The sequence below is a fragment of the Pseudomonas sp. Arb-4-2C genome, assembly GCF_055755015.1.
In genome coordinates this window covers 5,980,830-6,038,500 of the sequence record NZ_CM146899.1, presented here as the reverse complement: position 1 = coordinate 6,038,500, position 57,671 = coordinate 5,980,830, and the positions used below count along the sequence as shown (strand labels likewise).

The window sequence follows — 57,671 nt, the reverse complement described above, 5'->3', positions numbered from 1 at the left end:
GACGCCGGAAAAACCACCGGCACCGTGACTGTTCCGGCTCCGGCTGACGACGTCTATAAAGATGCCGGCACTGTCCAGGCCACGATCAAGTCCGCCACCGGCGGCAGTTTCGAAAGCCTGGTGCCAAGCACCACGCCGGCCGTGACCAACGTCACCGACACCATCGATACCACCTCGGTGAAGTTGACGGCCACTGGCACCGCAGCGGAAGGCGGTAACGTCGTCTACACCGCGACTGTCGGCGCGCCAGTCACCGGTTCGCCTGTCACCGTGACCCTGTCCAACGGCCAGACCATCACCATCGAAGTCGGCAAAACCACCGGCACCGTGACCACCACTGCGCCGAACGACGCGCTGACCGGTCATGCGCCACTGACCAACTCGATCAGCAACGTGACCGGCGGCAACTACGAAAACCTCGTCGCCGACAAGACCCCGGTCAGCACCACCGTGACCGACACTATCGACACCACCAACCTGTCGCTGTCCGCGACCGGCACCGTGGCCGAAGGTGGCTCTATCGTTTACACCGCGACGCTGACCAACGCCGCTGGTTCGCCAGTGACCGTTACTCTGTCGAACGGCGCCGTGATCACCATCGACGCCGGAAAAACCACCGGCACCGTGACTGTTCCGGCTCCGGCTGACGACGTCTATAAAGATGCCGGCACTGTCCAGGCCACGATCAAGTCCGCCACCGGCGGCAGTTTCGAAAGCCTGGTGCCAAGCACCACGCCGGCCGTGACCAACGTCACCGACACCATCGATACCACCTCGGTGAAGTTGACGGCCACTGGCACCGCAGCGGAAGGCGGTAACGTCGTCTACACCGCGACTGTCGGCGCGCCAGTCACCGGTTCGCCTGTCACCGTGACCCTGTCCAACGGCCAGACCATCACCATCGAAGTCGGCAAAACCACCGGCACCGTGACCACCACTGCGCCGAACGACGCGCTGACCGGTCATGCGCCACTGACCAACTCGATCAGCAACGTGACCGGCGGCAACTACGAAAACCTCGTCGCCGACAAGACCCCGGTCAGCACCACCGTGACCGACACTATCGACACCACCAACCTGTCGCTGTCCGCGACCGGCACCGTGGCCGAAGGTGGCTCGATCGTTTACACCGCGACGCTGACCAACGCAGCGGGTTCGCCAGTGACCGTGACTCTGTCGAACGGCGCTGTGATCACCATCGACGCCGGCAAAACCACCGGCACCGTGACCGTTCCAGCTCCGGCTGACGACGTCTACAAGGACGCCGGCACTGTCCAGGCCACGATCAAGTCCGCCACCGGCGGCAGTTTCGAAAGCCTGGTGCCAAGCACCACGCCGGCCGTGACCAACGTCACCGACACCATCGACACCACCACGGTCAAACTGACCGCGACCGAGTCTGCTGCCGAAGGTGGCACTGTCACCTACACCGCGACCGTCGGCGCGCCAGTGACCGGTTCGCCTGTGGTCGTGACCCTGGCGAATGGTCAGAACATCACCATCGAAGTCGGCAAAACCACCGGCACCGTGACCACCACTGCGCCGAACGACGCGCTGACCGGTCATGCGCCACTGACCAACTCGATCAGCAACGTGACCGGCGGCAACTACGAAAACCTCGTCGCTGACAAGACCCCGGTCAGCACCACCGTGACCGACACTATCGACACCACCAACCTGTCGCTGTCCGCGACCGGCACCGTCGCCGAAGGCGGTCAGATCACCTACACCGCGACCCTGACCAATGCGGCCGGCTCGCCGGTGACCGTGACCCTGAGCAACGGCTCGGTAATCACCATCGACGCCGGCAAAACCACCGGCACCGTGACCGTTCCTGCGCCAGCCGACGACGTCTACAAGGACGCCGGCAGCGTGCAGGCCACCATCACCAACGCCAGCGGTGGCAGCTTCGAAAACCTGGTGACCAACACCGCGCCAGCCGTGACCAGCGTCACCGACACCATCGACACCACCACTGTCAGCATCACCGGCAGCACCTCGGTAACCGAAGGCCAGACCGCCAGCTACACCGTCAGCCTGACGCACCCTGCGCAAACCGACGTGACCCTGAAAATCGTCTACAGCGGCACCGCTGCCGACGGTTCGGACTTCACCGGCGTGTACACCGTGAAGATCCCGGCGGGCGCCAGCAGTGCGCAGTTCAACGTCGCGACCATCGATGACAAGATCACCGAAGGCACCGAGAACTTCGTGGTCAAGATCGACTCGGCCACCGGCGGCAACTTCGAAAACCTGGCCGTCAGCAGCACCAATGGCAGCGTCAGCACCTCGATCATCGACAACGATGCGCCACCGGTCATCGACCTGGACGCCAACAACTCCAGCGGCGCCACCGGTGCCGACTACAAGGTGACGTTCACCGAAAACACCCCGGGCGCCGGCGTGTCAATTGCCGACACTGACCTGACGATCACCGACCCGGACAGCACCATGCTGACCGGCGCGACCATCGTGCTGACCAACCGTCAGGACGGCGATGCGCTGAACCTGGGCAACAGCGTCAATGGCATCACCATCAATGCCAACAGCACCAACGGCACCGTGACCCTGACGCTGTCGGGTAACGCGACGCTGGCCGACTACATGCAGGCGATCAAGAACATCACCTTCACCAACGGCAGTGAAAACCCGAGCACCGTGCCGCGGATCATCACCGTGACCGTGACCGATGGCGGCAACTACTCCAACACCGCGACCACCACGGTCAACGTGGTGGCGGTCAACGATGCGCCGGTCGCCGCGCCGGTCAACGTCACGGGTACTGAAGACACCCCGCTGATCCTCGGCTGGTTCGACCTTCGGGGTGACCGATGTCGACAGCCCGGCCAGCAGCCTCGGCGTGAAAATCACCCAGCTGCCGGGCGAAGGCAAACTGCAGTACCTGGACGGTTCGACCTGGAAAGACGTCGCCACCAACCAGACCTTCAGCAAGGCTGATATCGACGCCGGCAAATTGCGCTTCATGCCGGATGCCAACGAGTCGGGCGTCAACGGTTACGGCGGCACCGGCGTGGGCAACAATCAGGCTGATTACGCGCAGATCAAATTCCAGCCAACCGACGGCCAACTGCTCGGCAACACCGGTACCGTGAAGATCGACATCACGCCAGTGGCGGATGCACCGACCGTGAGCGTGGCTGACAACAGCGTGAAATCCACTGGGCTGGTCAAGGAAGTCTGGACCGGCCTGCCGGGCCTTGGCACCAGCGGTAACGGCGCAGACTCGACCACGCTGAAAAACGTGATCGACGGCGCAGGCACCCCTAACTCCAGCGGCACCGTGACCAACGTCCAGTCCGACGGCAGCGTCGCAGCGGGTACGGCATCGAAAACCTCGGGCCTGATCTATCTGGAAGCCGGCAAGACTTACAGCTTCAGCGGCGTGGCCGACGACAGTCTGCTGATCACCATCGGCGGCAAGAGCGTGGCTTCGGGTACCTGGGGCGCGGGCGGCGCGATCAGCGGTTCGTTCACCCCGACCACCAGCGGCTACTACACGCTGGACATCTACCACCACAACCAGAGCGGCCCGGGCAGCTATGACGTGAACCTGTCGGTCAACGGCAGCACACCAATCGACCTGAGCAGCGGCGGCGTGCCGATCTACACCGGCGTGCAGGATCTGCTGAACTCTGGCGTGACCGTCTCCGACCTGCACGGCACTAACGGCGAAGGGTATTACGACGGCTACAAACTCAACACCGGCGCCGAAGGCACCACAGTGAAACTGTCGGCGATCAATACCGCCCTGACCGACACCGATGGCTCGGAAACCCTGAGCGTGAAGATCAGCGGTGCGCCGGTCGGCTCGGTACTCTCCGACGGTAACGGTCATACCTTCACCGTGACCGCGAGCAACGGTGAAGCCAACGTCACCGGCTGGAACCTCGGCAGCCTGACCGTGACCCCGCCAACCTACTACAACGGCCAGTTCAACCTGACCGTGACCTCGACCTCCACCGAACAGGTCGGCGGCTCGGCCAGCAGCACCGCGACCATTCCGGTCACCGTGGTGCCGGCGGTGTACAACGCCGTGGTCGGTACTTCTGGCGATGACACCTTCAGCGGCACCGATGGCAACGACATCATGGTTGCCGACATCGGCGGTCTGACCGTGGTGCCGGGCACCAACTACAACATCGCGTTCATGGTCGACAGCTCGGGCAGCATGAGCACCGCCTCGATCAACGCGGCCAAGGACTCGCTGACGTCGGTGTTCAACACCCTCAAGCAGAGCCTGGGCGGCAGCAACTCGGGCACGGTGAACATCTTCCTGGTGGACTTCGATACCCAGGTCAACAAATCGGTGTCGGTGAACCTCAACGACGCGAACGCGCTGACCAAGCTCAAAGCCGTACTCGATTCGATGACCTCCGGCGGCGGTACCAACTACGAGGACGTGTTCAAGACCACGGCCAACTTCTTCCAGAGCACCGAAGCAGTGGCCAACACCGGGGCGAAGAACCTCACGTACTTCATCACCGACGGCCAGCCGACCTACTACCAGAGCGGCGAGCAGACCAACCCGACGCTGTATGGCAGTGTGAAGCTCGACAGCGTCGTGACCACCTCCAACTACAAGCCGGGCGACACGTTCAGCACCTATATCGACAGCACCCACTACCTGACCATCAGCAGCGCCGGGGCCGTCGTCCTGCAAACGTTGAAGAACGGCAGCTGGAGCTGGAGCAACGTTGGCACCATCCACGCTCAGGGCGATGGCACTTACGAGCTGTCGAGCCTGGCGGGCAGCGGCAGCAGCACCACATCGGCCACCACCGATAACGCCAACAGCAGCTTCGCGTTGCTCAGCGGCCTGTCGAACGTCGAAGCCATCGGTATCAACAGCGGTGTCAGCCTCAACGACCTGAAACCGTATGACTCGGATCACTCGCCACAGACCAACATCGATCCGAAGGACCTGGCGAACTCGATCATCGGCCACACCGAAGCGACGATGCCGGGCAATGACACCGTCAGCGGTGGCGACGGCAACGACATCCTGTTCGGCGACCTGGTGAGCTTCAATGGCATTGCCGGCGAGGGTTATCAGGCGATGCAGGCGTTCGTCGCGCAGCAGACCGGCGTCGATGTCAGCAAAGTCACCACCAGCAACGTGCACCAGTACATCACCGAGCACTATCAGGCGTTCGATGTGTCCGGTTCGCACGATGGCAACGACACCCTGTTGGGCGGCGGGGGCAATGACATCCTGTTCGGCTCTGGCGGCAATGACCTGCTTGATGGCGGCAAAGGCAATGACATCCTGCTCGGCGGCACCGGCAACGACACGCTGATCGGCGGCCAGGGCAACGATATCCTGATTGGTGGTTCCGGTGCCGACACCTTCGTCTGGAAGGCGGGCGACACCGGCAACGATGTGATCAAGGACTTCAACGCCAGCGAAGGCGACCGCATCGATCTGCGCGACCTGTTGCAGGGCGAGACCGGCAGCACCATCGACAACTTCCTGAAGATCACCACGGTCGACGGCGTGTCGTCGCTGCAAGTCAGCTCCGGCGGCAAGTTCAACTCCGGCGACGCGGCAGCCGCCACCCCGGACGTGACGATCAAACTGGAAGGCAACAACTGGTCAAGCGCCAATATTCACAACCTGATTGCCGGCAGCGACCCGACCATCAAGGTCGACCACAACAACAGCTGATGCGTGAACAAAACGGCCGCCCCCCTGGGGCGGCCGTCACGTTTGCGCCTATCGCACCGGTGACGATTTCGTCGCCGCACCGCATACTCGCGTGCAGTTGGCCTATGCTGCTGACAGCATGACGCTGGTTCTTTCTGAGGGATGCTCAATGTTTTACGTGCAACGCGATGCGCAGGGTCAGTTGATTCGCGTGGAAGCTGCGGCCTACGCCGAGGCCACGGAAACGCTGCCGGCCGACCACCATGAAATCCAGGCCTGGTTCGCCAACGCGGCCGTGGAAAACAGCCTCAAACAGCTCAAGCAGAGCGACTTTGAAATGATTCGGGTACTCGACGACCTGATTCAGGTGCTGACCCAGAAAGGCGTGATCCGGGTCACCGACCTGCCGCCAGCGGCGCAGGCCAAGTTGATGGATCGGACCCAGGCGCGGGAAGCGCTGGGCGGGCTGAGCCAGTTGATCGATGAAGATGAGAGCGGGCTGATCTGATCCGCGATCTTCGGCGACTGGACTGACCCCTTCGCGAGCAAGCCCGCTCCCACATTGGAATGCATTTCAAATGTGGGAGCGAGCCTGCTCGCGAAGACGGCATCACTGAGACCAACGCTCCAGGGTTTACTTCCAGGGCTTCGGCTCACCAAACAACTGCCCTTGCACCCCGTACAAACCCATCTCGCGAATCACCGACAACTCCCCTTCGGTCTCCACCCGCTCGGCAATCAGCGGCAAGTCAATGCTGTGCGCCGCCCGCTGGATCGCTTCGATGAACAGACGCTTGTCACTCTCCTGATCGATCGCGCGAATGTAGCTGCCATCGATCTTCAAGTACGCCAGCCCCAGCCGCGCCAGGTTGCCGATCATGCTGAAGCGCCCGCCAAAGCGCTGCAGACTCAGTGAGAAGCCCAGCTCGCGCAGGCGCCGGGTCAGTTGCTCGAGCACTGCTTGCTCCGGCAATTGCTCCTCACCGATTTCCAGGGTCAGGCGCTCACCAAGGTTGGAGTGCGTACGCAAAATCTCGAACACTTTGTTCAGCGCCTGCGGATCGGCCAGGGTGGCCGAGGACAGATTCAGCGCCAGCAAATCCTCATGCTCTTTCATCTGCTCCAGCACGCGCTCGAGCATCAAGCGGTCCAGCCGCGCCGTCCAGCCGAAACGCTCAAGCCACGGCAGGAAACGCCCGGCCGGAATGGTCTGGCCCTGATCATCCAGCAGCCGCGACAGCACCTTGTAATGCAGCACCAGTTGCGTGTCCTGGGCGGCCACCACCGGTTGGAAGTACAGCTCGAAACGCTGCTGATTCAGCGCCTGATCGAGCAAGCGATGCCAGGCATGATGATCGTCGCCGACATCCGCCACCAGGCTCTGATCAATACACGCCCAGTTCTGCTCGCCCTGCCCCTCGGCCTGCGCCAGCGCCTGATCGCCGAGGGTCAACACCGCTTGCGGCGAGTCACCGTGAGCGAAGGGCGCCAGGCCGATGGAGGCCACGGCCGGCACATCCGTGGCACCGGTGGCGTGCAGGCTGCTCAGCGCACTGTCGAGGTTCTGTGCCAGTTGCAGCGCTTCTTCGCGCACCAGCCCCGGTGCCAGTACGGCGAACTCACCGCCGCGAATCCGCGTGACGAGGTTCTGGGTTTCCGGGTATTTGGCGCATTCGCGGGACAGTTGTTCGCCAACTGCTTTCAACAGTTCATCGGTGCGCTGCCCGCCCAGGCGCTGGTTGAGCCCGGCCAGATCCTTGACCCGCAACAACAGCAGGTAACCGGAGCTGGCCTGCTCGGGGTTGCTCACCCGGTTGTGCAGCTGCATCTCGAAATAGCGTCGGTTGGCAAGCCCGGTGAGGTTGTCCTGATACGACTCGGCGCGCAGTTTTTCACTGCGCTCGGCCTGCTCCTGGAACAGCGCCTTGAGCTTCTCGACCATCTGGTTCATCGCCTGCACCACGCGCCGCAGTTCAGGGGTGCGCGGCAGCTCCGGCAGGCTGAGGAATTCGCGCCGGGCGATGGCGTGGGACTGCTTGACCATGTAATCGAGCGGGCGCAATTGCCGGCGCAGCAGCAGCGCACCCAGCACCGCACTGACCGCGCCACACAGCAACAGCCAGCCGAGACTGCCCAAGGCGCTCTGCCACAGCTTGGCCACGGCGAACATCGGGTGGCTGACCACCTCGACCCTCGCTGCCTGCTCCCAGCCACGGCTGACCAGGGCATCGCCACCGGCCGGTTCCAGGCCGATCAGTTTGACGAACCAGTCCGGCACATTGCTCACCGCGGGAATGCCACTGCGCTCGACGATGGTCTTGTCGGTTTTCAGGTCGACCACGCGGATGCTCGCGTAATAACCACTGTCGAAAATCGAACTGACCAGCAGCTCGACCATCGCCGGGTCGTCGATATTCGGCGTCAGCGACAACGCCAGCGCCGTGGCGGCGTCCTGGGCGTGGGAACGCAACTGGTTGACGTACTGGGTGCGCGAGCTCTCCAGACTGACCATGAAGCTGCCGGTGAAGGCGACCACCAGGAACAGACAGATAGCGATCAACAGCTGTTTGAACAAAGACATCTGAGCGCGTGCTCCTAGTTAGTCGTTTCGACCGGGAAACCTTCGGCCTGCATTTTCTTCAGCACATCCTGCCAGCGCGACAGGCGTTTGGTGTCACTGACCTTTTTGTTGCCCTTGGCCCCCGGCAGGTACAGACCTTCGGCATTGAAAGAGTAGACCGGCAGCAGGTCGGTCCGCTGGGAAGCCGGCTGGATCGGATCGATCAGGCTGTCGAGCACCAGCGGCATGGCATCGGGGGTGGCGTAGTAAGTCAGCACCATGTGCGCGCGATTCTGGCGCAGTGCCTTGACGTAGGTGATGCGCAGCTTGTCACTGGAGACCCCGAGATGACGCAGGCTGAAATACTTGGCGATCGCGTAGTCTTCGCAATCGCCGGCGCCTTTCCACAACGCTTCGATGGGCGTCTCCCAATAATCGACCTGCCCCCACAGATCGATATCCTCTACATAGCGCATCTGTTTGTTGAAAAACAGGTTCACCACCTTGAGCTTTTCCATCTCGCTGACCTGTTTCTGCGTGGCCAGCAGGTTTTGCCAGGCATCGATCCGCTGCTGCCCGGCGCCCAGCGGCCCGTACAGCACTGTGGCCTTGCGGCTGATCGCGGAAAAATCCCAATCGGCATGCAGGCCGCCCAGCATGACGCCGGCCAGCAGCAGTGCGCAGCCTAGCCAGCGCAGAGTCCGGGGGATCGCGAAACGTACCGCCACAGCAGGTTTCCAGAGGGCAGGAGGGAAAGCGTTTGATGGTGAAGCTTAGCCCGGCAAAAAACAATGGCACCCTGAGATCATCGCCATCGCGCTAAACTTCACACAGGACAGCAATCCTTTACATGGTTTGACAACTTGTAAAGCAATCACTAGTGTCTTTGGATCCAAATTCCGTGGTCATTCAGGGTGAGTAGTTGTGACACAGAAGCCCAAACCGCTGCACAGCATCAAAGTCGATGCGCCGATTCCCGCACACCTCGCCCGCTCGATCATTGAAGAAACCCTGCGCTCGGCGATCCTTGACGGTCGCTTGCCGTGCGGCACTGCCCTGCGTCAGCAGGACCTGGCCGACCTGTTCGGGGTCAGTCGCATGCCGGTGCGCGAGGCCCTGCGCCAACTCGAAGCGCAGGAACTGCTGAGCGTCACCACCCACAAGGGCGCCGTGGTTGCGCCGCTGATTCAGGGCGACGCCACCGAAACCTACGAGTTGCGGATCCTCCTCGAATCCGAAGCCATGCGCCAGTCGATCCCGCTACTGACCAGCGCCGATCACGCGCGCGCCGCCAGTTATATCGAAGAACTCGAAACCCAGCACGACTACACCGAAATCGGTCGGCTCAATCGCCTGTTCCACATGGCCTTGTACAGCAAGGCGCCGAACCAGCGTCTGCTGCGCCTGGTCGAAGACGGGCTCAACGAGGAGGAGCGCTTTCTGCGTTTCAACCTTGAGGCCATGGGCCTGGGCAAACTGTCCCAGGAAGATCACCGCGCCATGCTCCAGGCCGTGATCGAGCGCAATGTCGAGCTGTCGGTGAAACTGCTGACGCAGCACCTCAACCGTGGCGTCGACGTGATCACCCGTTTCCTCGCCAGCCCTGCCGGACAAAACCGCAAGGCCATACGCTGACACCCTCCACGCCGGTCTCGGGCCCTTGCGCCTGACCGGCGAATAACCCGCTTACAAATCCTCTCGACGCTGCGCCGCAAACCGGCTGGCGGATCGCCCTGTTCGCTCTAACCTCCCTGCGCCGGTTCACCCGGCAGTGCACCTCGCCGCGGACGAATCGGTCATAGCCGTCCCGCCAATTTACCCGCACTCTTTAACGGCCAACCCATGAAGAACGGGCGACGCACCGCACCGCCGGCGCAGTCCCCGCACCAGGAACCTACGGAAGGAGCCTTGCCACGGGAAAAAAGGAAGTTACGGCGCCGTTCCCGGCCAACTTTCATTCCTATACATCACTTCAATCTCTGCATCTGAAAGTTGCTTTGAGTGAGGCATTCACTCTTGTATTCAATTTTGGCCTTTATTTGCCGAAAGGAGCAACTACGCCCAAGTAAAACTTAAATTAAAAGTCTTACCAGGCCGACTCATATCTAAAAAACAGCAAACTAAAAATAATTAAAAATAAACTTGTTAAGTTATTTAATGATGTATTAGCTTTTCCTCGCCGAGCAGGGATAGCCCCGCAAACACGGCACAGCTCAGCAGTCAGGCTACGACACCGGCAAATAATTGCCAGGCTTTGGCCCAGAGCCTTTCAAGCACTTTTCAAACTTTCATCCATCCGATTGAGGCCCGCGCTCGCCAATAGAAAATGTTTCAGACTTATTGAATCCGCGTTGATGCACTGAACGAGCAACTCCCTCTATTCCAATAACACCGAGGTTCGCCATGATGCCAACTAAAGAACAACTCGCCCTGAAAAAAGCTCAATTGAGCGTTCACCCGATCTTCACTGAGATCGATTCGCTATCGGTACTGCGCCGGTTCATGGAATCCCACGTCTTCGCCGTATGGGACTTCATGTCGCTGACCAAGCGCCTGCAACAGGAACTGACTTGCACGCGGCTGCCATGGCTACCACCGCGCGATCCGCATGCCGCACGCCTGATCAATGAAATCGTGCTGGGCGAGGAGTCCGACGACCGTCCCGCCCACGGCCATTACAGCCATTTCGAACTGTACCTGGACGCCATGCGTGAAGTCGGTGCGAGCACCACGGCGGTCGAACGGTTTGTCGCGCTGCAACAGGAAGGCGTGAGCTATGACGTCGCTCTGCAAAGCGTCGAGGTCGACCCGGCCGCGGCGAAATTTGTCCGCGAGACCCTGCTCACCGCACTGCACGCACCGGGCCACAGCGTTGCCGCCGCCTTTCTGCATGGCCGCGAGAGCGTGATCCCGCCGATGTTCCAGCGCATTCTCGATGACTGGGGGATCGGCATCGAACAGGCACCGACCTTTCGCTATTACCTGGAACGCCACATCGAAGTCGACTCCGAGGATCATGGTCCGGCGGCGGAGCAACTGCTGGAGCGCCTGGTCGATGGTGATCCGCAGCGTGAAGCCGAGGTCTACGCCAGCGCCATCGCTGCAGTGGAAAGCCGAATCGCCCTGTGGGACGGCCTGCGCGTGAGCATGCGCGAACCCTTGGCGGAGGTGGCCCAATGAATGCCGCCGATTACCAATCCTTCGCCGACGCCTGGGAAAGCCGCGCCACCATCCGCACCCGGCCACGACGCGTGCTGGAAGACGATGAACGCCTGATCTACCCGCTAAGCCGACAGCCCCTGGTGCTGAGCGAAACCTTCCTGCGCGAATGCCCGCAACAACGGGATTTCGCGCTGGTGCAGACGCTGTACAAATTCATCAACGATGTGGTGATTTTCGAAACCGAGATCGTCGACAAGACCGCGCGCAGCATCGCCAAGAATCGCTTCGCCGTGGCGTTCCCGTTCGCCTGTCGCTACGACGCCATGACCGTGGTGGTGGACGAGGATTACCACGCGCTGGTGGCGATGGATTTCATGCAACAGACCGTGGCCATGACCGGCATCGAGCCGATCGAACTGCCCAATGAAATCGAACTGAGCCGGGCGATTCCTGCCGCAGTGGCACTGGCGCCAGAGCACCTGCGCAGCGCGGTGGAACTGATCTGCGTGGCCATCGCCGAGAACACCGTGACCGGCGACGTCGCGGCGTTCGCCCGGGACGACACGGTCAAGCCGTCAATCAAGGGCCTGATGGCCGATCACCTGCTGGATGAGGGCCGGCACTCCAGCTTCTGGGCGCGGATGGTGCGTATCTATTGGCACACCGCCAGTGACGCCGACCGAGAAACCATCGCGCAGATCCTGCCGGTGTTCATCGGCCATTACCTGACCAACGACATTCAGAAGTCGTTCGATCTGCGCTTGATCGACGCCTTGCCGGTCAGCGATGCGGTGCGTCGTTCGCTCAAAGACGAGATGACCGGGCTGGCATTTCCGATCAATCGCCACCATCCGCTGGTAGGCAACATCGTGCGGTTTTTCCACAACAGCTCGCTGCTCGACACGCCCTGCGTGCAGCACGCCTTGCGTGACTATCTGGTTTGATGAGGAGGCCGACATGAGACGTCTCGACATTTTGCTGATTGGTGCCAGCCAGGCCATGACCGACCTGGCGCAGGAACTCGAACAACACGGTCACTCTTTGCTGCGTAGCGGCGCGGCGCAATCGACGGTGGATCTGATCATCGACGACGGCTTCATCGGCGCCGGCGATTTCTGCGCTATCCCGCATCTGCATTTGCGCCTGGGTATCGGTGCGCCGAGCATTGGCGGCTTGCCGACGCTCGACCTGCTGTGTTTCCTCGGCTCGTCACTGATCAGCCGCGTGCCGATTGGCGATGAGCCGTCCGGCAACGGTCAGGCACTGCGTCAGCGGGTGCTGACGCATGTGGTTGACGAAGTCGCGTTGCTGGTCAGCCGCTTCTCCCGCGATGCCGAGTATTTCCAGCAGGCGACGCCCGCCACGGCGCCGGACTTCGAACAGGTGGAAGACCTGCTGTTTCTCGACAGCCTGGCCTACGTCCATCGCCTCAACGCCACGGCGCATCCGGCGCTGTTGCAACAGGCGCAGACGCCGCTGATCGAACGCCTGCAACGCAGCCTGATCGAACATGCCGAGCGACCGGCGCTGCACCTGGCCGAGCAGTCGCTCAGCTATCGCCAGTTGCACGCGCACAGCCGTGCGATCCAGCAACGTCTGCAGCCGTTGCTCGAGCAACATCCGCAGCCGTGGGTCGTCGGCATTTGCCAGCCGAAAAGCCCGGCGCTGTTCGCCTCGATTCTGGCCGTGCTCGGCAGTGGCGCGGTGTATCTGCCGCTGGAGCCGAGCCATCCGTTGCAGCGCCAGCAATACATCCTGCACAACGCCGGCGCGGTGTTGTTGCTGCATGACGGTGAGCATCCGCTCGGTGAGTCGATGCCGGGGCTGGATGTCAGTCGTATCGACAGCGCGGACGCGGATCTCAGCCAACCGCTGATGCGCCAGCGCCCGCCACTCGACGCACCCTGCATGGCGCTTTACACCTCTGGCACCACCGGCCATCCGAAGGGCGTGCTGCTGAGCCAGGCGAACCTCGCGCATTTCACGGCGTGGTACGCCGATTACGTGCAGTTGCGCGCTGAAAGTCGGGTCTTGCAGTTCTCGTCGCTGAGTTTCGATTCTTCGCTGATCGATATCTTTCCGACGCTGCTCAAAGGCGCCGAACTGGTGGTGCCCGACGACACTCAACGCCGCGATCCACTGCAGCTGGTGGCGTTGATCCGCCGTCGGCAACTGACCCACGCGTTTCTGCCGCCGGCGCTGCTGAGCATCCTGCCCCTGGAGCAACTGCAAGGGGTGGAAGTGATGACCGGCGGCGACGTCTGCGAGCCCTTTGTCATCGAGCAACTGACCCGTCAGGGCAAGCTGCACAATCTCTACGGCCCCACCGAGGCCACGGTGCTGATCACCGCCCGGCCACTCAAGCCGGGTGACAGCAACCGCACCCTCGGCGCGCCGATTGCCAACAGTCAGGTGCTGATTCTCGACGACGATCTGCAACCGGTGCCGGAACACACCGTCGGCGAATTGTTCATCGTCGGCCCCGGCGTCTGCCTCGGCTATCTGAACAATCCGCAGCAGACCGCCGAGCGCTACCTGACCCTGCAACTGCCGCACGGCCAGACATTGCGGGTCTACCGCAGCGGCGACATGGCCAAGTGGGGCGCGCACGGTATCGAGCTGTGCGGGCGGCGCGACAATCAGGTGAAGATCCGTGGTTTCCGGGTTGAGCCGGAAGAGATCGAGCGCTGCCTGCGCGAGAGCCAGTTGTACCGTCAGGTGGCGGTGGTGATCGACAGTCAGCGGCGGATTCTGGCGTTCCTCGCCCAGCCGCAATCAGACGCTGCCCGCGAGGCACTGAAGGCCCATGCCCAGCAGTTTCTGCCGGACTATATGCAACCAGTGGCGTGGACCGAGCTGCCGCACATGCCGTTCGCCAGCAACGGCAAGGTCGATCGCAAGGCCTTGCTGGAGCTGCCGGTGAGCGTGCAGGACAGCGGCCCGAAGTGCCTGCCGGCGAATGCCGACGAAGCACTGTTGCTGGAGATCTGGGCGGAGCTGCTGGAGCTGCCCGGCAGCGATATTTCCACCGACGAAAGCTTCTTCAACCTCGGTGGTCACTCGATTCTGCTGTCGCGCATGTTGCTGCGTTTGCGTGAGGAGTTCGGGCGCAGCATCTCGATCAACCGTTTCATCGAACAACCGACCATCATCAAGCTCGCGACGCTGGTGCGCGGTACCGATGACAGCGCGGTGCTCAGCGCCCAGGCCATGGCCGACGCCGAGCGCCCACTGGACATCGAACCGCTGCCAATCAGCCGCCTGGGCGATGTGCACAAGGTGATCGTCACCGGCGCCAACAGCTTTGTCGGCGTGCACATCGTCGAAGCGCTGCTCGGCTGGGGCGCCAGCGAAGTGGCGTGTCTGGTGCGTGACGGTGGCGGGCAAACGGCGGCGCAGCGGTTTGCCCAGGCGTTGCGCGAGAACCGTCTCGAGCATCTGGACTTGAGTCGGGTGCGAATCTATTCGGCAGACATCACTCGCCCGCAACTGGGCTTGGCCGACGACGATTATCAGCGCCTGGATCGAGAGTTCGGCGCACTGGTGCACAACGCTGCCAACGTCAATCACGTACTCGATTACGAGTCGCTGGCAGCGGATAACGTCGAGCCGATCTTCGAGCTGCTGCGCCTGTGCGAAGGGCGCAGCAAAAAGGTCTTCAACTTCGTCTCGACGCTGTCGGCGTCAAGCACGGTCGATGGTGAAGGCCGCGTACTCGAATTGCCCGCTGCAGCGACCCCGCCGATCTACATCCGCAACGGCTACAACCTGTCGAAATGGGTCGGCGAGCGCATCCTTGAACGGGCCCGCGAGCGCGGGGTGTGGGTCAACCTGTATCGCCCCGGCAACATCAGTTTCAACAGCCTGAGCGGCGTCTGCCAACCGCACAAGAACCGTTTGATGCTGATGCTCAAAGGCTCGATCCAGCTCGGTCAGGTCCCCGCCTTTGCGCTGAATTTCGACCTGATGCCGGTGGACTTTCTCGCCCGCTTCATCGCCTTCCACGCCAGCCGTTACTCGACCGGGCGTGCGGTGTTCAACCTGCACAACCCCGAGCCGCTGAGTTGGGATGCCTACGTCGCCTCGTTCCGCGAAACCGGCAGCGAATTCGCACTGGTCAGCGTGGCCGACTGGCAGCAGCAACTGGGCCGGGTCGATGCTGACAACGCGCTGTTCGGCGTGCTCGGTTTCTACCTCAACGGCTTCGAGGAGGACATCGGCGACATCTCCCTGATCGGTCATGCCAACGCCGAGGCCGTCGTGCAGCAAATGGGTGCGCAATACCCGGAAAAATCCGCGGCACTGCTGCGTCGCGGCTGCGATTACCTGAAACAGATCAACTTCATCTAGTTCAACCAAAAGGAGCAACACCATGAGCAATCTGCAACCTGACACCCTGATCAAAAACCCGCACGGCTGCCACGTTATGTCTTCGGTGGAGGTGCCGGCGGACGCGGCGCAGGTCTGGGCGGTGGTCGGCAATTTTGGCGGTTTCGAGCGCTTTATTCCGGCGCTGTCACACATCGAGATGACCGGCGAAGGCGTGTCTTCGCTGCGCAAGAAATTCTTCAAGGACGGCAACGTGGTGGTTGAACAGCTCAACTCCCGCGATGAACAGGCGCGGGCCATGACCTGGACCACGATCTACAACACGTTAGGGGTGGCCAATCTGTGGGCGGCGATGAATGTGGAATCGCTGGGGACGGGTAAGTCGCGGGCGACCTGGACGATCATTGCCGAGCCGGCTTCAGGTGGAGAAGAAGCACTGCCGGGGTTCAAGGATTTCGTGCAGGGGTTTGCCGATGATGCGATGGGGAATGTGCTGAAGCTGTTTGTGTAAGGCTTCAGTTCTTTAGTGAATGAACCACCGCCTTCGCGAGCAAGCCTGCTCCCACATTTTGATCGCATTCCTTCAAGGGAAACACGGTCAACCTGTGGGAGCGGGCTTGCTCGCGAAGAACGCTAACGCGGTCTTCAATCCGACGATCAGATCTTGAAGCTGTCCACCAACTGCTTCAACCGGTTGGCCTGCTGCGACAACGCATCACAATCCTTCAACGTCTCGTTGAGGTTGGCGACGCTCTGCTGGTTCAACAGGTTGATCTGGTTGACGTCGACGTTGAGGGTTTCCACCACGGCGGTCTGCTCTTCGGTCGCGGCAGCCACCGACTGGTTCATGCCGTCGATCTCACCGATGCGCTGAGTCACGCTGACCAGTCGCAGGCCGGCCTGGTTCGCCACTTCAACGCTCTCTTCGCTGGACGCCTGACTGGCGTTCATGGTGGTCACGGCTTCGCGTGAACCGACCTGCAAGGAGGTGATCATCTTGTGGATCTCTTCTGCCGACTCCTGGGTGCGATGGGCGAGGTTGCGCACTTCGTCCGCCACCACCGCAAAACCACGTCCGGCTTCCCCGGCACGCGCCGCTTCAATGGCCGCGTTGAGGGCCAGCAGATTGGTCTGCTGCGAAATGCCTTTGATCACGTCGAGGATGTGGCCGATGTTGTCAGTGCTGGCATTCAGGGTTTCGATCTGGGTGCACGACAGGCTGATCTTCTGCGACAGCTCGGTCATCGCCTGGATGGTTTGCTCAACTACCTGACGGCCGTCATCGGCCTGCTCGCTCGCGCCGCTGGCGTGTTGCGAAGCATCGGCGGCGTTGCGGGCGATTTCCTGGGTGGCGGCGCCCAACTGATTGATCGCTGCAGCCACGCTGTTGGTGCGTGCACTTTGCTCGTCGGAACCAACGATCGAGGCGTTGGACGATGCCATCACCCGTTGCGACAAATCATGTACGTGACGGGTGGCCGACGACACTTCGGAAATCGACGCGTGAATCCGCTCGACGAACTGGTTGAACGAGCTGCCCAGTTCGGCGAACTCATCCTTGCCTTCCACGACCAGACGACGGGTCAGGTCGCCTTCGCCCTGGGCGATGTCCTGCATCGCACGGCCCATGGTGGTCAGCGGACGCATCAGGACGTTGATCAGCAGGCTCAGCAGCAGCGCGATGGCGGCGACCGCCACGAACATGGCGATCAGCGCCGAGGTACGGAATTGGCTGAGCGCCGCGTAGGCCTTGTCGCGATCGATCGACAGACCGATGTACCACTCGGCATTCGGCAAATCGCTGACCGGGGTGAACGACAGGATGCGTTCCTGACCGTTGAGCACCACGTTCTGGTTGCCCTTCTCGATGCGCACGCTGGAGTTCGGGTAGATGTCCTTCAGGTTCTTCATCACCTGATCCTTGTCCGGGCTGACGATCACCTGACCGTCGCCGCTGACCAGGAACGCATGACCCAAGCCACCGAAGTCCACCGAGTTGATGATCTTCACCAGGGTTTCCAGGCTCAGGTCACCACCGACCACACCGAGCAGCTCACCATTCTTTTTCACCGGCATGGCGATGGTCACCACCAGACCACCGACTGCGGCCATGTACGGCGGAGTCAGCATGGTTTTATCGGCGGCAACGGCTTGCTTGTACCAAGGGCGCTGACGTGGGTCGTAACCGTCCGGCATCTTCGCGTCCGGGCGCTGGGTGAACACACCGTTGGCCTGGCCGACGTAGGTGAACTGGAAGTTCGAGGTGAAGGCCGGTTGATCGACCAGCCCCGGGAAGTCGGCGTCCTTGCCCTGGTGAGCAACGTTCTGCGCGAGGTTTTCCAGTACCAGGATCCGCCCGCTCATCCAGTTCTGCACGCTGCTGGCGGTCAGATCACCGGCCTGCTGCACGGAGGACTGGAGGTTCTGGCGAATGGTGTTTCGCTGCAGATAGTCGTTGTAGAGGGTGAACAAAGCGAAAGCCAGGACCACGACGCCCGAGGCGGCCAACAGGATTTTATGGCTGAACTTGAGATTCATTTCATGGGACTTCTTATGCAAAAGTGGGGATGCGTTCCGGGATGCAACATTCCATGTAGCTCCAAATGTCCAATAGCTGGTAGGCAGCGTTCTGATGGCCGCTCTACTTTGGTGCACGCATGTCTCACCAGTCTGTCGGCACCATTTGCAGAAATCTTAGGGCTGTGTGGGAAATGCACGGCATTTCTGGCAGATTCCCGCCGAACGGCGTCCCAGAGCGCTCGCTGTCAGGTTTTTGAAGAACGTTATGCGAGAGGAGGTTGCAAAATTCACAGCCCTTGATAAAAATGCGACTAATTATCATTTGTGACGTTCGGGCTGTCGCGTTCATGTCCTCACCTGAGTTTGCAGTGCAGGCGCTTTACAGTAGTCATCACGGCTGGCTCAACGCGTGGCTGCGGACGCGGCTGGGCAATGCCGCGGATGCGGCGGATCTGGCGCAGGATACTTTCGTGCGCCTGTTGCAACGCACCGAACGCCTGGAGCTCAAGGCCCCGCGCGCTTTTTTGCGCACCATCGCCCGTGGTCTGGTGATCGACCATTGGCGCCGTGAAGAAATCGAACGCGCCTATCTCGAATCCATCGCCCATTTGCCCGAAGCCAAAATCCCGAGCGCCGAGGCCCGCGCCCTGGTGATCGAATTGCTCGAAAGCATCGCGCGCATGCTTGAAGGCTTGCGTCCGAAGGTGCGACAGGCGTTTCTGCTGGCGCAGTGCGAAGGCTTGACCCACAAGCAGATCGCCGAACAGATGGGCTTGTCGCTGCGCTCGGTGGAACGTTACGTCGCCGATGCGCTGTATAACTGCTACGTGTTGCGGTACGCAAGCTGATGCCTGTGGATAACCTCTCGGCAGGGCGCCGTGCCGAACCGCCGCAACAGGTGGTCAAACAAGCCATTCACTGGCTGCTGCGGCTGCGCAACAACCATGGAAATGCTCGCCTGAGCAGCCAGTGCGAGGCGTGGCGCGCCGAACATCATGAACATGAACTGGCCTGGCAGCGCGTGCAGTCGCTGCAGGCCGAGTTGAGCCATAACCTGCGCGCAGTGCCTGGCACTCAGGTGGCATTCAATACACTGGAAAACAGTGCACAGGGGCTCGGACGGCGACAGGCTTTGAAACTGTTGTCCGGCGCCTTGCTGACAGGTTCCGCCGCCTGGGTAGCCAAGGACACCTCGGCCTGGCAGCAATGGAGCGCCGACTACGCCACGGCGACCGGCGAACGCCGCGGCTTCCAGTTGCCCGACGGCACGCGGATCGAGCTCAATACCGCGAGCGCGGTGGATCTGGATTACACCGCGCAGCAACGGCTGATCAAACTCACTCGCGGCGAAATCATCGTCACTTGCGGCGGCAACGATCAAGGCGCGGCCTTCAACCGAGCGCTTCGCGTGCAAAGTCGTCACGGTACCTATGAACCGACTGATGCCCGCTTCATCCTCCGCCAGGAAAGCGATTGCACGCGGCTGAGCGTCACCACCGGGCGCGTGGCCATCCACAGCGGTGGCACCTCGGTTGAGGCGCTCGCCGGCCAGACTTACCTGATCGAGCACCACCGGGTACGCCTGGCACCGCCACCGGATATGGACGCGGGTGCGTGGGTCGACGGTTTGATCGTGACTCGCAATATGCGCCTGGGCGATTTTCTCAACGAGGTCGCACGTTATCGGCCGGGCTTCGTGACGTGTGCGTCGGCCGTGGCGGATTTGCGCCTGTCCGGCGTGTTTCGCCTGGAGGACACCGACAAGCTGCTGGCCATCCTGCCGCAGACCCTGCCGGTGCAATTGCGTTATCGCACCCGATGGTGGGTCACGCTGGAAGCAGTGGCCTGAAATTATTTTGGCGGGTTTTCGCGACAAGTCCGGCTTGGTCAGTAAGCACTTCAACTCAGCCTTTGCGACTTCCCACGGAAACCTACAATGACTGTCCGCATCACCTGTAAGAACCCTCTGAATTTCACTGCCGAATCGGGCCTGCTGCGCCACGCCATTCGCGCCGCCCTGCTCTCCACAGTTTTGGGCGCTGGTGTGCTGCCTGGCCTGAGCCTCGCCGCCAATACCAGTGAAGCGAGCAGTCATCGCTACAACATCGCCGCCGGCCCGCTGGGTGAGGCGCTGAACCAGTTTGCGCGCCAGGCTGGCATCACCCTGTCGATGACCCCGCAGCAAACGCAGGAGCGGCGGTCTCCGGGCGTGCAGGGCGAGTATTCAACCGACCAGGCGTTGCGCCATTTGCTCGGGGGCTCGGGCCTTGAAGCAGTGAGCGAGGATGGTAGCAGCTACATTCTGCATTCTGTCAGCGACAGCAACGCACTGGCGCTGCCAACCACCGATATCAAAGGCTTTGCCCTCGGCAACGCACTGGGCAGCATGGAAGGCTACAACGCCACCCACAGCCAGATTGCCACCAAGACCAGTACTGCGTTGCTGGAAACCTCGCAAAGCGTATCCGTGGTCACTCGCCAGCAAATGGACGACCAAGGCTCACAGACCGTCTCCCAGGCGATGCGCTATACCCCCGGGGTGCTGACCAACCCTTACGGCGCAACCCACCGCTACGACTACGTGGCAATGCGCGGCTTCAACGACGGTTCGGTGGACAACATCTACCTCGACGGCCTCAAGTCGATGGGCGACAGCGGCACCTACAGCACCATGCAGGTCGATCCGTATTTCCTCGAGCGCGTGGACATTCTCAAAGGTCCATCGTCGGTGTTGTACGGCCGTAGCTCGCCCGGTGGCCTGGTGGCGCTGACCAGCAAGAAGCCATTGTACGAGGCCTATCATCAGGTCCAGGCCACGGTCGGCACCCAAGGTCAGCGCGGGGTTGGTTTTGACTTCAGCGGCCCGGTCGATGACGACAAGCGCATTGCCTATCGTCTGACCGGTTTGACGGACCAGTCCGACACACAGTTCGACCACAACAAGGAAAAACGCTTCGCCCTCGCACCCACCTTGAGCATCGATTTCTCTGAAGACACTTCGCTGACGCTGCAGGCTTATCTGCAGCACGATCCGGATGGCGGCTACCACGGTGGCGTGCCGGCGGATGGCACGATTCATCAGCGCAATGGCAACCGTATCTCACCGCACTTCTTCGAGGGCGAGCCGGGGATTGACGGCTATTCGCGGGATCAGCAGTCGTTCGGCTATCAGTTCGAACATCGCTTCAATGATGTCTTCACCGCAAGACAGAACTTCCGTTACCTGGACTCCAAAGTGAACATGGATCAGGTCTACGCCTACGGCTGGACGACGCCGACCAGCAACGAACTGAACCGCTACTACACAGGCGGTGATGAACGCCTGCATGCGTTCATCATCGATAACATGCTGCAGGCCGAATTTTTCACCGGTGCCACCAAGCACACCGTGTTGATGGGCGCGGACTATCAGCGGCGCAAGACGGTGGTCGACTGGACCAGTGGCGGCCTGGCGCCGATCAATGCGTTCAATCCGATCTATGGCAACTCGGCGATCAACATGTACGGCGAGACCAGCTACCTGCGGCGTCTGGAACAAACCGGGGTGTACCTGCAAGACCTGATCGAGATGGACCAATGGCGCTTCTCGCTGGGCCTGCGTCAGGACTGGGTCGAGACCTCCGATGAAAACCGCATCGCCGAAGCAGGCCGCCCGCTGGGCACGCAAATCAATGACCGACGCACCAAGCTGACCGGCCGCGCGGGCGCGCTGTACCTGTTCGATAACGGCCTGGCACCGTACATCAGCTACTCCGAGTCGTTTAACCCGAACTCGTATGCCGATAGCGCCGGCAATCCGCTGCCGCCGACCGATGGGGCGCAGTGGGAAGTCGGCCTGAAGTATCAGCCACCGGGCACCGACAACCTGTTCACCGCTTCGCTGTTTCACATCGATCAGGAGAACCTGGCGACCAAACTGCCGCAGGAAAACTTCTACCGAGCTGTAGGCGCTGTCCGTTCGCAGGGTCTGGAGCTGGAAGCGCACATGCAGTTGACCGACAACCTGAAAGTACTCGGCAGCTATACCTTCACCGATATCGAGTACTCGAAGTCGATGGTCAGCACCCTGAGCACACCGACCGACGTGATCCAGAACAAAGGCAATTCGCCCACTCAGGCGCCGCGTCACATGGCGTCGTTGTGGGCGGACTACAAGTTCGACAGCGCGGCACTCGATGGCCTGCGTCTGGGCGGTGGTGTGCGCTATGTCGGCTACAGCTGGGCGGATGCGGAAAACACGCTGAAGGTGCCGTCCTACACTTTGTTCGACGCATCGATCGGCTATGACCTGGGCAAGGTCGGCTTGAAAGGCGTCGACGTGCGCCTGAATGCGAACAACTTGACCAACGAGTCTTACGTGGCCTCCTGCGCCAGTCTGAACTTCTGCTACATGGGTGAAGAGCGCAACGTCGCCGCCACGGTCAGCTACCAGTTCTAAGCCTTTGCCTTGTGCATAAAAAAGCCAGCCCCTGATTGTTCAGGGGGCTGGCTTTGTCGTCTCTGTGGGGAAGTTTTCATGCGCGCACTTTTGATCTTATTGCACCGCTATATCGGCCTCGCGACAGCGGTGTTTTTGCTGCTGGCCGCAATCACCGGAAGCATTCTGGCGTTCAATCATGAGCTGGATGAGTGGCTGAATCCGCAATTTTATGCAGCCTCTGCCGAGGGTCAGCGACTGCCTCCCGGGGCGTTGGTAGATGCTGTGCAAACGGCGCATCCGAGGCTGCAGGTCTGGTACATGGAATATCCGGACGAATCGGGGCATACCGCGTTATTGGCGGCTGTCCCGCGCAATAATCCGGCGACAGGCAAACCGTTTGATGCACGCAATCAGGTGTTCTATCTGGATCCGGTAAGTGCCGAGCAGAAAGGGCAACGTTACTGGGGCGAGTGCTGCTTTTCGCGGGAGAACTTCATCCCGTTCATTCTCGAGTTTCACTACAACCTGACGTTGCCTGGGAACTGGGGATTGTGGCTGATGGGCCTGGTGGCCATCGCTTGGGTGATCGATTGCTTCATCGCACTGTGGCTGACGCTTCCACGGGGCAAGCCGTTCTGGCAGAAGTGGTCGACAGCCTGGAAGATCAAGGGTGGCCACGCTTATCGGCTCAATTTCGACCTGCATCGGGCAGGAGGACTGTGGCTGTGGTTGTTGCTCCTGCCGATTGCAATCAGCAGTGTCGCGATGAACCTGCCGAGTCAGGTATTCAAACCGGCAGTGTCGTTGTTTTCGCCCATTGAACCGAGCGTGTATGAGGCTCGCGGACGAATGCCTCCTTCCGAGTTTGGGGGGACGCAGTTAAGTTATCAACAGGCGTACGAGAGAGCATCGCAGGAGGGGAAAAGACTAGGGCTGACAGTCGCCATCGGCGAGTTGTATTACAGCTTTGAGTACAACTTCTACGGTGCAGGATTTGGGCAACACGACACTCAAGCCCATGGCAAATCCTGGTTGTTCCTTCACGGTACCGACGGGCGATTAATAGGGCAGGAAATCGCTGGAAAAGGGACGTTGGGAGAGCGCTTTTATCGATTGCAGCTGCCGATACATGGCGGCCGGATCATTGGCTTTAGCGGGCAGGTGATGATCGCGGTGTTGGGTGTTCTGATTGCGGGACTGTCAGGGACTGGCGTCTATATCTGGTGGCGCAAGTGGCGGGCTCGGCGCATCAGCAAGGCTCGCAAAGCAGTCTGAAATCTGGATTTCCGGGACGCCCGAAACGACAAAACCCCTGTCTGCGTTAGCAAACAGGGGTTTTGGAATTTAATCTTGACGATGACCTACTCTCACATGGGGAAACCCCACACTACCATCGGCGATGCATCGTTTCACTTCTGAGTTCGGGATGGGATCAGGTGGTTCCAACGCTCTATGGTCGTCAAGAAATTCTGTATCTGGCCCGTCAACACGGTAACGTGCCAGCAAAAATGGGAACTTCTACTAAAACAAAACCCCAACTGCTTTCGCAATTGGGGTTTCGGAATTTAATCTTGACGATGACCTACTCTCACATGGGGAAACCCCACACTACCATCGGCGATGCATCGTTTCACTTCTGAGTTCGGGATGGGATCAGGTGGTTCCAACGCTCTATGGTCGTCAAGAAATTCGGTGTGCCGACTCGTCTTTCGACGCTTCAGCAAATTGGGTATGCGATAGTTTGTGTGTTTCTCTCGAACTTTCGGTTCGTTTCGTCTTCACACACCGCAATCTGGTGACCTTTCGCTTTTCAGCTCAAAGCCTGCAAATTGCTTGGGTGTTATATGGTCAAGCCTCACGGGCAATTAGTATTGGTTAGCTCAACGCCTCACAGCGCTTACACACCCAACCTATCAACGTCGTAGTCTTCGACGGCCCTTCAGGGAACTCAAGGTTCCAGTGAGATCTCATCTTGAGGCAAGTTTCCCGCTTAGATGCTTTCAGCGGTTATCTTTCCCGAACATAGCTACCCGGCAATGCCACTGGCGTGACAACCGGAACACCAGAGGTTCGTCCACTCCGGTCCTCTCGTACTAGGAGCAGCCCCTCTCAAATCTCAAACGTCCACGGCAGATAGGGACCGAACTGTCTCACGACGTTCTAAACCCAGCTCGCGTACCACTTTAAATGGCGAACAGCCATACCCTTGGGACCGGCTTCAGCCCCAGGATGTGATGAGCCGACATCGAGGTGCCAAACACCGCCGTCGATATGAACTCTTGGGCGGTATCAGCCTGTTATCCCCGGAGTACCTTTTATCCGTTGAGCGATGGCCCTTCCATACAGAACCACCGGATCACTAAGACCTACTTTCGTACCTGCTCGACGTGTCTGTCTCGCAGTCAAGCGCGCTTTTGCCTTTATACTCTACGACCGATTTCCGACCGGTCTGAGCGCACCTTCGTACTCCTCCGTTACTCTTTAGGAGGAGACCGCCCCAGTCAAACTACCCACCATACACTGTCCTCGATCCGGATAACGGACCTGAGTTAGAACCTCAAAGTTGCCAGGGTGGTATTTCAAGGATGGCTCCACGCGAACTGGCGTCCACGCTTCAAAGCCTCCCACCTATCCTACACAAGCAAATTCAAAGTCCAGTGCAAAGCTATAGTAAAGGTTCACGGGGTCTTTCCGTCTAGCCGCGGATACACTGCATCTTCACAGCGATTTCAATTTCACTGAGTCTCGGGTGGAGACAGCGCCGCCATCGTTACGCCATTCGTGCAGGTCGGAACTTACCCGACAAGGAATTTCGCTACCTTAGGACCGTTATAGTTACGGCCGCCGTTTACCGGGGCTTCGATCAAGAGCTTCGCGTTAGCTAACCCCATCAATTAACCTTCCGGCACCGGGCAGGCGTCACACCCTATACGTCCACTTTCGTGTTTGCAGAGTGCTGTGTTTTTAATAAACAGTCGCAGCGGCCTGGTATCTTCGACCGGCATGAGCTTACGGAGCAAGTCCTTCACCCTCACCGGCGCACCTTCTCCCGAAGTTACGGTGCCATTTTGCCTAGTTCCTTCACCCGAGTTCTCTCAAGCGCCTTGGTATTCTCTACCCAACCACCTGTGTCGGTTTGGGGTACGGTTCCTGGTTACCTGAAGCTTAGAAGCTTTTCTTGGAAGCATGGCATCAACCACTTCGTCACCCAAAGGGTAACTCGTCATCAGCTCTCGGCCTTAAGATCCCGGATTTACCTAAGATCTCAGCCTACCACCTTAAACTTGGACAACCAACGCCAAGCTGGCCTAGCCTTCTCCGTCCCTCCATCGCAATAACCAGAAGTACAGGAATATTAACCTGTTTTCCATCGACTACGCTTTTCAGCCTCGCCTTAGGGACCGACTAACCCTGCGTCGATTAACGTTGCGCAGGAAACCTTGGTCTTTCGGCGTGGGTGTTTTTCACACCCATTGTCGTTACTCATGTCAGCATTCGCACTTCTGATACCTCCAGCAAGCTTCTCAACTCACCTTCACAGGCTTACAGAACGCTCCTCTACCGCATCACTTGCGTGATACCCGTAGCTTCGGTGTATGGTTTGAGCCCCGTTACATCTTCCGCGCAGGCCGACTCGACTAGTGAGCTATTACGCTTTCTTTAAAGGGTGGCTGCTTCTAAGCCAACCTCCTAGCTGTCTAAGCCTTCCCACATCGTTTCCCACTTAACCATAACTTTGGGACCTTAGCTGACGGTCTGGGTTGTTTCCCTTTTCACGACGGACGTTAGCACCCGCCGTGTGTCTCCCATGCTCGGCACTTGTAGGTATTCGGAGTTTGCATCGGTTTGGTAAGTCGGGATGACCCCCTAGCCGAAACAGTGCTCTACCCCCTACAGTGATACATGAGGCGCTACCTAAATAGCTTTCGAGGAGAACCAGCTATCTCCGAGCTTGATTAGCCTTTCACTCCGATCCACAGGTCATCCGCTAACTTTTCAACGGTAGTCGGTTCGGTCCTCCAGTCAGTGTTACCTAACCTTCAACCTGCCCATGGATAGATCGCCCGGTTTCGGGTCTATTCCCAGCGACTAGACGCCCTATTAAGACTCGCTTTCGCTACGCCTCCCCTATTCGGTTAAGCTCGCCACTGAAAATAAGTCGCTGACCCATTATACAAAAGGTACGCAGTCACAGAACAAAGTCTGCTCCCACTGCTTGTACGCATACGGTTTCAGGATCTATTTCACTCCCCTCTCCGGGGTTCTTTTCGCCTTTCCCTCACGGTACTAGTTCACTATCGGTCAGTCAGTAGTATTTAGCCTTGGAGGATGGTCCCCCCATATTCAGACAAAGTTTCTCGTGCTCCGTCCTACTCGATTTCATGACCAAGAGATTTTCGCGTACAGGGCTATCACCCACTATGGCCGCACTTTCCAGAGCGTTCCGCTAATCTCAAAGCCACTTAAGGGCTAGTCCCCGTTCGCTCGCCACTACTAAGGGAATCTCGGTTGATTTCTTTTCCTCAGGGTACTTAGATGTTTCAGTTCCCCTGGTTCGCCTCTTGCACCTATGTATTCAGTACAAGATAACCATCTTATGATGGCTGGGTTCCCCCATTCAGACATCTCCGGATCAAAGTCTGTTTGCCGACTCCCCGAAGCTTTTCGCAGGCTACCACGTCTTTCATCGCCTCTGACTGCCAAGGCATCCACCGTATGCGCTTCTTCACTTGACCATATAACCCCAAGCAATCTGGTTATACTGTGAAGACGACATTCGCCGAAAATTCGCGATTAAACTCACAAATTTTACCTTAGCCTGAATAAACACCAGTGAAAGTGCTATCCAGTCTATCTTTCTATCACATACCCAAATTTTTAAAGAACGATCTAATCAAAGACTAGAAATCAATATTCACACTGGAATATTCATTTCTAAACTCTAACAAGCAGAAGCAGTTAATGGTGGAGCCAAGCGGGATCGAACCGCTGACCTCCTGCGTGCAAGGCAGGCGCTCTCCCAGCTGAGCTATGGCCCCATACAAAATTGGTGGGTCTGGGCAGATTCGAACTGCCGACCTCACCCTTATCAGGGGTGCGCTCTAACCAACTGAGCTACAGACCCAATTTCGAGCGCGTAACTGATTAGCTAAGAGCTATCAGCTTGGAGCTTAAAGCTGCTTCTATCGTCTTCTTCAATGAATCAAGCAATTCGTGTGGGAACTTATGGAGCAGCTGATGTCGTCGATTAAGGAGGTGATCCAGCCGCAGGTTCCCCTACGGCTACCTTGTTACGACTTCACCCCAGTCATGAATCACACCGTGGTAACCGTCCTCCCGAAGGTTAGACTAGCTACTTCTGGTGCAACCCACTCCCATGGTGTGACGGGCGGTGTGTACAAGGCCCGGGAACGTATTCACCGCGACATTCTGATTCGCGATTACTAGCGATTCCGACTTCACGCAGTCGAGTTGCAGACTGCGATCCGGACTACGATCGGTTTTATGGGATTAGCTCCACCTCGCGGCTTGGCAACCCTCTGTACCGACCATTGTAGCACGTGTGTAGCCCAGGCCGTAAGGGCCATGATGACTTGACGTCATCCCCACCTTCCTCCGGTTTGTCACCGGCAGTCTCCTTAGAGTGCCCACCATAACGTGCTGGTAACTAAGGACAAGGGTTGCGCTCGTTACGGGACTTAACCCAACATCTCACGACACGAGCTGACGACAGCCATGCAGCACCTGTCTCAATGTTCCCGAAGGCACCAATCCATCTCTGGAAAGTTCATTGGATGTCAAGGCCTGGTAAGGTTCTTCGCGTTGCTTCGAATTAAACCACATGCTCCACCGCTTGTGCGGGCCCCCGTCAATTCATTTGAGTTTTAACCTTGCGGCCGTACTCCCCAGGCGGTCAACTTAATGCGTTAGCTGCGCCACTAAGAGCTCAAGGCTCCCAACGGCTAGTTGACATCGTTTACGGCGTGGACTACCAGGGTATCTAATCCTGTTTGCTCCCCACGCTTTCGCACCTCAGTGTCAGTATCAGTCCAGGTGGTCGCCTTCGCCACTGGTGTTCCTTCCTATATCTACGCATTTCACCGCTACACAGGAAATTCCACCACCCTCTACCATACTCTAGCTCGCCAGTTTTGGATGCAGTTCCCAGGTTGAGCCCGGGGATTTCACATTCAACTTAACGAACCACCTACGCGCGCTTTACGCCCAGTAATTCCGATTAACGCTTGCACCCTCTGTATTACCGCGGCTGCTGGCACAGAGTTAGCCGGTGCTTATTCTGTCGGTAACGTCAAAACACTAACGTATTAGGTTAATGCCCTTCCTCCCAACTTAAAGTGCTTTACAATCCGAAGACCTTCTTCACACACGCGGCATGGCTGGATCAGGCTTTCGCCCATTGTCCAATATTCCCCACTGCTGCCTCCCGTAGGAGTCTGGACCGTGTCTCAGTTCCAGTGTGACTGATCATCCTCTCAGACCAGTTACGGATCGTCGCCTTGGTGAGCCATTACCTCACCAACTAGCTAATCCGACCTAGGCTCATCTGATAGCGCAAGGCCCGAAGGTCCCCTGCTTTCTCCCGTAGGACGTATGCGGTATTAGCGTTCCTTTCGAAACGTTGTCCCCCACTACCAGGCAGATTCCTAGGCATTACTCACCCGTCCGCCGCTGAATTCAGGAGCAAGCTCCTGTCATCCGCTCGACTTGCATGTGTTAGGCCTGCCGCCAGCGTTCAATCTGAGCCATGATCAAACTCTTCAGTTCAAACATCTTTGGGTTTTTAAGAAACCCTAAACTTGGCTCAGCAATCGTTGGTTACATCTTTGACTTCTCGCGGAGTAACTTGTGATGCTGATAATCTTGTTGACTATCAGTCTGACTCCACAAGCACCCACACGAATTGCTTGATTCAGTTGTTAAAGAGCGGTTGGTTAAGATCTTTCGTCTCAACCGAGGCGCGCATTCTACAGCAGCCTCATTTGCTGTCAAGTGATTATTTTCAGAAGTTTTCGAAGATTTCTTCAACAACTTCAACCACTTGCGCTTCCGATCTCTCGTTAGCGGGAGGCGAATTCTACAGCGTTACTCGCTGTTGTCAACACCCTTTTTTCACCGCTTTCGACCGAGAAGATCGAACCGTTAAAAGCGCCAGACATGCCGACATTTTCAACTCCTTCCAGGCTTCGATGAACTGAAGCAAGCCGCTGTCGAAAACTGCGTAACTCTTTGAATCTCAAGGAGTTTTCCGTTTCGACTGCGCCGGAAGTGGGGCGAATTATAGACCTCCAGAATCTGCCGTCAACTGTTAATTTCAGTTTTCTTTCAATAACTTGCGGACAGGCTAATTAACACTCGACTCCCTCTATATAGAAGAGGGAATCAGCGCGCTTCTATATAGAAGGAACGATCAGAGCACTCCATCGTCTTTCAGCGCAGCCACCGCCCCAGCACCCAAACCCAGTACTCGCTGCAAAACCTCCAGCGTATGCTCACCCAGCAACGGCGGTGCACGACGATACTCAACTGGGGTTTGCGAGAGGCGTATCGGACTGGCCACTTGCGGCACCATGCCCGCCAACGCATGGGGCAGCTCAATCGCCAGCCCGCGTGCTTTCACTTGCGGATCCTCAAATACCTGCGCCAGATCATTGATCGGCCCACACGGCACGCCCGCCTGCTCCAACTGAGCGACCCATTGTGCGGTAGTCTTGAACACCGTTGCCTGGCGAATCAGCGGAATCAGCTCGGCACGGTTCGCCACCCGCAGCTTGTTCGTGGCAAAGCGCGGATCATCTGCCCACTGCGGCTGACCCGCCACCTCGGCGAACTTGCGGAACTGCCCGTCATTACCCACGGTGAGGATGAAGTCGCCGTCGGCCGTAGGAAAGTCCTGATAAGGCACAATGTTCGGGTGGGCATTGCCCAGCCGTTTGGGAGCATTGCCAGTGGTCAGGTAGTTCATCGCCTGGTTCGCCAGGCATGCAACCTGTACATCCAGCAGCGCCATATCGATGTGCTGGCCGCCGCCATCGTGATCCCGATGCGCCAGAGCCGCCAGGATCGCCACCGTCGAATACAGACCGGTCAGGATATCCGTCAGCGCCACCCCCACTTTTACCGGGCCAGCGCCTTCATCACCCTCGGGACGCCCAGTCAGGCTCATCAGCCCACCCAGCCCCTGGATCATGAAGTCATAACCCGCACGCTTGGCGTACGGCCCGGTCTGGCCGAATCCGGTAATCGAGCAGTAGATCAGGTCCGGATTGATCGCCTTCAGCGACCCGTAGTCCAGCCCGTACGCCGCCAGGCCACCGACCTTGAAGTTCTCGATGAGGATGTCCGACTTCGCCGCCAATTCCCGCACAAGTTTCTGCCCTTCGGGACGCGTGAAGTCGATGGTCACCGATTGCTTGTTGCGGTTGGCCGACAAGTAGTAAGCCGCCTCGCTGGTGTTCTCCCCATAAGCGTCCTTAAGGAACGGCGGCCCCCAGGCGCGAGTGTCGTCACCGTTGCCCGGGCGCTCGACCTTGATCACCTCGGCGCCAAGGTCGGCGAGTATCTGCCCGGCCCACGGCCCGGCCAATACTCGCGATAAATCCAGTACCCGCAGATGCGACAGCGCGCCCATGGTCGCTCTCCTGTTAATAGAACGCCTGCAGACCGGTTTGTGCGCGACCCAGGATCAGCGCGTGGACGTCATGGGTACCTTCATAGGTATTCACCACCTCCAGGTTAACCAGATGACGGGCCACGCCGAACTCATCGGAGATACCGTTGCCGCCCAGCATGTCACGGGCCATACGGGCGATATCCAGCGACTTGCCGCAGGAATTGCGCTTCATGATCGAGGTGATCTCGACTGCAGCGGTACCTTCATCCTTCATACGCCCCAGGCGCAGGCAGCCTTGCAGGGCCAGAGTGATCTCGGTCTGCATGTCGGCCAGCTTCTTCTGGATCAGTTGCGTGGCAGCCAATGGGCGGCCGAACTGTTGACGATCCAGCGTGTACTGGCGCGCGGTGTGCCAGCAGAACTCGGCAGCGCCCAATGCGCCCCAAGAGATGCCATAACGTGCGGAGTTAAGGCAGGTGAACGGACCTTTCAGGCCACGCACGTCGGGGAAGATGTTTTCTTCCGGCACGAATACGTTGTCCATGACGATTTCGCCGGTGATCGACGCCCGCAGGCCAACCTTGCCGTGAATCGCCGGAGCGCTCAGCCCCTTCCAGCCCTTCTCCAGAACGAAACCACGGATGTCGCCGGCATCGTCCTTGGCCCAGACCACGAACACGTCGGCGATCGGGCTGTTGGTGATCCACATCTTGGCGCCGGTCAGGCTGTAGCCGCCGTCGACCTTGCGCGCACGGGTGATCATCGCACCCGGATCAGAGCCATGGTTCGGCTCGGTCAGACCGAAGCAACCGATCCATTCGCCGGATGCGAGTTTCGGCAGGTATTTCTGTTTCTGCGCTTCAGTGCCAAATTCATTGATCGGCACCATCACCAGGGAGGACTGCACGCTCATCATCGAACGGTAGCCGGAGTCGACACGCTCCACCTCGCGGGCGATCAGACCGTAGCTGACGTAGTTCAGGCCGCTGCCACCGTATTGCTCAGGGATGGTCGCGCCCAGCAGGCCGACTTCGCCCATTTCGCGGAAGATCGCCGGGTCGGTTTTCTCATGGCGGAAAGCTTCGAGGACACGTGGCGCCAGGCTCTGTTGGGCGAACTGGGCGGCGGTGTCGCGGATCATGCGCTCCTCTTCGGTGAGCTGCTGATCCAGCAGGAGGGGATCGATCCAGTTGAAGCTAGCTTTACCGCCCATGAGTGTGTCCTCGCAAATCGGTGAATTAACGTGGCATTGATCCTAGGCCGCGTTCGCCATCGCGGCAAACGAGGATTTCGCATCCTGTTGTGCTAATTTCTCACTCCGAAACGTCGCCGAATGCCTTTTATGCGGCGCATTAGTGAGGTTGACGTACATGCGCAGGAAAATCCCCAGCACCACCGCCCTGATCAGCTTCGAGGCCGCCGCTCGCCACGAGAGCTTTACCAGAGCCGCCGAAGAACTTTCCCTCACCCAAGGCGCGATTTGCCGACAGATCGCCAGCCTTGAGGACTTCCTCAGTGTGGAACTGTTCCGACGCTCGCGACGCGGGGTGAAGCTGACCGAGGCCGGTCTTTCCTACAGCCGTCGGGTCGCCACGCAACTGGATGCTGTCGAGCGCGACACGCTCTCGGTCATGGGCCAGCAGGGCACCAACGTAATCGAACTGGCGGTGGTGCCGACCTTCGGCACGCAATGGCTGCTGCCAAGGCTCAAGGATTTCCAGCTCAAGCACCCCGAGGTCACGGTCAACCTGACCAACCGCACGCGACCATTCCTGTTTGCCGACACCGATTTCGACGCGGCGATCTACTTCGGCGACGCCGATTGGTCGGGTACCGAATCCCACAGGTTGATGGGCGAGAATCCGATGCCGGTGTGCAGCCCCGCCATACTCGGCAGCAGGACGCATCTGACACCCAACGAGATCGCCGAGCTGCCGCTGCTGCAACAGACCACCCGCCCCTATGCCTGGCGCCAATGGTTCAACTCGCAGCATCTGAACATCCCCCGCGACATGACAGGCCCGCGCTACGAGCTATTCTCCATGTTGGCCCAAGCGGCCATGCACGACATGGGCATTGCGCTGATTCCACCGTTCCTGATCCAGCGCGAACTGGCCGAGAAACGCCTGGTGATCGCCAACCCGAATGCGCTCTCCAGCATCAAGGCGTATTACCTGATGATTCCGGAGCGCAAGGTCGAATCGGCATCACTCAAGGCATTTCGCGATTGGCTGGTCAATCAGGCAAACAGCTACAGCCTAGAAGGGTAAAGGCTTTCAGAGATTACTAACCCGGTAGTCAGGAAAACGAAAGCCCTACAGATATAAGTATTTGTCGCAAAATCGCAGACTGTATCCGAAAGTCGTACAGACGTCCCACAAGCGCCTGCGGACGTGGCTTTGAGCCTCTATCAACGACTCATTACTGCCTATTCACGTCACCGATGAGAATTTTTTTCAAATTCGGCCAGAATCCTTACAAGGCACGGCCTGCAAGGGATTCAGCCGGCCATCTGCGACATTCGGTCACGGGATGACTTGTAGTTAATTTTCCGTCACCCGTCATAATCCCTTGAAGGGCATAAAGTTCGCCTGCAAAATGCCGCGCCCCGCCCTGATTTGGCGGGATCGTGCTGATCGGCCGCCCCAGTCGCACCATCCGCAGTGCCTGGGTTTACTCAATAAGATCACGCAGGAGATTTGACGTGCACATTGGTGTTCCTCTCGAAACCCAGACCGGTGAAACACGGGTTGCTGCAACCCCGGAAACCATAAAGAAGCTGATCAGCCAAGGCCATAAGGTCACTGTGCAAACCGGCGCCGGCGTAAAAGCCAGTGTTGTCGACAGTGCCTATGAAGCGGCGGGCGCAACCATTGGCAGTGCCAACGATGCGTTCGGCGCCGAGCTGATTCTCAAAGTGGTCGCCCCCAGCGACGCCGAACTGGCGCTGATCAAGCGCGGCACGGTGCTGGTGGGCATGCTCAATCCGTTCAACAACGAAACCATCGCGAAGATGGCCGAGTGCGGCATTACCGCGTTCGCCCTTGAAGCGGCGCCGCGCACCTCGCGCGCGCAGAGTCTCGATGTGTTGTCGTCACAGGCGAACATTGCCGGATATAAGGCTGTGTTGCTGGCCGCTCACTACTATCCGCGCTTCATGCCAATGTTGATGACCGCTGCGGGCACCGTGAAAGCGGCGCGCGTGCTGATTCTCGGCGCAGGTGTGGCCGGGTTGCAGGCGATTGCCACGGCGAAACGTCTGGGTGCGGTGATCGAAGCGTCTGACGTACGCCCGGCGGTGAAGGAGCAGATCGAGTCCCTCGGCGCCAAGTTCGTCGACGTCCCTTACGAGACCGACGAAGAACGCGAATGCGCAGTCGGTGTCGGCGGTTACGCGCGGCCAATGCCGGCAAGCTGGATGCAGCGTCAGGCCCAGGCCGTGCACGAACGCGCCAAGCAGGCCGACATCGTTATCACCACCGCGCTGATACCGGGCCGCAAGGCACCGACGCTGCTGAGCGCGGACACCGTGGCGCAGATGAAGCCAGGCTCGGTGGTCATTGACCTCGCGGCGGCCCAGGGCGGCAACTGCCCGCTGACCGTGGCCGATCAAGTCGTGGTCGAGAACGGCGTGACCATCGTCGGTCCGACTAACCTGGCCGGTGAAGTCGCTGCAGACGCCTCGGCGCTGTACGCACGCAACCTGCTGGACTTCCTCAAGCTGGTGTTCACCAAAGAAGGCCAGTTCGACGTCAACCTCGAAGACGACATCGTCGCCGCGTGCCTGATGTGCCGTGACGGCCAAGTCATCCGTAAAAACGCCTAAGCAGGGATTCAGACGATGGAAGAGCTTATCTCCCCCGGTATCTACAACCTGATCATCTTCGTGCTGGCGATTTATGTCGGTTATCACGTGGTCTGGAACGTTACACCTGCGCTGCACACGCCATTGATGGCCGTGACCAACGCCATCTCGGCGATCGTGATCGTCGGCGCCATGCTCGCGGCCGCACTGACCGTCACGCCGCTGGGCAAAACCATGGGCACCCTCGCGGTGGCGCTGGCGGCGGTCAACGTGTTCGGTGGCTTCCTGGTCACCCGCCGCATGCTTGAGATGTTCAAGAAGAAAGCCCCGAAAGTAAAAGAAGAGGCGCCGAAGTAATGAGCATGAATCTCGTCACGACGCTCTACCTGATCGCGTCGATCTGCTTCATCCAGGCTCTCAAAGGCCTGTCGCACCCGACCACATCGCGGCGCGGCAACCTGTTCGGCATGCTCGGTATGGCCTTGGCCATCCTGACCACTGTCGGTCTCATCTATAAGTTGGGTGCTGAGCTTGCCACTGCCGGTATCGGTTACGTAATCGTCGGCCTGCTGGTCGGCGGCACCGCCGGTTCGATCATGGCCAAGCGCGTTGAAATGACCAAGATGCCGGAACTGGTCGCCTTCATGCACAGCATGATCGGCCTCGCGGCAGTGTTCATTGCCATCGCTGCCGTGGTTGAACCGCAGTCGCTGGGTATCGTCAAGCAACTGGGCGACTCGATCCCGACGGGCAACCGTCTGGAGCTGTTCCTCGGTGCAGCCATCGGTGCAATCACCTTCTCCGGTTCGGTGATCGCCTTCGGCAAGTTGTCGGGCAAGTACAAGTTCCGTCTGTTCCAGGGCGCACCGGTACAGTTCGCCGGTCAGCACAAGCTGAACGCCGTACTGGGCCTGGCAACGCTGGCTCTCGGCCTGACCTTCATGTTCACCGGCAACCTCAGCGCTTTCGCGCTGATGCTGGCGCTGGCGTTCGTGATGGGCGTGCTGATCATCATCCCGATCGGCGGTGCGGACATGCCGGTAGTGGTGTCGATGCTCAACAGCTATTCGGGTTGGGCAGCAGCAGGTATCGGTTTCTCGCTGAACAACTCGATGCTCATCATTGCCGGTTCGCTGGTGGGTTCGAGCGGTGCAATCCTCTCGTACATCATGTGCAAGGCGATGAACCGTTCCTTCTTTAATGTACTGCTCGGCGGTTTCGGCAACACAGCCGACGCTGGCCCGGCCGGTGCGAAAGAAGCCCGTCCGGTGAAATCCGGTTCGGCCGACGACGCGACCTTCCTGCTGACCAACGCCGACACCGTGATCATCGTCCCGGGTTACGGCCTGGCAGTGGCCCGCGCGCAGCATGCATTGAAAGAGTTGACCGAGAAGCTGACTCACCGCGGCGTGACCGTTAAGTACGCGATTCACCCGGTAGCCGGTCGTATGCCCGGGCACATGAACGTCCTGCTCGCCGAGGCCGAAGTGCCTTACGACCAGGTGTTCGAGATGGAAGACATCAACTCCGAGTTCGGCCAGGCCGACGTGGTGCTGGTGCTCGGCGCGAACGACGTGGTCAACCCGGCCGCGAAGAACGATCCGAAATCGCCGATTGCCGGCATGCCGATTCTCGAAGCGTTCAAGGCCAAGACCATCATCGTCAACAAGCGCTCGATGGCCAGCGGCTATGCCGGTCTGGACAACGAACTGTTCTACCTGGACAAGACCATGATGGTGTTCGGCGACGCGAAGAAAGTCATCGAAGACATGGTCAAAGCTGTCGAGTAATCCATCGCAGCCGGACCAGACGCCCCGACTTGTCGGGGCGTTTTTGTTTGTGCAAAGCGTCGGACAATTTGCCGCGTTGTTGCAGAACCGGTAACGGTGTTTTACTTCAAACCCGCTAAATAGACGCCTCGTTTGCGACCTTGGTAGCGGGACAGGCGCCCGCGAAATTCACTAGACTGCGCATCCTGCTACTCGCTTCCCGAGAAAATAATCCATGTACCGTGACCGTATTCGCCTGCCTTCGTTGTTGGATAAAGTGATGAGCGCCGCCGACGCTGCTGCGCTGATTGAAGACGGCATGACCGTCGGCATGAGCGGCTTCACCCGCGCCGGCGAAGCCAAGGCCGTCCCTCACGCACTGGCCGAGCGAGCGAAGGTCACGCCGCTGAAAATCAGCCTGATGACCGGCGCCAGCCTGGGCAACGACCTCGACAAGCAACTGACCGAGGCCGGCGTGCTGTCGCGCCGCATGCCGTTCCAGGTCGACAGCACCTTGCGCAAGGCGATCAACGCCGGCGAAGTGATGTTTATCGACCAGCACCTGTCGGAAACCGTCGAACAATTGCGCAACCAGCAATTGAAACTGCCGGACATCGCGGTAATCGAAGCCGTGGCCATCACCGAACAGGGCCATATCGTGCCGACCACTTCGGTGGGCAACTCGGCAAGCTTCGCGATTTTCGCCAAGCAAGTGATCGTCGAGATCAATCTGGCGCACAACGCCAACCTCGAAGGCCTGCATGACATCTATATCCCGACCTACCGCCCGACCCGCACGCCGATCCCGTTGGTAAAGGTCGACGACCGCATCGGCAGCACCGCGATTCCGATTCCACCGGAAAAGATCGTGGCCATCGTCATCACGCAACAGGCAGATTCGCCGTCCACGGTGTCGACTCCGGATGTCGACACCAACGCCATTGCCGAGCACCTGATCACGTTCTTCAAGCAGGAGGTCGATGCCGGACGCATGACCAACAAGCTCGGCCCGTTGCAGGCCGGGATCGGCAACATCGCCAACGCGGTGATGTGCGGTCTGATCGATTCGCCGTTCGAAGACCTGACCATGTACTCCGAAGTGCTGCAGGACTCGACCTTCGACCTGATCGATGCGGGCAAGCTGAGCTTTGCCTCGGGCAGTTCGATCACCCTGTCGGAGCGGCGCAACAGCGACGTGTTCGGCAACCTGGAAAAGTACAAGGACAAATTGGTGCTGCGTCCGCAGGAGATCTCCAACCATCCGGAAGTGGTGCGCCGTCTCGGCATCATCGGCATCAATACCGCGCTGGAGTTCGATATCTACGGCAACGTCAACTCCACCCACGTCTGTGGCACGCGGATGATGAATGGCATTGGTGGTTCCGGCGACTTCGCGCGCAACGCGCACCTGGCGGTGTTCGTGACCAAGTCGATCGCCAAGGGCGGGGCGATTTCCAGCGTGGTGCCGATGGTCAGCCACGTCGACCACACCGAACATGATGTCGACATTCTGGTGACCGAAGTCGGTCTGGCTGACCTGCGCGGGCTGGCACCGCGCGAGCGCGCCCGGGTGATCATCGACAACTGCGTGCATCCCGACTACCGCCAGGCGCTGAATGACTACTTCGCTGCCGCCTGCGCCATCGGTGGTCATACCCCGCACATCCTGCGGGAAGCCCTGAGCTGGCACATGAACCTGGAAGAAACCGGGCGCATGCTCGCGGTGTAATTCGCACAGTCGAACCGCTGATGCAAACACAGTTTGTGTCAGCGGTTTTTTTCACACACCTCATCTGGCAGAAACTGTACTGCTGTACTGGTCATTTCCTACAGCATTTACCTACTCTTGTCCTCGGATTGAGTAAAAACGCACCAGTTAAGTGCAGACAGGTACAGTTTGCTCAATTTTGACCCGTACACCCCCTATAAACAGTTAACTGGTCACTCACAATACAGTTGAACTGTATCTAGAGAGACTAGGCAAACGAGAGGATCATGGGCACCAGTTAAACCACTACCTGATCCCGCCACAAGCGGAAGGATGTCAACCATGGAACGTACACTCAGTTCCGAACTGTTCTTCGAAGACAAAGCTGCAAAAAACCAGGCTTCCCTGCCTCTGCGCGTTATCGCCAACCTGATGTTGTGGCAGCGCCGCATCTCCAGCCGCCACCAACTGGCTCGTCTGGATTCGCGTCTGCTGGCTGACGCTGGTATCAGCGAAGCACAACGCTACGAAGAGCTGAGCAAGCCGTTCTGGCGCTAAGTAGCGTCGCTGGCTCTGGTCGTCAGACCCACCGCCAGCAACCCGAATTGAACACACAAGACCCGTCGCGGGAAACCGCGACGGGTCTTGTCGTTTCAGGGTTTTAAAAGGCCCGTACAGCCACTCGCCAGAACAACAGGTACAGTTTTAGAATAACCAAATCTGAACCAGTACAATTTCCCCTCGGTGTATCTGCTTCCAAAATTGCATTCGGCGCAGCATGTCCTTGACCCCTCTCGGCTCAAGGAGTACGCCATGAAAGACTTACAGGATGTTTCAGCAATTTCGATTCGGCCACTCGTTCGCCAGCACCCGCTGCGGCGTCTGCTGCGTGGCGTGTGGCACGCACTGGAGCGCGCCAGGACACGACGCCTGCTGGCTCAGCTTGATCAGCGCGACCTCGCGGATCTGGGCCTCAGCCATGCCGATCGGCTCAACGAACTGGAGAAACCCTTCTGGCGCTAGCACTCTGCCCACTGTCCGAACAGCGCGCGGCGGCCTAATATCCACGGCAGAACGTGGCGAATCTTCTGTAACCCGCGTCTGACTCATCAGACACAAGCCACCTCTCAATACGGTTTACCTTCAGGAGATACACCATGTCCCGTCTTCGCCTGCTCAGCGCTGCCGCCTTGCTGGCCGTGGCAGCCAACGCCAGTGCCTCCAGTTTCATCGTGACCACCGACGCCGTAGTTGGCGCGCTGAAGTCCTCTTCGGACGCCACTTCCGACGTCAGCTCTTCGCTGCGTGACAACAAAGTCGTGCTCGCTGCCCGTGACGATGCTGCCAGCTTCGTTGCCAGCGAAGGCCAGATCCGTGGCGTGAAACTGGAAAGTGCCCTAGACCTCATCCGCCATCAGGCACCGCAGCTGAAAGCAACCGACACACAGTTTGCGCAAGCCATCCTGGCGATCTGATCCAACGCTGCTGGAAGGGGCACGCCAGTCGTGTCCCGATGTTTCGCCACTGGCTCTGGCCCGGGCATTACGCTAGCCTTGGGACTCGTTAACCGTTATCGAGTCCCATGCGTTTTCTGACCAATCTGCTTATTCCTTCCGCCTTGATCAGCGCCTGCTGGGCGACGTCGGTCGATGCCTTTGATGTCACCACACAAAACACCGTCGTCAGCCTTTGGGCCACCGGCATGGTGTCTTCCGCACCATTCGACCGTAAACTGATCCTCGCCGCTCACGATGATGCGGCGGCGTTTGTTGCCAGTGACGGTCAATTGCGCGGCGCGCAGCTCGAATCCGCACTGCATTACCTGCGCAAATCCCGACCAAAACTTCATGTCAGCGACCTTGAACTGGCACAGGCAATTCTCGTCCAATAGTTATCCCAGTCCTTCGTTATCATTGCCCCTCCGGAGTCGTTCCATGCGTAGCCCGCTGATTGCTGCCGCCCTTGGCCTGTTTTTGTTGGCCGACGTGGCCCAGGCGCACACCCTGGTAGCCACCAGTAACATCATCGTTCGTGCCTCCCAGCGCACGATCGATTTCACCTCCGATACCACCACGTCGATTCGCGATTCGAAAATCATCCGCGAAGCTCACGACGATGCGGCCAGCTTCGTTGCCACCAACGGCGATATCCGTGGTGCGCACCTGGAAGCCGCCCTCAATACCTTGCGCACGCGTGTACCCGAAGCCCGCGATGCGAGTGATCAGGTGCTCGCCGAAGCCATCCTCGCACTGTGAAGTCAATCGGCGCCTGGCTGCTGGCCGGGGCATTGTTGCTGCTTGGCAACAGCGCCCACGCCAGCTTGCAATTGCAGCTCAAGACCGACGGCCTGAGCCCCGCTCAACAGCAAGCCAGCCAGGCGTTGCTCGATGAAGCGATGCAGAAGCTGCCTCCCAGCTTTGTCGAACAGCTGGACCGGCGCATCGATGTCGGCTGGACCGACGACATGCCCGGCAATGCTTACGGCCAGGCGACCCTGGTCGCCGAACTCGACCTGAACCGCAAACTGCTCGCCAGCCTCACCGACGGCAGCGCGGCCAAAGAGCAAACCAATCGCCCCCACGGCACGGTTCGCCAGGAACTGCTGGCAACGGTGCTGCACGAACTCACCCACATTTATGACCGCGCACGTCTGTGGCCCGCCGCCGAACGCACGATGATCCAGCGCTGCACCCGTCGCAGCAACAGCGCCGGCCTGGTCGGCATTCCCGATGAATGTCGCGGACAGACCGAACGGCGCTTCACCCTCAGCGATGACCCGCGCCTGCTCGACCTCGCCGGTTGGCAACAATACGTCGGGCGCCGGGGCGAACGTGAACAGCACAACCGCCAAGTGGCCCGCAGCCCCGACCTGTACGAAATCTCCAGCCCGAAAGAGTTCGTCGCGGTCAACATGGAGTATTTCCTCCTCGACCCGAGCTACGCCTGCCGCCGTCCGGCGCTCTATCGCTACTACAAGGAACGCTTCGGCTGGGCTCCTCCGGTCAAGGACACCTGCAGCAACACCTTCGCCTTTCTCAATGCCGGCAACGACTTCGCCAAACAACCACTGGGGCAGGTCGATCCGGAGCGGGTGTATGCCGTCGACTACTTGCTGGCCGAGGCCAACCAGAACTGGGTCAGCCGCTGGGGCCACAGCATGTTGCGCCTGGTGATCTGTGCTCCGGGTCGACCACGCGGCCCGGATTGCCGGCTCGACCTGGATCAGCACCTGGTGCTGTCCTATCGCGCCTTTGTCGGTGACGTGCAGCTGTCGAGCTGGGACGGGCTGGTGGGCAAATACCCGTCGCGGCTGTTCGTGCTGCCGCTGGCCCAGGTGATCGACGAGTACACCAAGACTGAACTGCGCAGCCTCGCGTCAGTGCCGCTGAACCTGTCGCGCACCGAGATTGAAGAGGTGGTCGAACACGCCGCCGAGATGCACTGGAGCTACGACGGCAACTACTTCTTCCTGTCCAACAACTGTGCCGTGGAAAGCCTCAAGCTGTTGCGCAGCGGCAGCAACAACAAGCAGCTTATCGGCCTGGACAGCATCATGCCCAACGGCCTGCTGGAAGTGATGAAAGGCCGCGGACTGGCCGACACCAGCGTACTGGACAACCCCAAGGAAGCCCTGCGCCTGGGCTATCGCTTCGACTCGTTCCGCGATCGCTATCAGGCGATGTTCGATGTGTTGAAGAAGCAGTTGCCGATCAAACAAACCACCGTCGAGGACTGGCTGTCATTGTCTGCCGAAGAACGCCGCCAATGGTTCGAGCGTGCGGACCTGCGCACCAGTGCCGCGTTGCTGCTGCTGGAACAGGCGAGCTATCGCCGCCAGTTGCTGCTGGCCCAGGATGAGGTCAAGCAGCGCTACCTCGGCGCCCGGGAGCTGGAAAACGGTGGCATGGACAAGGCCAACGCGACCCTGCAGGAAATTCTCGCCAACAGCGGCTTCCTCAGCCGTCCGGCAGAACTGCTCGACAGCCGTGGCTACGGCCTGCCGCAGCCGAGCGAGTTCAAGCGCCTGCAAGACGAAAGCAGCCAACGCCAGAAACAACTGCTGGCGCTGAGCGGCGATCTGGACAAGGAGGTGCGCAAGTTGCTGGAACCCAAGCGTGCGGCCGAGATTGCCGCCAGCGAAGCCAATGTGAAGCAGATTGGTGAACATCTGCGCAAACTGCACAAGGCATCCGGCGGGCTTGAGCTGCCCTGAAAAAAAGATCGCAGCCCTGGGGCTGCGATCTTTTTTATTGCCTGCTGATCAGTTCAGAACGCCATCCAGAATTTCGTAAACAATTCCGGTGCCCACCGCGATCAGCACGATATCGCCCCCGGTGCGGCGCCATTCATAACCGGGATACACCGGCAAACGGCTCAACGCTCGACCGTCCAGCCGCTCGCCGTAATAACCGTGCGGCAACGGCCGGCCGCGCTCCAGATGGATACCCGGTGGCGGTGGTGCACCGCGCACGAAGTAGCCGTGGTTATCGCGAATGGTCTGGCGCACCGGGCCGAAGTCGTGCGGTGGCGGGCCGCCACGATGATCGTTTGGCGGGCCACGATGATCGTCGCGATGGTCATTGCCATGGTTGTCGTACTGGCCCTGCTGCGGGCCACCGTGGTCATGATCATCGCGCTGATCGGCGCTGGCCAGCAGCGGTGTCGCACTGATCATCAGTACGCCCAATCCGGCAATCAGACGTTTCGGCATTTTCATCGGGTCTTTCCTCACTGCACCAACAGCAAAAAGGGATTCAGAACGTGGTTCTGAATCCCTCGGTCTTGCTCAATTAGGCTGTGTTGTGAGGCGCTAATTCCTCTGTATCAGGAACTTTACCTTTAGCTGACGCGGGCCTGACGCACGCCTTCGGACAGTGCCGAGCACAGGCTCAGCACGCCGTCGATGGCCTGCTCCGGCGTGGTCGCATTGGCGATGTGGTCGATCAGTGCCGAGCCCACCACCACACCGTCCGCCAGACGCGCAATTGAAGCCGCCTGCTCCGGGGTGCGGATGCCGAAACCGATGCTGATCGGCAGGTCGGTATGCCGACGCAGACGCGTTACCGCCTCTTCGACGTGCTCCAGTGTTGCCGCGCCAGCACCGGTCACACCGGCCACCGACACGTAGTACACAAAACCCGAGCTGCCATTGAGCACTTTCGGCAGACGCGCATCGTCAGTGGTCGGGGTGGTCAGGCGGATGAAGTCCAGGCCGGCAGCCTGCGCCGGATCGCAGAGCTCGGCGTTGTGCTCCGGGGGCATGTCGACCACGATCAGCCCATCGACACCGGCTTGCTTGGCATCGGCAATGAAGCGCGGCACGCCATACATGTGGATCGGGTTGAAGTAGCCCATCAGCACCAGTGGCGTGTCGCTGTTGCCTTCGCGGAACTCGCGGACCATCTGCAGGGTTTTCACCAGGTTCTGCTTGGCACCCAACGCACGGATGTTCGCCAGTTGAATCGCCGGGCCGTCGGCCATCGGGTCGGTGAACGGCATGCCCAATTCGATCACATCGGCGCCAGCGCCCGGCAGACCTTTGAGGATCGCCAGCGAAGTGGCGTAATCCGGATCACCGGCGGTGACGAAGGTCACCAGCGCGGCGCGGTTCTGTTCTTTGAGGTCGGCAAAGCGGGTTTGCAGGCGGCTCATCAGTGTTTCTCCTGCTTGGACTGTTCCATATGGTGCATGACGGTCTGCATGTCTTTGTCGCCACGGCCCGACAGGTTGACCACCATCAGGTGCTCCTTCGGCAGGTTCGGCGCGCGTTTGAATACTTCAGCCAACGCGTGGGCGCTTTCCAGGGCAGGAATGATCCCTTCCAGGCGGCAGCATTTGTGGAATGCGTCGAGGGCTTCGTCGTCGGTCACCGAGGTGTATTGAACGCGGCCGATGTCATGCAACCAGGCGTGTTCCGGACCAATGCCTGGATAATCGAGGCCGGCGGAGATCGAGTGGGCGTCGATGATCTGACCATCGTCGTCCTGCAGCAGGAAGGTACGGTTGCCGTGCAACACACCCGGTACACCGCCGTTCAGGCTGGCCGCGTGCTTGCCGGTTTCGATGCCGTAACCGGCCGCTTCGACCCCGATGATTTCGACGCTCTTGTCGTCGAGGAACGGGTGGAACAGGCCCATGGCGTTGGAACCGCCACCGATGCACGCCACCAGGCTGTCCGGCAGACGACCTTCCTGAGCCTGCAACTGATCGCGGGTTTCCTTGCCGATCACGGCCTGGAAGTCGCGAACCATTGCCGGGTACGGGTGCGGACCGGCCACGGTGCCGATCAGGTAGAAGGTGCTGTCGACGTTGGTCACCCAGTCACGCAGCGCTTCGTTCATCGCATCTTTCAAAGTGCCGGTGCCGGCAACCACCGGAATCACTTCAGCGCCCAGCAGCTTCATGCGGAACACGTTGGCCTGCTGACGCTCAATGTCAGTGGTGCCCATGTAGATCACGCAGTCCAGACCGAAACGCGCGGCAACGGTGGCGGTGGCCACGCCGTGCATGCCGGCGCCGGTCTCGGCGATGATGCGTTTCTTGCCCATGCGTCGCGCCAGCAGGATCTGGCCGATGCAGTTATTAATCTTGTGCGCGCCGGTGTGGTTCAGCTCTTCGCGCTTGAGGTAGATCTTGGCGCCACCACAGAACTCGGTCAGACGCTCGGCAAAATACAGCGGGCTCGGACGTCCGACATAGTCACGCTGGAAATAGGCCAGTTCTTCCTTGAATGCAGGATCTTCCTTGGCCGCTTCGTATTCGCGGGCCAGATCGAGGATCAACGGCATCAGGGTTTCCGCTACGTAGCGGCCACCGAACGCACCGAACAGGCCGTTATCGTCCGGGCCGTTGCGCAGATTGGAAGTGTTCGAAGTCTGGGTCATGAGTCGCTCCAGGTGAATTCGGGTCAAAAGACAATGACGACCACTCTACCCCTGACGATCCAGGCTGAAAACCGATAAGATCGCAACAACCTGTCAGGAAAACTCACAGATACCATGAGCCATGACCTTCCCCCGCTGAACGCCTTGCGTGCCTTTGAAGCCACCGCCCGACTGAACAGCGTCAGTCAGGCAGCCGAACAGCTGCACGTCACCCACGGCGCGGTCAGTCGTCAGCTCAAAGTGCTCGAAGAGCATCTGGGCGTAAGCCTGTTCGTCAAGGATGGGCGCGGCCTGAAACTCACAGATGCCGGGATTCGCCTGCGAGACGCCAGCGGCGAGGCATTCGATCGGCTGCGCAGTGTGTGTGCCGAGCTGACGCAAAACACCGCCGATGCACCGTTCGTGCTCGGCTGCTCCGGCAGTCTGCTGGCGCGCTGGTTCATTCCACGCTTGGGCCGTTTGAATGCCGACCTGCCAGACTTGCGCCTGCACTTGTCCGCCGGTGAAGGCGATCTCGACCCACGGCGCCCCGGACTCGATGCCCTGTTATTGTTCGCCGAACCGCCATGGCCGGCAGACATGCAGGTTTACGAGCTGGCGGCAGAACGCATCGGGCCAGTGATGAGCCCGCTGTTCAGCGGTTTCCAGCGCCTGCAAACCGCGCCGGCCTCAGCATTGTTCAGTGAACCGTTGCTGCACACCACGTCCCGCCCGCAAGCCTGGCCAAGCTGGGCACAGCAAAACCACCTCGACGCCAAGGCGTTGAAGCTCGGGCAAGGTTTTGAGCATTTGTATTATTTGCTGGAAGCCGCAGTCGCCGGACTTGGCGTGGCGATCGCGCCACAGCCGCTGGTAGCGGAGGATTTGAAGGCCGGTCGCCTGGTTGCGCCATGGGGCTTCTGCGAAACCCCTGCGCAACTGGCGTTGTGGCTACCCAAGCGCGCCGCAGACGGGCGCGCCCGGCAACTGGCGCAGTGGCTCAAGAACGAGCTGCGCCAGGCGGATCACTCGCCGCGCTTGAACAGCAAGTAAGCGGCCAGCAAACCCAGCGCACCCACCGCCACACCGGCGGTGGTCCAAGGGTGTTCCTGAGCGTAATCACGGGTGGCGATCCCGGTCTCGCGGGTTTTCACTTTGACTTCTTCATAAGCATCGCTGAGCAGGCTGCGCGAATGTTTCAGCGCACTTTCAGCGTTGCCCTTGAGCGCCTTGAGGGTCTTGCGCGACTCGTCCGAAGCGTCGTCCTTCAGGCTTTCCAACGACTTGAGCAGACTCTCGATCTCGGCTTCCATGCTTTGCAACGAGGCTTTACGTAAAGAGGTGTTGGCCATGGTGGCTCTCCTGCATTGGTGATGAGTGGCGTGTGTTGTTTGGGACTTCAGCGGTTTGAGAAAGTGCAGAAAATCTGAACTTCACTTGCGCCGGGCCACCGAAATCAACAGTGCAGATTCACTGCTAGTCTCAATTCCATACGTCAAATCCAAACGCCAAGGAGATCGCCATGAGTGACCATCACACCTACAAGAAAGTCGAGCTGGTCGGCTCGTCTGCCAGCAGCATCGAGGACGCCATCAACAACGCGCTGGCTGAAGCGAACAAGAGCATCAAGCATCTGGAATGGTTTGAAGTGGTCGACACCCGTGGCCACATCAAGGACGGCAAGGCTGCGCATTTCCAGGTAACGCTCAAAGTCGGCTTCCGGATTGCCAGCAGCTGAGTTTGGGCTACGCTTCTGAACTTGCGCGCTGGCCGAGTGCCATAGGAATGGCAAAGCGCTACAAGGTGAGCGCATCGGGATACCCGATGCCCGCCTCTTTTAATCCGACCAGGGAGTGCGACCGATGAAGAAGTTCATATTGGCAGTAGGTTTGTTGAGCCTTGCGGGTGGCGCGTTTGCTGCTGGCAAGCCTTGTGAAGAGTTGAAAAGCGAAATTGCCGCGAAGCTGGATGCCAAGGGCGTTTCCGGGTATTCGCTGGAGATTGTCGACAAGGGTGCAGCCGCTGGCGGCAAGGTCGTCGGCAAATGTGAAGGCGGCGCCAGGAAAATCGTCTACAAGCGCGGTTGATCGCGACTGAAACGCAAAAGCCGACGCGAAGGCGTCGGCTTTTTTGTGGACGATACATTCCCTCTGCAGGAGTGAGCCTGCTCGCGATGGCGGCGTATCAGCCAACATCACTCGCGCCTGAAAGTCCGCCTTCGCGAGCAAGCCCGCTCCCACAGGAGTTTATGCACGGTCTCAGCCCTTCATCACCTGCGCCAGCAGCTCATAGGAATGCAGGCGATCGGCATGCTCATACAGATCACAGGTGAAGATCAGCTCATCAGCCTGGGTCTGCTCAACCAGTACCTCCAGCTTCGCGCGGATCTTCTGCGGGCTGCCGACCATCGCCAGGCCGAGGAAGTCCCCCACCGCCTCACGCTCATGGGGCAGCCACAGGCCGTCCATGCTTTTCACCGGTGGACGCTGCACCAGACTCTGTCCACGCATCAGCGCGAGAATGCGCTGATACACCGAAGTCGCCAGGTAATCCGCCTGCTCATCGGTGTCCGCTGCAACCAGCGGCACACCGAGCATCACGTACGGCTTGTCGAGCACCGCTGACGGCTTGAAGTGGTTGCGATAGACGCGAATCGCCTCATGCATGAAGCGCGGGGCGAAGTGCGAGGCGAAGGCGTAAGGCAAACCGCGCTCACCGGCCAGTTGCGCACTGAACAGACTGGAGCCGAGCAACCAGATCGGCACATTGGTGCCGGTGCCGGGCATGGCGATCACCCGTTGATCCGGGGTACGCGGGCCGAGGAAGCGCACCAGTTCGGCGACGTCTTCCGGGAAATCATCGGCACTGCCGGAGCGTTCGCGACGCAGGGCGCGGGCGGTCATCTGGTCGGAGCCCGGTGCACGGCCCAGCCCAAGGTCGATGCGCCCCGGATACAGGCTCTCAAGGGTGCCGAACTGCTCGGCGATCACCAGCGGCGCGTGGTTGGGCAACATCACCCCGCCTGAGCCGACACGAATCGTCGAGGTGCCACCGGCCAGATAGCCCAGCAGCACCGAGGTGGCAGAGCTGGCGATACCGTCCATGTTGTGGTGCTCGGCGACCCAGAAGCGGGTGTAGCCGAATTTCTCGACATGCTGCGCCAGGTCCAGCGAGTTGCGCAGCGATTGCGCCGGGCTGCCGTTCTCGCGCACCGGCACCAGGTCAAGGGTGGAAAACTTTACGTCGGACAGTTGCTTCATAAACCTGCGTCTCCGAGTGGTCTGCAGGTTTTTTCTTGCGAACGAAAACCTGCCGAATTCATAAGCGTGTTCTGTGCAATAAGGGCATATACCCGAGTTTCAATAGCTGAGGGAAAAATCCTACTAAAAAAGTCAACGATTCACCTGAGCTGAACTTTGACCCGGCGTCTATCCTCAGAAGCCTTGCAAGCAAAAACCACGACGGCGCGGCGTTCCGCGCCAGATCTTGAGGAGGCAGACATGGCTATCGTGAAGAAAGCATCCGCGCATTGGGCAGGCGATCTGAAAACCGGCATCGGCTCGATCTCTACCGAAACCGGCGTCCTCAGAGAAGCCCCTTACGGTTTCAAGGCGCGCTTCGAAGGCGGCAAGGGCACCAACCCGGAAGAACTGATCGGCGCCGCCCATGCCGGCTGTTTTTCCATGGCGTTTTCGATGATTCTCGGCGATGCAGGCCTTAAGGCCGAGAGCATCGACACTCAGGCCGAAGTCACCCTGGACCAGGTGGACGGCGGCTTTGCCATCACTGCGGTGAAGCTGATTCTCAAGGCGAAAATCCCGGGGGCGACCCAGGCGCAGTTTGACGAGTTGAGCAAAAAGGCCAAGGAAGGTTGCCCGGTGTCCAAGGTGTTGAATGCGAAGATTACGCTCGAGGCTTCGCTGGTCAGCTAAGTCGGCGCTGACTGAACCATTCGCGAGCAGGCTCGCTCCCACAGGGTGTGTGTGTTGTGAACACGTCCAAGGTGGGAGCGAGCCTGCTCGCGAAAGCGATCCAAAAAAGCACCGCACTACCTGAAGATGTGAGCGAAGTCAGAACCCACTCTGCAAAAATATGGTCGAATAAGTGACAGCAGCTTCAGCGCACGCCCGTGCGCGCTGCACCAGGGAGCTTCAACTATGAAACGTATTGGCTTGGCGATTCTTTGCAGTGCATTGGCCACAACGGTTCTTGCCGCACCGAAAGACTGTGAAGAATTGAAGAACGAGATCGAGGTCAAGATCCAGGCCAACGCCGTGCCCTCCTACACGCTGGAAATCGTCAGCAAGGAAGAGGCCGATAAACACGACGTGGCGATGGTCGTCGGCACTTGCGACAACGGCACCAAAGCGATCATCTATCAGAAGAACAGCAACTGAGTCACCTCAGCTAAGGCAGTCCATGTCACGATCCTCGGCGACGATTTCGTGTTTGGCGTTGTACAGCCGCGCGCTCGGCGTGAACCCCAGCGAACGCCCTTCCAGCAGATAACGCTGGCCGGCTTCGAAATGGTCGTAGCGGATGTACAGGTAACACAGACGCTCGACCGGGCCGGTCATCAGACTGCCACCGCCGCCGAACACTTCGAAGTCGAAACGCACCCGCAACTCATGGCTGCCGGGCGTGACCTGGAAAAACCTGCCATCCGTCAGGCGTACGTTATCCAGGCGCTCGGCCATGAGCAGTTTGCCGCCGGGGGTCGGGGTCGAGAAATCGACCCAGGCCATTTGTGGATCGACCGGGGGCAGCGGGGTCTGGCAGCCGGCGATAGCGCCGACCGCGAGCAACAGCATCAACTTGCGCATGATGGACGTCCAAGGATTCAGACCTGAAGCATAGCGCCGATCAAGTGCGCTGACAGCCTGCCGGTGTGCCCTGGCCAACCACCTTGCGTTGCTCGTCGTAGAGCTTCGCCCATGGCCGGAAACCGATGCTGCCGGCCTGCAGCTGATAACGCTGACCGGCATTGAAGTCGTTGAATTTCACATTCAACTGGCAGTCACGCCACAGCGGCTCGGCATCCGGGCCGATATTGGTGGCTTCGACCGCAAACTGATAACGCACCTTCAGCTCATGGCTGCCGGGCTGCACCTCGAAATAACGTTTGTCGGCCGTGGTCCGGCTATCGACCTGCAGCGCTTGCAGCGCCGTGTCCTGCTGCCGGGCATCGAGATCGATCCAGGCTTGCGAGGGGTCAGGGTCGGGCATTCCGAATCCGGCACAACCGGCCAGCGTCAGCAGGCCTCCTGTCATCAACAACATGCGCATAGCGAAGCTCCAAATGGCGGGATAGTCTTGCGGGCAGACTTTCCAAAGGATTTTTATTTTGATCAGGCCGCTTCCAAGCCATGGGTTACTTGATCGCGTTTTTCGGATTTTGTTTCCGGGTGCGATGTTTTTGTTGCTCAACGGTTGCTCCAGCGTCAGCTATTACAGCCAGTTGGCCAGCGGTCAGTTGCAACTGCTGCGGGCGCGCGAGCCGGTGGCCAAGGTGATCGCCGACCCCGGCCGCGATGCAACATTACGCACGCACCTGATCCAGTCGCAGAAGGCCCGCGCGTTCGCCAGCGAACAACTGCATCTGCCGGACAACCAGAGCTATCGCCTGTACGCCGACATCGGCCGGCCGTACGTGGTGTGGAACGTGTTCGCCACCCCGGAGTTTTCCCTGACCCCGCAGAACCATTGCTTCCCGATTGCCGGCTGCGTGGCCTATCGCGGCTACTACAGCCAGAGCGCCGCCCGGGGCGAAGCGGCAATCCAGCGTCTGCAAGGCATGGATGTGTCGATTGGCGGCGTCGAGGCCTATTCGACCCTCGGCTGGTTCAATGACCCGATCATCAACACGATGATGGGCTGGGGCGACGAGCGCCTGGCCACGCTGATCTTTCATGAACTGGCGCATCAGCGCTTCTATGTAAAGGACGACACCGAGTTCAACGAGTCCTTCGCCACGTTTGTCGAACAGGAAGGCACCCGACAGTGGCGGGCGTTTCGTGGTCTGCCGCCGGACGCTGACTCGCGGCTCAAGCAGCGCGACCAATTCATCGAGCTGGTGCTGGAAACGCGCTCACGGCTGGAAAAGCTTTACGCCCAGCCACTGCCGACCGAACAGATGCGCGAGCGCAAAGCGGCGGCGTTCGAGCAGTTTCGTCGCGAATATCGATTGATGCGCGACAGCCAATGGGCCGGGGACAAGCGTTATGACGCCTGGGTGAATATGCCGCTGAACAATGCACGGTTGTTGCCGTTTGGGCTGTATGACCAGTGGGTGCCGGCGTTTGCGGCGTTGTTCAGGCAGGTTGGAGGGGATTGGGTGCGGTTTTATGCGCAGGTCGAGAAGCTGGGTGAACTGCCGACGGCCGAGCGTAAGGCGGCTTTGAAAATATTGGCAGATACAAACAGTTGAGTTGATTGGGAGGACGTCATCGCGAGCAGGCTCACTCCTGCAGGGGGAAGCGTTCCAAATGTAGGAGTGAGCCTGCTCGCGATAGCCATCTGATCAGCGCTGCAAAAACGCCTGATGCAACTCGGCCAGTGTTGCAAAGTGATAAGCCGGCGCTTCGGCATTCAATTCTTCAAAACTGCCAAACCCATAACCCACCGCCGCCGCATCCAGCCCGTTGCTGCGCGCACCGATCAGGTCATGCTTGCGGTCACCGATCATAAGGGTGTTGGCCGGGTCCAGGCCTTCTTCGGCGATCAGGTGCGCAATCAGCTCGACCTTGTTGGTCCGCGTACCGTCCAGCTCACTGCCGTAAATCACCTTGAAGTGTTTGGCAAAGTCGAAGTGCCGGGCAATTTCGCGGGCAAACTCCCATGGCTTCGAGGTGGCGATATACAGCTGCCGCCCCTGACCGCCAAGCGTCTCGAGCAATGGCGTGACGCCATCGAACACGCGGTTCTCGTACAGGCCGGTGACCTTGAAGCGCTCGCGATAGAAGTTCACCGCGTCCCAGGCCTTGGCCTCGTCGAAGCCATAGAACTGCATGAACGCCTGCAGCAGCGGCGGGCCGATGAAATGCTCGAGTTTCGTCAGGTCCGGCTCATCGATGCCAAGCTTGCCGAGGGCGAACTGGATGGAACGGGTGATGCCCTCACGCGGGTCGGTCAGGGTGCCATCGAGGTCGAACAGTACGGTCTGGTAATGCATGGGAATTCCTGGGCAGTCGCAAATCGATTCAGAGTGTGTCGTAGCCTTCGGCCAGATGCAGGTCCTTGAGCTTCACGTAGTTCGCCGCGCTGTAGGTGAAAAAGGCGCGCTCTTTGTCGGTCAGCGCGCGGATCTGTTTCACCGGGCTGCCCACGTACAGGAAGCCGCTTTCCAGGCGTTTGCCCGGCGGCACCAGGCTGCCGGCGCCGATGATCACGTCATCCTCGACCACCGCGCCGTCCATGACGATGCTGCCCATGCCGATCAGCACGCGGCTGCCGACGGTGCAGCCATGCAGCATGACTTTGTGGGCGATGGTCACGTCATCGCCGATCAGCAACGGGAAGCCGTCCGGGTTGAACGGACCGGCGTGGGTGATGTGCAACACGCAGCCATCCTGCACGCTGGTGCGCGCGCCGATGCGGATGCGGTGCATGTCGCCGCGGATCACGGTCAGCGGCCAGACGGAGCTGTCATCGCCGATTTCGACGTCGCCGATCACCACCGCCGAGGCGTCGACAAACGCGCCTTTGCTCAAGCGAGGGGTGTGATTCTGGTACTTGCGAAGGGGCACGATAATTTCTCTCTCTGTCGCCGATAGCTGCGGTGAGTGTCGATTGTAATTAAGATGGGCGCATGTTTCTTCCAGCCAAGGTGCCAACCGTGAGCGTGAACAACCCTCTTCTGCAGTCCTACGACCTGCCGCCGTTCTCCACGATCCGTGCCGAACACGTCCTGCCAGCCATTGAAACGATCCTGGCCGACAACCGCGCCGCCATCGCCGAAATCCTCAAGACCCAGGTTCAGAACCCGACCTGGGCCGGCCTGGTGTTGGCCATGGACGAGCTCAATGATCGCCTCGGCGCCGCCTGGAGCCCGGTCAGCCACCTCAACGCCGTGTGCAACAGCGCCGAGCTGCGCGAAGCCTACGAGTCGTGCCTGCCGGCCCTGAGCGCCTACTCCACCGAAATGGGCCAGAACCGCGAACTGTTCCAGGCCTATGAAGCCCTGGCCAATAGCCCGCAAGCCGCCGGCTTCGACGTGGCGCAAAAGACTATTCTGGAACACGCCCTGCGTGACTTCCGTCTGTCGGGTATTGATCTGCCGGAAGCCGAACAAAAGCGCTACGCCGAAGTGCAGAGCAAACTGTCCGAACTGGGCAGCCGCTTCTCCAATCAACTGCTCGACGCCACCCAAGCCTGGACCAAGCACGTCAGCGACGAAGCCGCCCTCGCCGGCCTGACCGATTCGGCCAAGGCACAAATGGCCGCCGCCGCACAGGCCAAAGGCCTCGACGGCTGGCTGATCACCCTGGAATTCCCGAGCTACTACGCGGTGATGACCTACGCCCAGGACCGCGCGCTGCGCGAAGAAGTCTACGCGGCCTACTGCACCCGCGCCTCGGACCAGGGCCCGAACGCCGGCCAGAACGACAACGGCCCGGTGATGGAAGAGATCCTCGACCTGCGCCAGGAACTGGCAAAACTGCTGGGCTTCGCCAGCTTCTCCGAACTGAGCCTGGCGACCAAAATGGCCGAGTCCAGCGATCAGGTACTGAGTTTCCTGCGCGACCTCGCCAAGCGCAGCAAGCCGTTCGCCGCGCAGGACCTGCAGCAGCTGCGTGCCTACGCCGCCGAGCAGGGTTGCGCTGATCTGCAAAGCTGGGACAGCGGTTTCTACGGGGAAAAACTCCGCGAGCAGCGTTACAGCGTCGCTCAGGAAACCCTGCGCGCCTACTTCCCGATCGATAAAGTCCTCGGCGGTCTGTTCGCCATCGTCCAGCGTCTTTACGGCATCGAAATCGCCGAACTGAAAGGCTTCGATACCTGGCACCCGGACGTGCGCCTGTTCGAGATCAAGGAAAACGGCCAGCACGTCGGCCGCTTCTTCTTCGACCTCTACGCCCGCGCCAACAAGCGTGGCGGTGCCTGGATGGACGGCGCCCGCGACCGTCGTCGCACCGTCGACGGCGTGCTGCAAAGCCCGGTGGCCAACCTGGTGTGCAACTTCACCCCGGCCGACAGCGGCAAGCCTGCGCTGCTGACCCACGATGAAGTGACCACCCTGTTCCACGAATTCGGTCATGGCCTGCATCACCTGCTGACCCGCGTTGATCACGCGGGTGTGTCGGGGATCAATGGCGTGGCCTGGGATGCGGTCGAGTTGCCAAGCCAGTTCATGGAAAACTGGTGCTGGGAGCCGGAAGGCCTCGCGCTGATTTCCGGTCACTACGAAACCGGCGAGCCACTGCCGCAGGACCTGCTGGAAAAAATGCTCGCGGCGAAGAACTTCCAGTCCGGGCTGATGATGGTCCGCCAGCTGGAATTCTCATTGTTCGACTTCGAGCTGCACGCCACCCACGGCGACGGTCGCAGCGTTGCCCAAGTGCTGGAGGGCGTGCGGGACGAGGTGTCGGTGATGCGTCCACCGGCGTACAACCGCTTCCCCAACAGCTTTGCGCACATCTTTGCCGGCGGTTACGCGGCGGGTTACTACAGCTACAAGTGGGCGGAAGTGCTGTCGGCCGATGCCTTCTCGAAGTTCGAAGAAGACGGCGTGCTCAACGCCGAGACCGGTCGCGCCTTCCGCGAAGCGATTCTGGCGCGTGGCGGTTCGCAGGCACCGATGGTGCTGTTCGTCGACTTCCGTGGCCGCGAGCCATCGATTGACGCACTCTTGCGCCACAGCGGCCTGAGTGAGGACGCGGCAGCATGAGTGAGGGGCCTGTGATTACCAAGAAACGCTTTATCGCCGGGGCCGTCTGCCCGGCGTGCAGCGAGCCGGACAAACTGATGATGTGGAACGAGGACAGCGTGCCGCACCGAGAATGTGTGGCCTGCGGTTACTCGGATACGCTCAACGAGCAGGGGTTATCGGTTCCCAAGGAACTGGGCACGCGGGTCAATACCAGCGCGCTCAAGCCGGCGCCGGACAAGACCGTCCAGGCCGTACAGTTCTTCCCGAATCCGAAACTGAAGAAAAAGTCCGAAGACTGAGCCGGCGAATAACCCTCCACGGCGCAATGCCGTGGAGGGTATGGCTTATTTGAGGTTGACCGACTGGAACCAGCTCTTCATCGAGCAGGTGGCAAAGGCACTGGTGCTGCAATCGCCATTGGCCAGGGCGGTGCGCAGTTTGTCGACGTCAGCCTGCATCACATAGCGCACACCATCCTTGAAATGGCCGCTCTCACCAAAACCACCCTGAGTCATTTCATTCAGCGCGTCTTCCTTGCTCCAGCCCTGCACCACAATCCGGTACATCGCCGCCATCAGGCCAGTGCGGTCGGAACCATGCTTGCAATGCATCAACACCGGACCATTGGCTTCGGCGCTCTGAATTGCGCGCAAGGTCTTGAGCACATCGGCGTCATCGACGTGGTTGGTGCGATAAGGCAGTTGCACTTGATTGATGCCCGGCTCGGACAGCCAGCTGCTGTCAGCTTCCGGCAGGAAGTTGATCACCGTCGCCACTTTGAGATTCTTCAGCAATGGCACCGCGCCGCTGTTCGGCAGGGCACTGCGGTAGAGCGTTGGCGACATCTGGAACAGGTTGTACTGCACTTCCACCGGTTGCGCCCACTCAGGGGGACGCGATGGCACAGCGGCGTCAGCCTGGGCCGGCATCAAGTGCAGCAGGGCAACAAGCGACAAACACAAAGCAGGAAACAGGCGCACTCGGGACATGCTGGTTGACCGTATCGGGATTCATCAATGAAAGGCCTCGCAGCTTCCACGTCTGCCAGTCAAAGCCCTGTGAGCCACTTGTCAAAGAATCGTGAATCCGCACGATTTCATTGAGCGCGGGGTAAAAAAACTGCGGCTTTTTCAGCTGAATCGGTTCACCCCGATGTGTAGCCTGCTACCATTTGTCACACGATGTTGCAGGCGTCCCCCTTTTCCCGGTCAAACGGGCCTCGCGCCGCGACGAAAAAATGCTCAAGCCGTTCGCAGAAACGGACAACCATCAATGCCTGATGAGGTGCACCCCCATGTCTGATGCAGATCGAGACAACCCGCGGCGTGAGTTCTTGCGCAAATCTCTGACCCTGATTCCCGTGGTCACCCTGGCCGGCACCGGTCTGGGCAGCAGCGTCTTGCAAGCGGCGCCTGAAGCCACCCCGGCGGCGCCAGCCGCAACCCCGGCGAAGTCCGATACCGGCGCCTACCAGCCGAGCTATTTCACCGCCGAGGAATGGGCCTTCATCAACGCCGCCGTGGCGCAGTTGATCCCCAACGACGCCCAAGGCCCGGGCGCCCTCGAAGCCGGCGTGCCGGAATACATCGACCGTCAGATGAACACCCCATATGCCGCCGGTGCCCTTTGGTACATGCAGGGTCCGTTCAACGCCGACGCTGCACCGGAGATGGGCTGGCAGAGCAAACTGGTGCCCAAAGAGATCTATCGCCTGGGCATCGCCGCCACGGATCAGTGGGCAAAATCGCTCAACGGTAATGTATTTGCCGAGCAAGACAGCGCTACCCGAGACGATTTGCTCAAGCAACTCGAAGCCGGAAAACCGCAATTCGATGCTGTTCCGGCAAAGATTTTCTTCAGTCTGCTGCTGCAAAACACCAAGGAAGGGTTCTTCTGCGACCCGATCCACGGCGGCAATAAAGGCATGGTCGGCTGGACCATGATCGGCTTCCCCGGCGCTCGCGCCGATTTCATGGATTGGGTGGAACGCAACGAGCAATACCCCTTCCCGGCAGTGTCGATTCGCGGCGAGAGGGCTTGAGCATGGCAACGGTAATGAAGAAGGTCGACGCCGTGATCGTCGGTTTTGGCTGGACCGGCGCGATCATGGCCAAAGAGCTGACCGAAGCCGGGCTCAACGTGCTGGCGCTGGAGCGCGGGCCGATGCAGGACACCTACCCCGACGGCAACTATCCGCAGGTGATCGACGAACTCACCTACAGCGTGCGCAAAAAACTCTTTCAGGACATCTCGAAAGAAACCGTCACCATCCGCCACAGCGTCAACGACATCGCCCTGCCGAACCGCCAGTTAGGTGCGTTCCTGCCGGGCAATGGCGTCGGCGGTGCGGGACTGCACTGGTCGGGCGTG

General features: G+C 59.7%; 48 protein-coding genes, 2 tRNA genes and 4 rRNA genes (2 of these 54 cut by a window edge). 33 read left to right on the top strand and 21 right to left on the bottom strand.

The features are described 5' to 3' along the window. The 3 genes from AC0J41_RS27425 to AC0J41_RS27415 form a co-directional block, all read left to right on the top strand. Positions 1–2,958, top strand: partial view of an immunoglobulin-like domain-containing protein gene (locus AC0J41_RS27425; RefSeq protein ID WP_473014092.1) — the 3' portion only. The gene continues 11,751 nt to the left of window position 1, outside the view; 2,958 of the gene's 14,709 nt are visible here — the last part of the coding sequence; its start codon lies off the left edge, out of view; it ends in the stop codon at positions 2,956–2,958. Between the two features lie 25 nt (positions 2,959–2,983). Beyond that, positions 2,984–5,686, top strand: coding sequence for a type I secretion C-terminal target domain-containing protein (locus AC0J41_RS27420; RefSeq protein ID WP_473016039.1), 2,703 nt, complete (start codon positions 2,984–2,986; stop codon positions 5,684–5,686). Positions 5,687–5,834: 148 nt separating this feature from the next. Then, positions 5,835–6,173 (top strand): hypothetical protein, encoded by a 339-nt coding sequence (locus tag AC0J41_RS27415; RefSeq protein WP_025113506.1) that lies wholly within the window; start codon positions 5,835–5,837, stop codon positions 6,171–6,173. Positions 6,174–6,299: 126 nt separating this feature from the next. Here the strand turns inward: AC0J41_RS27415 and lapD are convergent, their stop codons facing one another. Further along, positions 6,300–8,246 (bottom strand): cyclic di-GMP receptor LapD, encoded by a 1,947-nt coding sequence (lapD, locus tag AC0J41_RS27410; RefSeq protein WP_473014091.1) that lies wholly within the window; start codon positions 8,244–8,246, stop codon positions 6,300–6,302. 14 nt (positions 8,247–8,260) lie between these two features. Beyond that, positions 8,261–8,953, bottom strand: a complete 693-nt coding sequence (lapG, locus tag AC0J41_RS27405) for a cysteine protease LapG (RefSeq protein ID WP_473014090.1) — start codon at positions 8,951–8,953, stop codon at positions 8,261–8,263. Between the two features lie 196 nt (positions 8,954–9,149). Between lapG and AC0J41_RS27400 the strand changes: the two genes are divergently transcribed. From AC0J41_RS27400 to AC0J41_RS27380, 5 genes are all read left to right on the top strand, one after another. Continuing rightward, positions 9,150–9,860, top strand: a complete 711-nt coding sequence (locus AC0J41_RS27400; protein WP_473014089.1) for a GntR family transcriptional regulator — start codon at positions 9,150–9,152, stop codon at positions 9,858–9,860. 768 nt (positions 9,861–10,628) lie between these two features. After that, a complete protein-coding gene (locus AC0J41_RS27395) occupies positions 10,629–11,405 on the top strand; it encodes a DUF3050 domain-containing protein (protein WP_025113510.1) in 777 nt (258 codons plus the stop codon). Further along, positions 11,402–12,331: a diiron oxygenase gene (locus AC0J41_RS27390; protein ID WP_025113511.1), complete on the top strand. Its 930-nt coding sequence runs from the start codon at positions 11,402–11,404 to the stop codon at positions 12,329–12,331. Before AC0J41_RS27395 ends, AC0J41_RS27390 begins: the two co-directional genes overlap by 4 nt. Before the next feature lie 13 nt (positions 12,332–12,344). Beyond that, a complete protein-coding gene (locus AC0J41_RS27385) occupies positions 12,345–15,737 on the top strand; it encodes a non-ribosomal peptide synthetase (protein WP_473014088.1) in 3,393 nt (1,130 codons plus the stop codon). A gap of 22 nt (positions 15,738–15,759) precedes the next feature. Then, complete coding sequence (locus tag AC0J41_RS27380) at positions 15,760–16,227, top strand: SRPBCC family protein (protein WP_025113513.1); 468 nt, start codon at positions 15,760–15,762, stop codon at positions 16,225–16,227. A gap of 146 nt (positions 16,228–16,373) precedes the next feature. Here the strand turns inward: AC0J41_RS27380 and AC0J41_RS27375 are convergent, their stop codons facing one another. Continuing rightward, positions 16,374–18,254, bottom strand: coding sequence for a methyl-accepting chemotaxis protein (locus AC0J41_RS27375; protein ID WP_025113514.1), 1,881 nt, complete (start codon positions 18,252–18,254; stop codon positions 16,374–16,376). A gap of 329 nt (positions 18,255–18,583) precedes the next feature. On the opposite strand from AC0J41_RS27375, the gene AC0J41_RS27370 reads away from it, so the two are divergent. The 4 genes from AC0J41_RS27370 (at position 18,584) to AC0J41_RS27355 (ending at position 23,931) form a co-directional block, all read left to right on the top strand. Continuing rightward, positions 18,584–19,084 (top strand): sigma-70 family RNA polymerase sigma factor, encoded by a 501-nt coding sequence (locus AC0J41_RS27370; RefSeq protein ID WP_473014087.1) that lies wholly within the window; start codon positions 18,584–18,586, stop codon positions 19,082–19,084. Further along, the gene (locus tag AC0J41_RS27365) at positions 19,084–20,085 is read left to right on the top strand and encodes a FecR domain-containing protein (protein ID WP_473014086.1); all 1,002 of its coding nucleotides are present in this window, start codon (positions 19,084–19,086) and stop codon (positions 20,083–20,085) included. Before AC0J41_RS27370 ends, AC0J41_RS27365 begins: the two co-directional genes overlap by 1 nt. Positions 20,086–20,172: 87 nt before the next feature. Beyond that, on the top strand, positions 20,173–22,674 hold the full coding sequence (locus tag AC0J41_RS27360) for a TonB-dependent siderophore receptor (RefSeq protein WP_473014085.1): 2,502 nt from the start codon (positions 20,173–20,175) through the stop codon (positions 22,672–22,674). A gap of 78 nt (positions 22,675–22,752) precedes the next feature. Beyond that, entirely contained in the window at positions 22,753–23,931 is a 1,179-nt protein-coding gene (locus tag AC0J41_RS27355) for a PepSY-associated TM helix domain-containing protein (RefSeq protein ID WP_473014084.1), read from the top strand. 73 nt (positions 23,932–24,004) lie between these two features. Here AC0J41_RS27355 and rrf (AC0J41_RS27350) read toward each other — a convergent pair. The 8 genes from rrf (AC0J41_RS27350) to AC0J41_RS27315 form a co-directional block, all read right to left on the bottom strand. Beyond that, a 5S ribosomal RNA gene (rrf, locus tag AC0J41_RS27350) occupies positions 24,005–24,120 on the bottom strand. A gap of 105 nt (positions 24,121–24,225) precedes the next feature. Beyond that, positions 24,226–24,341 (bottom strand): 5S ribosomal RNA (rrf, locus tag AC0J41_RS27345). 159 nt (positions 24,342–24,500) lie between these two features. Further along, a 23S ribosomal RNA gene (locus AC0J41_RS27340) occupies positions 24,501–27,392 on the bottom strand. Between the two features lie 227 nt (positions 27,393–27,619). Then, positions 27,620–27,695 (bottom strand) — tRNA-Ala (locus tag AC0J41_RS27335). A gap of 9 nt (positions 27,696–27,704) precedes the next feature. After that, a tRNA-Ile gene (locus tag AC0J41_RS27330) sits at positions 27,705–27,781 on the bottom strand. A 124-nt stretch (positions 27,782–27,905) separates the two neighbouring features. Further along, a 16S ribosomal RNA gene (locus AC0J41_RS27325) occupies positions 27,906–29,442 on the bottom strand. The 16S, 23S and 5S rRNA genes sit together here with 2 tRNA genes alongside, the layout of an rRNA operon. Before the next feature lie 643 nt (positions 29,443–30,085). After that, a complete protein-coding gene (locus tag AC0J41_RS27320; protein ID WP_473014083.1) occupies positions 30,086–31,306 on the bottom strand; it encodes a CaiB/BaiF CoA transferase family protein in 1,221 nt (406 codons plus the stop codon). 13 nt (positions 31,307–31,319) lie between these two features. Next, complete coding sequence (locus AC0J41_RS27315) at positions 31,320–32,501, bottom strand: acyl-CoA dehydrogenase (RefSeq protein ID WP_003220420.1); 1,182 nt, start codon at positions 32,499–32,501, stop codon at positions 31,320–31,322. A gap of 157 nt (positions 32,502–32,658) precedes the next feature. Here AC0J41_RS27315 and AC0J41_RS27310 point away from each other — a divergent pair, with 157 nt between their 5' ends. The 11 genes from AC0J41_RS27310 to AC0J41_RS27260 all read left to right on the top strand — a co-directional run bounded on the left by AC0J41_RS27310 (position 32,659) and on the right by AC0J41_RS27260 (position 42,783). Beyond that, positions 32,659–33,558, top strand: a complete 900-nt coding sequence (locus tag AC0J41_RS27310; RefSeq protein WP_473014082.1) for a LysR family transcriptional regulator — start codon at positions 32,659–32,661, stop codon at positions 33,556–33,558. A 434-nt stretch (positions 33,559–33,992) separates the two neighbouring features. Continuing rightward, positions 33,993–35,114: a Re/Si-specific NAD(P)(+) transhydrogenase subunit alpha gene (locus AC0J41_RS27305; RefSeq protein WP_025112356.1), complete on the top strand. Its 1,122-nt coding sequence runs from the start codon at positions 33,993–33,995 to the stop codon at positions 35,112–35,114. Positions 35,115–35,129: 15 nt separating this feature from the next. Beyond that, a complete protein-coding gene (locus tag AC0J41_RS27300) occupies positions 35,130–35,450 on the top strand; it encodes an NAD(P) transhydrogenase subunit alpha part 2 (protein ID WP_003187417.1) in 321 nt (106 codons plus the stop codon). After that, positions 35,450–36,883, top strand: a complete 1,434-nt coding sequence (locus AC0J41_RS27295) for an NAD(P)(+) transhydrogenase (Re/Si-specific) subunit beta (protein WP_025112354.1) — start codon at positions 35,450–35,452, stop codon at positions 36,881–36,883. The genes AC0J41_RS27300 and AC0J41_RS27295 overlap by 1 nt, the downstream gene beginning before the upstream one ends. A 214-nt stretch (positions 36,884–37,097) precedes the next feature. Further along, entirely contained in the window at positions 37,098–38,591 is a 1,494-nt protein-coding gene (locus tag AC0J41_RS27290) for an acetyl-CoA hydrolase/transferase family protein (RefSeq protein ID WP_025112353.1), read from the top strand. Positions 38,592–38,912: 321 nt separating this feature from the next. Next, complete coding sequence (locus AC0J41_RS27285; protein ID WP_007962833.1) at positions 38,913–39,128, top strand: DUF1127 domain-containing protein; 216 nt, start codon at positions 38,913–38,915, stop codon at positions 39,126–39,128. Between the two features lie 255 nt (positions 39,129–39,383). After that, the gene (locus tag AC0J41_RS27280) at positions 39,384–39,593 is read left to right on the top strand and encodes a DUF1127 domain-containing protein (RefSeq protein ID WP_473014081.1); all 210 of its coding nucleotides are present in this window, start codon (positions 39,384–39,386) and stop codon (positions 39,591–39,593) included. Positions 39,594–39,727: 134 nt separating this feature from the next. Next, positions 39,728–40,045: a DUF2388 domain-containing protein gene (locus AC0J41_RS27275; protein ID WP_473014080.1), complete on the top strand. Its 318-nt coding sequence runs from the start codon at positions 39,728–39,730 to the stop codon at positions 40,043–40,045. Positions 40,046–40,152: 107 nt separating this feature from the next. Beyond that, on the top strand, positions 40,153–40,461 hold the full coding sequence (locus AC0J41_RS27270) for a DUF2388 domain-containing protein (RefSeq protein WP_025112350.1): 309 nt from the start codon (positions 40,153–40,155) through the stop codon (positions 40,459–40,461). A 43-nt stretch (positions 40,462–40,504) separates the two neighbouring features. After that, positions 40,505–40,825: a DUF2388 domain-containing protein gene (locus AC0J41_RS27265; protein WP_007911662.1), complete on the top strand. Its 321-nt coding sequence runs from the start codon at positions 40,505–40,507 to the stop codon at positions 40,823–40,825. Further along, a complete protein-coding gene (locus AC0J41_RS27260) occupies positions 40,822–42,783 on the top strand; it encodes a DUF7844 domain-containing protein (protein WP_473014079.1) in 1,962 nt (653 codons plus the stop codon). Before AC0J41_RS27265 ends, AC0J41_RS27260 begins: the two co-directional genes overlap by 4 nt. A gap of 48 nt (positions 42,784–42,831) precedes the next feature. Here the strand turns inward: AC0J41_RS27260 and AC0J41_RS27255 are convergent, their stop codons facing one another. From AC0J41_RS27255 to trpB, 3 genes are all read right to left on the bottom strand, one after another. Beyond that, positions 42,832–43,287: an anti-virulence regulator CigR family protein gene (locus tag AC0J41_RS27255; protein WP_473014078.1), complete on the bottom strand. Its 456-nt coding sequence runs from the start codon at positions 43,285–43,287 to the stop codon at positions 42,832–42,834. Positions 43,288–43,409: 122 nt separating this feature from the next. Continuing rightward, positions 43,410–44,222: a tryptophan synthase subunit alpha gene (trpA, locus tag AC0J41_RS27250; RefSeq protein ID WP_025112347.1), complete on the bottom strand. Its 813-nt coding sequence runs from the start codon at positions 44,220–44,222 to the stop codon at positions 43,410–43,412. Then, positions 44,222–45,454, bottom strand: a complete 1,233-nt coding sequence (gene trpB / locus AC0J41_RS27245; RefSeq protein ID WP_025112346.1) for a tryptophan synthase subunit beta — start codon at positions 45,452–45,454, stop codon at positions 44,222–44,224. The genes trpA and trpB overlap by 1 nt, the downstream gene beginning before the upstream one ends. 114 nt (positions 45,455–45,568) lie before the next feature. Here trpB and AC0J41_RS27240 point away from each other — a divergent pair, with 114 nt between their 5' ends. Then, a complete protein-coding gene (locus AC0J41_RS27240; RefSeq protein ID WP_473014077.1) occupies positions 45,569–46,486 on the top strand; it encodes a LysR family transcriptional regulator in 918 nt (305 codons plus the stop codon). Here the strand turns inward: AC0J41_RS27240 and AC0J41_RS27235 are convergent. After that, positions 46,459–46,785, bottom strand: a complete 327-nt coding sequence (locus AC0J41_RS27235; RefSeq protein ID WP_007953918.1) for an ElaB/YgaM/YqjD family protein — start codon at positions 46,783–46,785, stop codon at positions 46,459–46,461. The genes AC0J41_RS27240 and AC0J41_RS27235 overlap by 28 nt on opposite strands. A gap of 170 nt (positions 46,786–46,955) precedes the next feature. On the opposite strand from AC0J41_RS27235, the gene AC0J41_RS27230 reads away from it, so the two are divergent. Both AC0J41_RS27230 and AC0J41_RS27225 read left to right on the top strand, forming a co-directional pair. Continuing rightward, entirely contained in the window at positions 46,956–47,171 is a 216-nt protein-coding gene (locus AC0J41_RS27230; protein WP_007911688.1) for a dodecin, read from the top strand. Positions 47,172–47,295: 124 nt separating this feature from the next. Continuing rightward, positions 47,296–47,520, top strand: coding sequence for a DUF1161 domain-containing protein (locus tag AC0J41_RS27225; RefSeq protein WP_473014076.1), 225 nt, complete (start codon positions 47,296–47,298; stop codon positions 47,518–47,520). Positions 47,521–47,691: 171 nt separating this feature from the next. Here the strand turns inward: AC0J41_RS27225 and AC0J41_RS27220 are convergent, their stop codons facing one another. Then, positions 47,692–48,693: an LLM class flavin-dependent oxidoreductase gene (locus AC0J41_RS27220; protein ID WP_025112343.1), complete on the bottom strand. Its 1,002-nt coding sequence runs from the start codon at positions 48,691–48,693 to the stop codon at positions 47,692–47,694. 240 nt (positions 48,694–48,933) lie between these two features. Here AC0J41_RS27220 and AC0J41_RS27215 point away from each other — a divergent pair, with 240 nt between their 5' ends. Both AC0J41_RS27215 and AC0J41_RS27210 read left to right on the top strand, forming a co-directional pair. Beyond that, a complete protein-coding gene (locus AC0J41_RS27215; RefSeq protein ID WP_473014075.1) occupies positions 48,934–49,365 on the top strand; it encodes an OsmC family protein in 432 nt (143 codons plus the stop codon). A gap of 225 nt (positions 49,366–49,590) precedes the next feature. Next, positions 49,591–49,830 carry a DUF1161 domain-containing protein gene (locus AC0J41_RS27210; protein ID WP_025112341.1) on the top strand — a complete coding sequence of 80 codons (240 nt, stop codon included), beginning with the start codon at positions 49,591–49,593 and terminating at the stop codon, positions 49,828–49,830. 6 nt (positions 49,831–49,836) lie between these two features. Here AC0J41_RS27210 and AC0J41_RS27205 read toward each other — a convergent pair whose 3' ends face one another. Next, entirely contained in the window at positions 49,837–50,256 is a 420-nt protein-coding gene (locus AC0J41_RS27205) for a PA0061/PA0062 family lipoprotein (RefSeq protein ID WP_025112340.1), read from the bottom strand. A 40-nt stretch (positions 50,257–50,296) separates the two neighbouring features. Further along, on the bottom strand, positions 50,297–50,719 hold the full coding sequence (locus tag AC0J41_RS27200; RefSeq protein ID WP_473014074.1) for a PA0061/PA0062 family lipoprotein: 423 nt from the start codon (positions 50,717–50,719) through the stop codon (positions 50,297–50,299). Positions 50,720–50,777: 58 nt separating this feature from the next. Between AC0J41_RS27200 and AC0J41_RS27195 the strand changes: the two genes are divergently transcribed. Then, positions 50,778–51,860 (top strand): aminopeptidase, encoded by a 1,083-nt coding sequence (locus AC0J41_RS27195; RefSeq protein ID WP_473014073.1) that lies wholly within the window; start codon positions 50,778–50,780, stop codon positions 51,858–51,860. A gap of 93 nt (positions 51,861–51,953) precedes the next feature. Here the strand turns inward: AC0J41_RS27195 and AC0J41_RS27190 are convergent, their stop codons facing one another. Both AC0J41_RS27190 and AC0J41_RS27185 read right to left on the bottom strand, forming a co-directional pair. Next, positions 51,954–52,604, bottom strand: a complete 651-nt coding sequence (locus AC0J41_RS27190) for an HAD family hydrolase (protein ID WP_473014072.1) — start codon at positions 52,602–52,604, stop codon at positions 51,954–51,956. A 28-nt stretch (positions 52,605–52,632) separates the two neighbouring features. Beyond that, positions 52,633–53,178, bottom strand: coding sequence for a gamma carbonic anhydrase family protein (locus AC0J41_RS27185; RefSeq protein ID WP_025112336.1), 546 nt, complete (start codon positions 53,176–53,178; stop codon positions 52,633–52,635). A gap of 62 nt (positions 53,179–53,240) precedes the next feature. On the opposite strand from AC0J41_RS27185, the gene prlC reads away from it, so the two are divergent. Together prlC and AC0J41_RS27175 are read left to right on the top strand one after the other, a co-directional pair. Then, the gene (prlC, locus tag AC0J41_RS27180; protein WP_473014071.1) at positions 53,241–55,319 is read left to right on the top strand and encodes an oligopeptidase A; all 2,079 of its coding nucleotides are present in this window, start codon (positions 53,241–53,243) and stop codon (positions 55,317–55,319) included. Further along, complete coding sequence (locus AC0J41_RS27175; RefSeq protein WP_166222224.1) at positions 55,316–55,600, top strand: YheV family putative zinc ribbon protein; 285 nt, start codon at positions 55,316–55,318, stop codon at positions 55,598–55,600. Before prlC ends, AC0J41_RS27175 begins: the two co-directional genes overlap by 4 nt. A gap of 45 nt (positions 55,601–55,645) precedes the next feature. Here AC0J41_RS27175 and AC0J41_RS27170 read toward each other — a convergent pair whose 3' ends face one another. Continuing rightward, positions 55,646–56,290: a dual specificity protein phosphatase family protein gene (locus tag AC0J41_RS27170; protein ID WP_025112333.1), complete on the bottom strand. Its 645-nt coding sequence runs from the start codon at positions 56,288–56,290 to the stop codon at positions 55,646–55,648. Positions 56,291–56,595: 305 nt separating this feature from the next. On the opposite strand from AC0J41_RS27170, the gene AC0J41_RS27165 reads away from it, so the two are divergent. Then, positions 56,596–57,342: a gluconate 2-dehydrogenase subunit 3 family protein gene (locus tag AC0J41_RS27165; protein ID WP_473014070.1), complete on the top strand. Its 747-nt coding sequence runs from the start codon at positions 56,596–56,598 to the stop codon at positions 57,340–57,342. A gap of 2 nt (positions 57,343–57,344) precedes the next feature. After that, positions 57,345–57,671: the beginning of a GMC family oxidoreductase gene (locus AC0J41_RS27160; RefSeq protein WP_473014069.1), read on the top strand. The gene runs 1,458 nt beyond the window's last position; 327 of the gene's 1,785 nt are visible here — the first part of the coding sequence; it begins with the start codon at positions 57,345–57,347; its stop codon lies beyond the right edge, outside the window.

Bases quoted from the DNA above. Each gene is read 5' to 3' on its own strand.
- AC0J41_RS27175 (WP_166222224.1), top strand. From the start codon at position 55,316: ATGAGTGAGGGGCCTGTGATTACCAAGAAACGCTTTATCGCCGGGGCC.
- AC0J41_RS27390 (WP_025113511.1), top strand. From the start codon at position 11,402: ATGAATGCCGCCGATTACCAATCCTTCGCCGACGCCTGGGAAAGCCGC.
- prlC (WP_473014071.1), top strand. From the start codon at position 53,241: ATGTTTCTTCCAGCCAAGGTGCCAACCGTGAGCGTGAACAACCCTCTT.
- AC0J41_RS27240 (WP_473014077.1), top strand. From the start codon at position 45,569: ATGAGCCATGACCTTCCCCCGCTGAACGCCTTGCGTGCCTTTGAAGCC.
- AC0J41_RS27370 (WP_473014087.1), top strand. From the start codon at position 18,584: ATGTCCTCACCTGAGTTTGCAGTGCAGGCGCTTTACAGTAGTCATCAC.
- AC0J41_RS27225 (WP_473014076.1), top strand. From the start codon at position 47,296: ATGAAGAAGTTCATATTGGCAGTAGGTTTGTTGAGCCTTGCGGGTGGC.
- AC0J41_RS27395 (WP_025113510.1), top strand. From the start codon at position 10,629: ATGATGCCAACTAAAGAACAACTCGCCCTGAAAAAAGCTCAATTGAGC.
- AC0J41_RS27380 (WP_025113513.1), top strand. From the start codon at position 15,760: ATGAGCAATCTGCAACCTGACACCCTGATCAAAAACCCGCACGGCTGC.
- AC0J41_RS27290 (WP_025112353.1), top strand. From the start codon at position 37,098: ATGTACCGTGACCGTATTCGCCTGCCTTCGTTGTTGGATAAAGTGATG.
- AC0J41_RS27375 (WP_025113514.1), bottom strand. From the start codon at position 18,254: ATGAATCTCAAGTTCAGCCATAAAATCCTGTTGGCCGCCTCGGGCGTC.
- AC0J41_RS27320 (WP_473014083.1), bottom strand. From the start codon at position 31,306: ATGGGCGCGCTGTCGCATCTGCGGGTACTGGATTTATCGCGAGTATTG.
- AC0J41_RS27215 (WP_473014075.1), top strand. From the start codon at position 48,934: ATGGCTATCGTGAAGAAAGCATCCGCGCATTGGGCAGGCGATCTGAAA.
- AC0J41_RS27200 (WP_473014074.1), bottom strand. From the start codon at position 50,719: ATGCGCATGTTGTTGATGACAGGAGGCCTGCTGACGCTGGCCGGTTGT.
- AC0J41_RS27190 (WP_473014072.1), bottom strand. From the start codon at position 52,604: ATGCATTACCAGACCGTACTGTTCGACCTCGATGGCACCCTGACCGAC.
- AC0J41_RS27355 (WP_473014084.1), top strand. From the start codon at position 22,753: ATGCGCGCACTTTTGATCTTATTGCACCGCTATATCGGCCTCGCGACA.
- AC0J41_RS27270 (WP_025112350.1), top strand. From the start codon at position 40,153: ATGCGTTTTCTGACCAATCTGCTTATTCCTTCCGCCTTGATCAGCGCC.
- lapD (WP_473014091.1), bottom strand. From the start codon at position 8,246: ATGTCTTTGTTCAAACAGCTGTTGATCGCTATCTGTCTGTTCCTGGTG.
- AC0J41_RS27220 (WP_025112343.1), bottom strand. From the start codon at position 48,693: ATGAAGCAACTGTCCGACGTAAAGTTTTCCACCCTTGACCTGGTGCCG.
- AC0J41_RS27205 (WP_025112340.1), bottom strand. From the start codon at position 50,256: ATGCGCAAGTTGATGCTGTTGCTCGCGGTCGGCGCTATCGCCGGCTGC.
- AC0J41_RS27280 (WP_473014081.1), top strand. From the start codon at position 39,384: ATGAAAGACTTACAGGATGTTTCAGCAATTTCGATTCGGCCACTCGTT.
- AC0J41_RS27235 (WP_007953918.1), bottom strand. From the start codon at position 46,785: ATGGCCAACACCTCTTTACGTAAAGCCTCGTTGCAAAGCATGGAAGCC.
- AC0J41_RS27415 (WP_025113506.1), top strand. From the start codon at position 5,835: ATGTTTTACGTGCAACGCGATGCGCAGGGTCAGTTGATTCGCGTGGAA.
- AC0J41_RS27165 (WP_473014070.1), top strand. From the start codon at position 56,596: ATGTCTGATGCAGATCGAGACAACCCGCGGCGTGAGTTCTTGCGCAAA.
- AC0J41_RS27265 (WP_007911662.1), top strand. From the start codon at position 40,505: ATGCGTAGCCCGCTGATTGCTGCCGCCCTTGGCCTGTTTTTGTTGGCC.
- AC0J41_RS27315 (WP_003220420.1), bottom strand. From the start codon at position 32,501: ATGGGCGGTAAAGCTAGCTTCAACTGGATCGATCCCCTCCTGCTGGAT.
- AC0J41_RS27285 (WP_007962833.1), top strand. From the start codon at position 38,913: ATGGAACGTACACTCAGTTCCGAACTGTTCTTCGAAGACAAAGCTGCA.
- AC0J41_RS27230 (WP_007911688.1), top strand. From the start codon at position 46,956: ATGAGTGACCATCACACCTACAAGAAAGTCGAGCTGGTCGGCTCGTCT.
- AC0J41_RS27210 (WP_025112341.1), top strand. From the start codon at position 49,591: ATGAAACGTATTGGCTTGGCGATTCTTTGCAGTGCATTGGCCACAACG.
- AC0J41_RS27170 (WP_025112333.1), bottom strand. From the start codon at position 56,290: ATGTCCCGAGTGCGCCTGTTTCCTGCTTTGTGTTTGTCGCTTGTTGCC.
- AC0J41_RS27255 (WP_473014078.1), bottom strand. From the start codon at position 43,287: ATGAAAATGCCGAAACGTCTGATTGCCGGATTGGGCGTACTGATGATC.
- AC0J41_RS27300 (WP_003187417.1), top strand. From the start codon at position 35,130: ATGGAAGAGCTTATCTCCCCCGGTATCTACAACCTGATCATCTTCGTG.
- AC0J41_RS27420 (WP_473016039.1), top strand. From the start codon at position 2,984: ATGCCGGATGCCAACGAGTCGGGCGTCAACGGTTACGGCGGCACCGGC.
- trpB (WP_025112346.1), bottom strand. From the start codon at position 45,454: ATGACCCAGACTTCGAACACTTCCAATCTGCGCAACGGCCCGGACGAT.
- AC0J41_RS27275 (WP_473014080.1), top strand. From the start codon at position 39,728: ATGTCCCGTCTTCGCCTGCTCAGCGCTGCCGCCTTGCTGGCCGTGGCA.
- AC0J41_RS27385 (WP_473014088.1), top strand. From the start codon at position 12,345: ATGAGACGTCTCGACATTTTGCTGATTGGTGCCAGCCAGGCCATGACC.
- trpA (WP_025112347.1), bottom strand. From the start codon at position 44,222: ATGAGCCGCCTGCAAACCCGCTTTGCCGACCTCAAAGAACAGAACCGC.
- AC0J41_RS27365 (WP_473014086.1), top strand. From the start codon at position 19,084: ATGCCTGTGGATAACCTCTCGGCAGGGCGCCGTGCCGAACCGCCGCAA.
- AC0J41_RS27360 (WP_473014085.1), top strand. From the start codon at position 20,173: ATGACTGTCCGCATCACCTGTAAGAACCCTCTGAATTTCACTGCCGAA.
- AC0J41_RS27295 (WP_025112354.1), top strand. From the start codon at position 35,450: ATGAGCATGAATCTCGTCACGACGCTCTACCTGATCGCGTCGATCTGC.
- AC0J41_RS27310 (WP_473014082.1), top strand. From the start codon at position 32,659: ATGCGCAGGAAAATCCCCAGCACCACCGCCCTGATCAGCTTCGAGGCC.